This window comes from Microbulbifer maximicatervae (SeqCode) (assembly GCF_052467065.1).
In genome coordinates, this window is the sequence record NZ_CP174299.1 from 685,857 (window position 1) to 743,527 (window position 57,671).

At 49.6% G+C, this 57,671-nt stretch carries 50 protein-coding genes (2 of these 50 cut by a window edge); 16 read left to right on the top strand and 34 right to left on the bottom strand.

The genetic code is table 11. The features are described from left to right. Nucleotides 1-142: the beginning of a helix-turn-helix transcriptional regulator gene (locus ACJJI1_RS03170; protein ID WP_413663120.1), read on the bottom strand. The gene continues 542 nt to the left of window position 1, outside the view; 142 of the gene's 684 nt are visible here — the first part of the coding sequence; it begins with the start codon at nucleotides 140-142; its stop codon lies off the left edge, out of view. 690 nt (nucleotides 143-832) lie between these two features. On the opposite strand from ACJJI1_RS03170, the gene ACJJI1_RS03175 reads away from it, so the two are divergent. Next, the gene (locus ACJJI1_RS03175; protein ID WP_444958516.1) at nucleotides 833-2,491 is read left to right on the top strand and encodes an acyl-CoA dehydrogenase family protein; all 1,659 of its coding nucleotides are present in this window, start codon (nucleotides 833-835) and stop codon (nucleotides 2,489-2,491) included. A 42-nt stretch (nucleotides 2,492-2,533) separates the two neighbouring features. Here ACJJI1_RS03175 and ACJJI1_RS03180 read toward each other — a convergent pair whose 3' ends face one another. From ACJJI1_RS03180 to ACJJI1_RS03210, 7 genes are all read right to left on the bottom strand, one after another. Beyond that, nucleotides 2,534-3,274, bottom strand: a complete 741-nt coding sequence (locus ACJJI1_RS03180) for an SDR family NAD(P)-dependent oxidoreductase (protein ID WP_444958517.1) — start codon at nucleotides 3,272-3,274, stop codon at nucleotides 2,534-2,536. A 31-nt stretch (nucleotides 3,275-3,305) separates the two neighbouring features. Next, complete coding sequence (locus ACJJI1_RS03185) at nucleotides 3,306-5,354, bottom strand: aminotransferase class I/II-fold pyridoxal phosphate-dependent enzyme (RefSeq protein ID WP_444958518.1); 2,049 nt, start codon at nucleotides 5,352-5,354, stop codon at nucleotides 3,306-3,308. A gap of 247 nt (nucleotides 5,355-5,601) precedes the next feature. Continuing rightward, nucleotides 5,602-6,006 (bottom strand): NUDIX hydrolase, encoded by a 405-nt coding sequence (locus ACJJI1_RS03190; protein WP_444958519.1) that lies wholly within the window; start codon nucleotides 6,004-6,006, stop codon nucleotides 5,602-5,604. Nucleotides 6,007-6,086: 80 nt separating this feature from the next. Further along, complete coding sequence (locus ACJJI1_RS03195) at nucleotides 6,087-7,199, bottom strand: phospholipase A (protein ID WP_413663125.1); 1,113 nt, start codon at nucleotides 7,197-7,199, stop codon at nucleotides 6,087-6,089. Nucleotides 7,200-7,435: 236 nt separating this feature from the next. Beyond that, nucleotides 7,436-8,158 carry a hypothetical protein gene (locus ACJJI1_RS03200; RefSeq protein WP_444958520.1) on the bottom strand — a complete coding sequence of 241 codons (723 nt, stop codon included), beginning with the start codon at nucleotides 8,156-8,158 and terminating at the stop codon, nucleotides 7,436-7,438. 1,225 nt (nucleotides 8,159-9,383) lie between these two features. Further along, nucleotides 9,384-9,893 carry a GNAT family N-acetyltransferase gene (locus tag ACJJI1_RS03205; protein ID WP_444907420.1) on the bottom strand — a complete coding sequence of 170 codons (510 nt, stop codon included), beginning with the start codon at nucleotides 9,891-9,893 and terminating at the stop codon, nucleotides 9,384-9,386. 136 nt (nucleotides 9,894-10,029) lie between these two features. Next, nucleotides 10,030-10,233, bottom strand: a complete 204-nt coding sequence (locus ACJJI1_RS03210; protein ID WP_413663128.1) for a hypothetical protein — start codon at nucleotides 10,231-10,233, stop codon at nucleotides 10,030-10,032. Between the two features lie 136 nt (nucleotides 10,234-10,369). Between ACJJI1_RS03210 and can the strand changes: the two genes are divergently transcribed. The 4 genes from can to ACJJI1_RS03230 all read left to right on the top strand — a co-directional run bounded on the left by can (nucleotide 10,370) and on the right by ACJJI1_RS03230 (nucleotide 14,245). Beyond that, nucleotides 10,370-11,026: a carbonate dehydratase gene (can, locus tag ACJJI1_RS03215; RefSeq protein ID WP_413663129.1), complete on the top strand. Its 657-nt coding sequence runs from the start codon at nucleotides 10,370-10,372 to the stop codon at nucleotides 11,024-11,026. Between the two features lie 95 nt (nucleotides 11,027-11,121). Continuing rightward, the gene (locus ACJJI1_RS03220; protein ID WP_444958521.1) at nucleotides 11,122-12,738 is read left to right on the top strand and encodes an FAD-dependent oxidoreductase; all 1,617 of its coding nucleotides are present in this window, start codon (nucleotides 11,122-11,124) and stop codon (nucleotides 12,736-12,738) included. Between the two features lie 103 nt (nucleotides 12,739-12,841). Next, nucleotides 12,842-13,354, top strand: a complete 513-nt coding sequence (locus tag ACJJI1_RS03225; protein ID WP_413663130.1) for a flavin reductase family protein — start codon at nucleotides 12,842-12,844, stop codon at nucleotides 13,352-13,354. A gap of 159 nt (nucleotides 13,355-13,513) precedes the next feature. Continuing rightward, the gene (locus ACJJI1_RS03230) at nucleotides 13,514-14,245 is read left to right on the top strand and encodes a glycerophosphodiester phosphodiesterase (RefSeq protein WP_444958522.1); all 732 of its coding nucleotides are present in this window, start codon (nucleotides 13,514-13,516) and stop codon (nucleotides 14,243-14,245) included. A 126-nt stretch (nucleotides 14,246-14,371) separates the two neighbouring features. Here ACJJI1_RS03230 and ACJJI1_RS03235 read toward each other — a convergent pair whose 3' ends face one another. From ACJJI1_RS03235 to ACJJI1_RS03245, 3 genes are all read right to left on the bottom strand, one after another. Then, the gene (locus ACJJI1_RS03235) at nucleotides 14,372-16,999 is read right to left on the bottom strand and encodes a TonB-dependent receptor plug domain-containing protein (RefSeq protein WP_444958523.1); all 2,628 of its coding nucleotides are present in this window, start codon (nucleotides 16,997-16,999) and stop codon (nucleotides 14,372-14,374) included. A gap of 358 nt (nucleotides 17,000-17,357) precedes the next feature. Continuing rightward, nucleotides 17,358-18,917 carry a M28 family peptidase gene (locus ACJJI1_RS03240; protein WP_444958524.1) on the bottom strand — a complete coding sequence of 520 codons (1,560 nt, stop codon included), beginning with the start codon at nucleotides 18,915-18,917 and terminating at the stop codon, nucleotides 17,358-17,360. 472 nt (nucleotides 18,918-19,389) lie between these two features. Continuing rightward, nucleotides 19,390-20,811: an amidase gene (locus ACJJI1_RS03245; RefSeq protein WP_444958525.1), complete on the bottom strand. Its 1,422-nt coding sequence runs from the start codon at nucleotides 20,809-20,811 to the stop codon at nucleotides 19,390-19,392. Between the two features lie 248 nt (nucleotides 20,812-21,059). On the opposite strand from ACJJI1_RS03245, the gene ACJJI1_RS03250 reads away from it, so the two are divergent. Further along, nucleotides 21,060-21,620 carry a DUF2799 domain-containing protein gene (locus ACJJI1_RS03250; RefSeq protein ID WP_444958526.1) on the top strand — a complete coding sequence of 187 codons (561 nt, stop codon included), beginning with the start codon at nucleotides 21,060-21,062 and terminating at the stop codon, nucleotides 21,618-21,620. A gap of 288 nt (nucleotides 21,621-21,908) precedes the next feature. Here the strand turns inward: ACJJI1_RS03250 and arfB are convergent, their stop codons facing one another. Continuing rightward, the gene (gene arfB / locus ACJJI1_RS03255) at nucleotides 21,909-22,328 is read right to left on the bottom strand and encodes an alternative ribosome rescue aminoacyl-tRNA hydrolase ArfB (protein WP_413663136.1); all 420 of its coding nucleotides are present in this window, start codon (nucleotides 22,326-22,328) and stop codon (nucleotides 21,909-21,911) included. A gap of 427 nt (nucleotides 22,329-22,755) precedes the next feature. Here arfB and ACJJI1_RS03260 point away from each other — a divergent pair, with 427 nt between their 5' ends. The 3 genes from ACJJI1_RS03260 to ACJJI1_RS03270 all read left to right on the top strand — a co-directional run bounded on the left by ACJJI1_RS03260 (nucleotide 22,756) and on the right by ACJJI1_RS03270 (nucleotide 26,219). Beyond that, complete coding sequence (locus ACJJI1_RS03260; RefSeq protein WP_444958527.1) at nucleotides 22,756-25,134, top strand: autotransporter domain-containing protein; 2,379 nt, start codon at nucleotides 22,756-22,758, stop codon at nucleotides 25,132-25,134. Between the two features lie 116 nt (nucleotides 25,135-25,250). Then, nucleotides 25,251-25,781, top strand: a complete 531-nt coding sequence (locus ACJJI1_RS03265) for a GNAT family N-acetyltransferase (protein ID WP_444958528.1) — start codon at nucleotides 25,251-25,253, stop codon at nucleotides 25,779-25,781. 147 nt (nucleotides 25,782-25,928) lie between these two features. Continuing rightward, a complete protein-coding gene (locus ACJJI1_RS03270) occupies nucleotides 25,929-26,219 on the top strand; it encodes a DUF1540 domain-containing protein (RefSeq protein WP_413663139.1) in 291 nt (96 codons plus the stop codon). A 71-nt stretch (nucleotides 26,220-26,290) separates the two neighbouring features. On the opposite strand, the gene ACJJI1_RS03275 is transcribed toward ACJJI1_RS03270, so the two are convergent. From ACJJI1_RS03275 to ACJJI1_RS03340, 14 genes are all read right to left on the bottom strand, one after another. Next, nucleotides 26,291-28,006, bottom strand: a complete 1,716-nt coding sequence (locus ACJJI1_RS03275; RefSeq protein WP_444958529.1) for an AMP-binding protein — start codon at nucleotides 28,004-28,006, stop codon at nucleotides 26,291-26,293. An 886-nt stretch (nucleotides 28,007-28,892) separates the two neighbouring features. Further along, entirely contained in the window at nucleotides 28,893-29,876 is a 984-nt protein-coding gene (lipA, locus tag ACJJI1_RS03280) for a lipoyl synthase (protein ID WP_444958530.1), read from the bottom strand. After that, nucleotides 29,869-30,570, bottom strand: coding sequence for a lipoyl(octanoyl) transferase LipB (gene lipB / locus ACJJI1_RS03285; protein WP_282931474.1), 702 nt, complete (start codon nucleotides 30,568-30,570; stop codon nucleotides 29,869-29,871). Before lipB ends, lipA begins: the two co-directional genes overlap by 8 nt. After that, nucleotides 30,570-30,851 (bottom strand): HP0495 family protein, encoded by a 282-nt coding sequence (locus tag ACJJI1_RS03290; RefSeq protein ID WP_282931473.1) that lies wholly within the window; start codon nucleotides 30,849-30,851, stop codon nucleotides 30,570-30,572. The genes lipB and ACJJI1_RS03290 overlap by 1 nt, the downstream gene beginning before the upstream one ends. A 167-nt stretch (nucleotides 30,852-31,018) precedes the next feature. Beyond that, nucleotides 31,019-32,164 carry a D-alanyl-D-alanine carboxypeptidase family protein gene (locus ACJJI1_RS03295; RefSeq protein ID WP_282931472.1) on the bottom strand — a complete coding sequence of 382 codons (1,146 nt, stop codon included), beginning with the start codon at nucleotides 32,162-32,164 and terminating at the stop codon, nucleotides 31,019-31,021. A 249-nt stretch (nucleotides 32,165-32,413) separates the two neighbouring features. Then, nucleotides 32,414-33,289 carry a septal ring lytic transglycosylase RlpA family protein gene (locus ACJJI1_RS03300; protein ID WP_282931471.1) on the bottom strand — a complete coding sequence of 292 codons (876 nt, stop codon included), beginning with the start codon at nucleotides 33,287-33,289 and terminating at the stop codon, nucleotides 32,414-32,416. Between the two features lie 147 nt (nucleotides 33,290-33,436). Continuing rightward, nucleotides 33,437-34,447, bottom strand: coding sequence for a lytic murein transglycosylase B (mltB, locus tag ACJJI1_RS03305; protein WP_444958531.1), 1,011 nt, complete (start codon nucleotides 34,445-34,447; stop codon nucleotides 33,437-33,439). 42 nt (nucleotides 34,448-34,489) lie between these two features. Continuing rightward, complete coding sequence (gene rodA / locus ACJJI1_RS03310; protein WP_444958532.1) at nucleotides 34,490-35,635, bottom strand: rod shape-determining protein RodA; 1,146 nt, start codon at nucleotides 35,633-35,635, stop codon at nucleotides 34,490-34,492. Then, nucleotides 35,628-37,523 carry a penicillin-binding protein 2 gene (gene mrdA / locus ACJJI1_RS03315; protein ID WP_444958533.1) on the bottom strand — a complete coding sequence of 632 codons (1,896 nt, stop codon included), beginning with the start codon at nucleotides 37,521-37,523 and terminating at the stop codon, nucleotides 35,628-35,630. Before mrdA ends, rodA begins: the two co-directional genes overlap by 8 nt. A gap of 120 nt (nucleotides 37,524-37,643) precedes the next feature. Next, nucleotides 37,644-38,120 (bottom strand): 23S rRNA (pseudouridine(1915)-N(3))-methyltransferase RlmH, encoded by a 477-nt coding sequence (rlmH, locus tag ACJJI1_RS03320; protein ID WP_444958534.1) that lies wholly within the window; start codon nucleotides 38,118-38,120, stop codon nucleotides 37,644-37,646. Between the two features lie 5 nt (nucleotides 38,121-38,125). Then, entirely contained in the window at nucleotides 38,126-38,503 is a 378-nt protein-coding gene (gene rsfS, locus ACJJI1_RS03325) for a ribosome silencing factor (protein ID WP_413663146.1), read from the bottom strand. Next, nucleotides 38,500-39,183 (bottom strand): nicotinate-nucleotide adenylyltransferase, encoded by a 684-nt coding sequence (nadD, locus tag ACJJI1_RS03330; protein WP_444958535.1) that lies wholly within the window; start codon nucleotides 39,181-39,183, stop codon nucleotides 38,500-38,502. Before nadD ends, rsfS begins: the two co-directional genes overlap by 4 nt. A gap of 48 nt (nucleotides 39,184-39,231) precedes the next feature. After that, on the bottom strand, nucleotides 39,232-40,461 hold the full coding sequence (locus ACJJI1_RS03335; protein WP_444959357.1) for a glutamate-5-semialdehyde dehydrogenase: 1,230 nt from the start codon (nucleotides 40,459-40,461) through the stop codon (nucleotides 39,232-39,234). Nucleotides 40,462-40,611: 150 nt separating this feature from the next. Further along, nucleotides 40,612-41,187, bottom strand: coding sequence for an LON peptidase substrate-binding domain-containing protein (locus ACJJI1_RS03340; RefSeq protein WP_413663148.1), 576 nt, complete (start codon nucleotides 41,185-41,187; stop codon nucleotides 40,612-40,614). Nucleotides 41,188-41,381: 194 nt separating this feature from the next. Between ACJJI1_RS03340 and ACJJI1_RS03345 the strand changes: the two genes are divergently transcribed. Next, complete coding sequence (locus ACJJI1_RS03345; RefSeq protein WP_444958536.1) at nucleotides 41,382-41,663, top strand: peptidylprolyl isomerase; 282 nt, start codon at nucleotides 41,382-41,384, stop codon at nucleotides 41,661-41,663. Between the two features lie 73 nt (nucleotides 41,664-41,736). Here ACJJI1_RS03345 and ACJJI1_RS03350 read toward each other — a convergent pair whose 3' ends face one another. The 4 genes from ACJJI1_RS03350 to mpl form a co-directional block, all read right to left on the bottom strand. Continuing rightward, nucleotides 41,737-44,319, bottom strand: coding sequence for an efflux RND transporter permease subunit (locus ACJJI1_RS03350; RefSeq protein ID WP_444958537.1), 2,583 nt, complete (start codon nucleotides 44,317-44,319; stop codon nucleotides 41,737-41,739). A 118-nt stretch (nucleotides 44,320-44,437) separates the two neighbouring features. Beyond that, entirely contained in the window at nucleotides 44,438-44,725 is a 288-nt protein-coding gene (locus ACJJI1_RS03355; protein ID WP_444958538.1) for an Rdx family protein, read from the bottom strand. Continuing rightward, nucleotides 44,715-45,377: a flavin prenyltransferase UbiX gene (locus tag ACJJI1_RS03360; RefSeq protein ID WP_444911420.1), complete on the bottom strand. Its 663-nt coding sequence runs from the start codon at nucleotides 45,375-45,377 to the stop codon at nucleotides 44,715-44,717. The genes ACJJI1_RS03355 and ACJJI1_RS03360 overlap by 11 nt, the downstream gene beginning before the upstream one ends. 31 nt (nucleotides 45,378-45,408) lie before the next feature. Next, entirely contained in the window at nucleotides 45,409-46,791 is a 1,383-nt protein-coding gene (gene mpl / locus ACJJI1_RS03365; protein ID WP_444958539.1) for a UDP-N-acetylmuramate:L-alanyl-gamma-D-glutamyl-meso-diaminopimelate ligase, read from the bottom strand. A 287-nt stretch (nucleotides 46,792-47,078) separates the two neighbouring features. Between mpl and ACJJI1_RS03370 the strand changes: the two genes are divergently transcribed. Continuing rightward, the gene (locus ACJJI1_RS03370; RefSeq protein ID WP_282931458.1) at nucleotides 47,079-48,341 is read left to right on the top strand and encodes a 6-phosphofructokinase; all 1,263 of its coding nucleotides are present in this window, start codon (nucleotides 47,079-47,081) and stop codon (nucleotides 48,339-48,341) included. A 66-nt stretch (nucleotides 48,342-48,407) separates the two neighbouring features. Here the strand turns inward: ACJJI1_RS03370 and ACJJI1_RS03375 are convergent, their stop codons facing one another. From ACJJI1_RS03375 to ACJJI1_RS03385, 3 genes are all read right to left on the bottom strand, one after another. After that, entirely contained in the window at nucleotides 48,408-48,770 is a 363-nt protein-coding gene (locus tag ACJJI1_RS03375) for a VOC family protein (protein ID WP_413663152.1), read from the bottom strand. 30 nt (nucleotides 48,771-48,800) lie between these two features. Next, nucleotides 48,801-49,169, bottom strand: a complete 369-nt coding sequence (locus ACJJI1_RS03380; RefSeq protein ID WP_282931456.1) for a hypothetical protein — start codon at nucleotides 49,167-49,169, stop codon at nucleotides 48,801-48,803. A gap of 456 nt (nucleotides 49,170-49,625) precedes the next feature. Further along, nucleotides 49,626-52,478 (bottom strand): ExeM/NucH family extracellular endonuclease, encoded by a 2,853-nt coding sequence (locus ACJJI1_RS03385; RefSeq protein WP_444958540.1) that lies wholly within the window; start codon nucleotides 52,476-52,478, stop codon nucleotides 49,626-49,628. A 264-nt stretch (nucleotides 52,479-52,742) separates the two neighbouring features. Here ACJJI1_RS03385 and ACJJI1_RS03390 point away from each other — a divergent pair, with 264 nt between their 5' ends. After that, a complete protein-coding gene (locus ACJJI1_RS03390; protein ID WP_444958541.1) occupies nucleotides 52,743-53,213 on the top strand; it encodes a MarR family winged helix-turn-helix transcriptional regulator in 471 nt (156 codons plus the stop codon). Nucleotides 53,214-53,215: 2 nt separating this feature from the next. Continuing rightward, complete coding sequence (locus ACJJI1_RS03395) at nucleotides 53,216-54,190, top strand: S41 family peptidase (RefSeq protein ID WP_444958542.1); 975 nt, start codon at nucleotides 53,216-53,218, stop codon at nucleotides 54,188-54,190. 31 nt (nucleotides 54,191-54,221) lie between these two features. Here ACJJI1_RS03395 and ACJJI1_RS03400 read toward each other — a convergent pair whose 3' ends face one another. Beyond that, on the bottom strand, nucleotides 54,222-54,821 hold the full coding sequence (locus ACJJI1_RS03400) for a pyridoxamine 5'-phosphate oxidase family protein (RefSeq protein ID WP_444958543.1): 600 nt from the start codon (nucleotides 54,819-54,821) through the stop codon (nucleotides 54,222-54,224). A gap of 103 nt (nucleotides 54,822-54,924) precedes the next feature. Between ACJJI1_RS03400 and pdxR the strand changes: the two genes are divergently transcribed. The 3 genes from pdxR to ACJJI1_RS03415 all read left to right on the top strand — a co-directional run. Then, entirely contained in the window at nucleotides 54,925-56,385 is a 1,461-nt protein-coding gene (gene pdxR, locus ACJJI1_RS03405; RefSeq protein WP_444958544.1) for a MocR-like pyridoxine biosynthesis transcription factor PdxR, read from the top strand. Nucleotides 56,386-56,639: 254 nt separating this feature from the next. Further along, the gene (locus ACJJI1_RS03410; protein WP_444958545.1) at nucleotides 56,640-57,449 is read left to right on the top strand and encodes a right-handed parallel beta-helix repeat-containing protein; all 810 of its coding nucleotides are present in this window, start codon (nucleotides 56,640-56,642) and stop codon (nucleotides 57,447-57,449) included. Between the two features lie 200 nt (nucleotides 57,450-57,649). Then, a protein-coding gene (locus ACJJI1_RS03415; RefSeq protein ID WP_444958546.1) for an ADP-ribosylglycohydrolase family protein crosses the window boundary here: on the top strand, nucleotides 57,650-57,671 show its beginning. Its footprint extends 911 nt past the window's final position; 22 of the gene's 933 nt are visible here — the first part of the coding sequence; the start codon lies at nucleotides 57,650-57,652; the stop codon falls past the right edge of the window.

The following is a 57,671-nucleotide window of genomic DNA, read 5'->3' on the forward strand; positions in this document are numbered from 1 at the left end:
TCTTAAACTCATCTTCAATTCGCCCGGCAAATATTGATGATTGAAGATTGACGCATGCAGTTAAAAAGGCAACTGTAATCCCTGTTTTTTCTGACTTAGGGCTAACAACCTTTAGTGGTGCATAATCCTTATGCAAATTCATCTGGGTTCCCCCAATGTGCAGTCCTTTTATGTTTCAGCCTGTTACCAGCCTAACTATTTTTTATCAATTTTCCGCGCTCATCTTACGCTGTGAGCTAAATCTATTCGATCAACTCATTAACTGCAACCGGTAGTGATCTAGATATCAAAAATTCAATCTTAAGTGTGCCAACTTGGTTCTCTAATACCATTTTGTAATACAAAGGTATCATGGATCAGTAAACTATAAAGAAAAATCAACATGCTTTGGTATAGATTTCCTATCGGCAATAGAGCTCTATAAATATCAATTTTTTTGTACTGGTCCACATTATTAATAAATTTATTTTGAATAATTTAAGATAAAAAAAATTGCCACCAACAATAAGACGACAAACACAAGATGATTCGAGCCTCATCGGAGACAGACTGACAAAACGGTATTCGATAGCAATAAAATATAAATTTCACCTCATTACTTTTAAGCCATATTTGATCGAGTAAAATCACCTGAGAATTCATAGGTTCAGGCCCTGCAAATAAAAACGGCAAAATCACGACTTAAAATTAAACAGCTTAAATAGTAATCAGGAAAAGCTTGTTTTATGCTCATATTCGGCTATGCCTGAACTATTCCCCTAGGGGAATTGGCAAAACCGTACAAGTTAAATTACAGCATCAAATAGAAATCTACATCCTCCAGGGTGAAGTTATGAACAGTGAGATCCACACATCAGATTGCAAAACCAATTATCAGGTTGCCAACCAGCCCAGCCCGCTTTCTGGTCATAACCTCTATATTGCCGATCAAGCGTTAAAGGAAGCCGTACATATTAATGGGGCCCATTGGGCTGAAGATGACCTGGAGCGGTATGGGGAGGTGTGTGGCAGGCCAGAAATGATTGAGCGGGGTTATGCCGCTAATGAATTTAAACCTATCTTCGAAAGTCACGATCGTTCCGGCCACCGCATTGATTTGGTTCGATACCACCCCTCTTATCACCAGCTAATGCAGCTGGCACTTTCAGAAGGTTTACACAGCTCTCCCTGGACCGACCCACGCGCAGGTGCCCACGTGGCCAGAGCTGCAAAAAATTACTTGCACACTCAGCTTGAAGCCGGTCATGGGTGTCCTATCACTATGACCTTCGCCTCAGTGCCCACTATCGAGCTAAACTCTGAAATCGCCATTGAATGGATCCCCAAAATAACCAGCCGCACTTACGATGGAAGTAATCGCCCATATTTTGAGAAAAACTCATTGACGATCGGTATGGGCATGACCGAAAAACAAGGGGGCTCAGATGTCAGGGCAAATACCACCGCTGCAATTCCCCTCGCCGATGGAACCTATGAATTATTAGGGCACAAATGGTTTATGTCCGCCCCTATGTGCGATGCCTTTTTAATTCTTGCCCAGGCGCCCGGCGGCTTATCCTGCTTCTTGGTTCCAAGATGGAGACCGGATGGATCGAAGAACCAGCTGGAGATTCAACGCCTGAAGACAAAGTGTGGCAATGTTTCCAATGCTTCTTCAGAAGTTGAGATACGCGGCGCATTGGGCTGGCTAATCGGCGAAGAAGGGCGTGGGGTCAGCGCCATCATCAAGATGGTAGCGATTACGCGGTTTGATTGCATGATGGGCTCATCTGCAGGGCAGCGGCAAGCTGTGATCCAGGCAATATACAACGCTAGTGAGCGTAAAGCATTTGGCAAAAAGCTGATTGATCAACCACTGATGCAAAATGTGCTTGCCGACCTGCAATTGGAGGTGGAAGGCTCAATTGCCTTTACCATGCGCATAGCCAGAGCAATGGATCAAGAGGGCAGCGAACACGAAAAGATGCTACTCAGACTCGGGGCCGCGGTGGGAAAATACTGGATATGCAAACGCAGCCCTCATCACGCCTATGAGGCTATGGAGTGTCTGGGAGGCAATGGAGCTATTGAAAACTTTATTACGGCACGGCTGTACCGAGATGCTCCGATAAATGCAATCTGGGAGGGCTCAGGGAATATTCAAGCGATGGACGTGTTACGTGCCATCACTAAAACCCCTGCAGTAATTAGCCACTGGTTTGATGAGTTAAACATTAGTCGAGGCATAAACACACAATTTGATACGGCAGTCGACAAGTTAAGAAACGATCTTTCCGACCTAAATCAATTTGAATACCGTGCACGTCATATTATTGATGAAATGGCCCTGACCATGCAGGCGCACCTTCTGCTACAGGGAAGTAGCCCTTGTGTAACTGATGCCTTTATCAAATCAAGAATAGGGATTAACGGCACACACAATACTGGAAGCCTACCCACCGGGATTGACATCGCCACTATTCTGGAGCGGGGAAACCCTCTTATAACTTAAGATACGATAACAGCTACTATCGCGCCTATTTCAAGCTGATCACTACCAGGGTATAAGACTTCCATCCCATGATAGTAATTTTCCGGTATCTGACGATGCCAGTTGACTCAAGACATCTACAATACGATTCGCGCTTAATTCAGGGGTGTAGAGTTTATCTGGGGGCAAATTAGACTGGAAAGGCTTGGATAGTGAAGTATCTGTCGTACCTGGATGAATCGCTACCACACAACTTTCCTCCAGTTTCCGCGCCCACTCAATAGACAGATTCTTAACCAGCATATTTAATGCGGCCTTACTACACCGGTAGCTGTACCAGCCACCGAGCTGGTTATCCGTGATACTTCCCACCTTTGCCGAAAGCGACGCCCACAATAAAGGGCATCTGCGCTTCAAGAATCCATCCAGTGCGCGTGCTAAATGTAAATGGGAAAGTACGTTGACCTGAATCGACTGCAATAACCAGTGATCATCACATTGCGATAGGGACTTCTCCGGTCCGTGGAACTCATCATGTAAAATGCCACAGCAGTTGATTACCCAACCTGGAGGCTCAGAATGTTCGGCCAAAAAATTTTCAACAATATCGATGGACTCGGCTTGCTCTAGACAAACGGATAAATGGTGTCGCTCACCGACATGGCCAGGAATCATATCAACTGTGATTCGACTCAAGGTCAATAACGTAACTTGAGGGTAGCGCCGAATAATTTCGGCGCCAATAGCCTGCGCTATGCCACCGGAAGCACCGGCTATCAACACAGATTGTGGACTTTCGAGCATACCGGCCTCCATGCCGGATTATGGAGTTTTACTATTTTCCTTTCTTTTTCTCTCCAGAAGACTGCACTTTCTCAGCTTTGCCCTTGGAGGCTTCCTTAACGACCCTTAGCATCGGCTCATCAGAGCGGAAAATAAGACCGTGAATTTCTGTCGTATTCTGCCCCTGAAGTAGCTGCTGTAAAAACTGTACTATTTGGGCTGAAATTTCCTGTCCCGGCACAAGGACCGGAATGCCTGGCGGATAAGGAACAATTTCATCTGCACTGGTCCGGCCAACCAGGTTCTCAATAGCTTCTGTGCCGTTGTCCATCAGCGGTAATTCTTCTGCTTCCGAAAAATAAGCATCTGCCGGTAGACATGTAAAACGGGTAAATTCTGGCAAACGCCTCGGCGACCCGATATGAATACGCTTGTGAGTATTTCCTGCCAATTGCTTAAGAGCATGAATCAAGCGAAGTAATTTGCTCTCTGTACTACCGAGGGTTACAAGCACAGTAATGGTATTGTAGGTGGTCTTTTCCACCTGGATGCCATACTGATCAAACAATTTAATCTGCATTTCATTGCCAGAGTAACCACTCTTGGAAATATCAATAGTCACCTTGGTGGGATCAAGGCGAATGTTATCACTGGCAAGCGGGTCAGCAATCAAGTCATCACGTGTTAGTGCGCGGAACACACCTGTCTCATTAACGGCATTACGTAAAATTTCCACCATCTTTAGACATTGCTTCAAACGACCATACCCCTCCATCGCCATTTGTTTACGCGCCACATCTAGGCTCGCAATCATTGCGTACTGAGGACTGGTAGAGGCGTGCATATTCAGGTTTTCACGAAAACGGAATTCATCAAAGTCCGGGTCTTGCACGTGGATCATACTGGCCTGGGAAAAGGCCGATAGCATTTTGTGGGTGCTTTGGGTCACATAATCTGCCCCACACTCCAGTGCTGTGGGCCGCAACTCGGGATGGAAGAAACCGTGGGCAAACCAGGCTTCATCCACCAGCACTTTCACTCCACGCTCATGGGCGTAGTTGATAATTGGCTTCAGGTCGTAACGCAATCCATCATAGGTGCAGGAGGTAATTACCAATAGGCGCGCGTCATTGTGCTCATCCAGGGCAGCTTCAATATCCGAACGCTTTACCGGCCCGTAAATTCCAAATTCTGGATGTAGTACAGACTTCAGGTAAACCGGCTCACAGCGATTCATCACAATCGCATGGTGAACTGATTTGTGACACGCTTGGTCAACGATAATTTTTCCGCCACCGCCAAGAATTTGCTGAATAACCACTTTATTCGCGGTAGAGGTGCCGTTGGTCAGGAAAAAGGTATGGCGAGCTCCAAAAGCCTGAGCCGCCAGATCCTGCGCCTCCTGAATAACCGAGTGGGGCTCGAGTAAACTATCTAAAACTTGAACAGATACAGACAAGTCTGTATTGAAGATATGTTCACCCATAAAACGATAAAAATCCCCCACCCAGGGACTATTGCGCAAACTGTCACCACCAGAATGACCAGGTGTATGCCACGCATCCCGAGCTGAGAATACGTATTCTTTCAGGGTGTCGGCAAAAGGAGTCGAAGCTCGTCGAGCAATAAACGCCTGCACCAAGCGGAACATATGGTTGAAATTGCCCTCACGGCGGTCGAACAACTCATCGAAGCGGCGACGCAAATTTGCCAGGGATTTTGAACCGGATTTGCCCGGCTTGGAGGTTGTTCCAGCAAAACCACTGTGAGCTACGAGGAAGATATTAAGCTGGGAACGCAAAGCGTGAATTCGGTCAGCGAGGTCATCTGCAGCATCCAGCCCCTGCCCGTCACTGCCACCATCGACAATGACCGCTTGCAGGGAATCCTCTTCTTTTGCCAACCTTTCAGCATCTGCGGGCGTTACGGCTTCAAAATGAAGACCAAAAGGATTGTCGTGTACTGCTGCCGTATTATTGAGAGCGGTAATCCACTCATTGGCCAATTTGCTATCAGAACTGACCAGAGCGACCCGGCACTCTAATTCAAGGCTGTTTTCGTTTAGGTTGCCCAACTCAGGCATCTTCAATTCCAAACCCATAATTCTTATCCATCAGCATAGCTTGCAGGTGAGTACAACTTGCTGTATCAATTATTCAACTATTTGATTTTATTAACTTTTATAAGGCCTCCGCGAGTTGCGGTGGCTCTGGAATTCCAGGGCAATAAACACCAGGGGGCAAATACTAATGTAGGAGGGAGGGGAATTCTGCGACTACATTGCATTTGGCGATTTTCGCCAAATGTACCCAGGCATACCAGATCTATTGCCAAGGAAGATAATAAAGTTAGAACTTTGCGCTACGCACAATACCATTAAACGTGAGGCAATCCTCGACCCTGTGACGTTGTACCTGGGATAATTGGTGAAGCGGAAAGTAAGCCCATTGGGAATGTTCATCAGAGAGAATATAGTCACCCTCGTTAATGAAATGGGCTCGAAAAATAAAAACATGTGAATTGAAAGCGTTGTGGTAATAGATGCCACTGAGATACTCTATTCGAACTTCTCGTCCAAGTTCCTCATGGCACTCCCGCACCAATGCCTCATGGGCAGTTTCACCCGGGTCTAATGCTCCGCCTGGCAAGCCCCAGCTACGCTCAGCATAAGTCGCTTTCAGCTGCAGTACTTCTCCGCCAGTATTCGTGATTACCGCATGGGCACTCAAGCGGTAACTATCATCAAAGGCCATGAACAAACCCTGATAACAAGTCAGGTTAAGAAGGGAAAAACGAGAGCCTATTCATTGCGAGTACGCCCTCGTCATTAAGGTTAAAACCCCTGGGCTAATACAAATCCAAATCCTAAAGTTTGCACTGATTCATCATAATCAAGGAGGCTCTCGCCGTAACCATTGAAATAGCGGATATATCCATCGACGCGTTTCCCGAGAGGGAAGCCCCAAGTCAGCTCCACTGCACCACGATTATCTGAGCGCAAATTGTTACGTAACATCAGTGAAACCGTGTGATCTCCATCGCGGTATCGCCCACCTAGTTCAAAATGCCCCAGGTAGTGCTCAATATCCGGATTATCATCATCATCCTTATCTTCAGGAACCCTGTACCAGGGCTTTAGGCTGATTGAATAATTATCCCGCTCAAAAATGAAATTCGCATATATTCTATTCCAGCTACGGGAATAGGGTTCACTGCGCCCATTTGACTGGTGGTTAATCGCTACCTGGTTGGCCACATTATTCCAACCAAATAGACTCCAGTCATTGAGCCAACTCAGAATCAATTCCGGCTCGTGGTTTGTCTCACGGAAGGGAGCGGAGTCATCGGAGTTGTACGCCTGCCAAAAGCTGCGATTTGTATAGGCGACACTCAGTACAGAAGCCTGCCCCAAAAAACCCCGCCAAATAGGCACCTGCACAGAAAGCTGGAATTGAACTTCGACGTTATCCAACTCTTCTGCCTCAGCTAGGCCTTCAATGTCTGCCAGCCCTCCCTCTTCAGGGGCTGGATTGTAGACCATTGGCAGCACGTAGTTAGTTTTATGGGAAGCTAAAGTAAAAGGGTTATTGGCAGCATCCCTGATAGCCTGAGCCCTTCCCCCTAACAATACTTCATCTGTCGGAAGGTCTTCCTCATACTCGTCGACAATAAAGTCCGCTATCACCGGATCCTCTTCAAGAGTCAGTTCAGCTCTGACTCTTTCAGCGCAGATACGTCGAATTTCCCTTATCGTGACATCGGCATCCGAAACAAGAATTTGCTCGTTCAAGCAGCGCTTATGGTGGGTCTGCAGGTTTTCTCCCGCATCCATAGAAAAAGTTGATTCTGGCGCCTCTTCAGCTAAAGCTGTTGGCAACTGTGCAACTAACCCAACAGAAGAAAGTAATGTGAGCCCGGCAAAAACCCTTCTTCGATAGTAGGACAAAACGCTTTCCCCCAGTCATTTATTGCAATCGTGATGCAAGCTTACACTGGAGAGGATTACAAGTCCCACTACATAACTTTGCGATTATCGTGACAAGACAGCCAATCAGGCTAGAGAAGCTCTAATTTCAGCTTAGATAGAACAGAAAACTAAATAGTGACAGGTATAGAAACAGGAATCTCCATTTGAGCCTATTTGTGTGGCCAATAGTGGTTATAAAGTTTCCTCAAGCTGGGCTAAAGTAGTCCTTTTAAGCTCGAAGACCACTCCAAGTCCCTCAGCCGAACCTGCCACAGGCGGCCAGTACTAGATGGCCAATCGTACCCCACTAGCAGGCTCCGACTATCAACATAGCAATGGGCATCTCTTTCAGCTTCATCACCCTGGTAAATGTAAGCAATAATATCGGAACCCAGTTCCTGAGCCTTCTGGCTCGAAACATCCCCCGCCATTGATCTTGCCGTGCGATGGCTCACCCTAGGAGAGAGCAACTTACCCCGCTGAGATGGGTCGACGATATCAGGGGATACAACTTCCAGGCCATTTTCATGTTGTACCAACCTCGACAAGACAGGCCCCATAAAAACCCGCATCAGTGGAAACAATAGCCGCTCTTCCCCTTCGATATTGAGTTGCTGAGGGCCATTGGGGCCTGTCCAGCTGGCTTGAATATCATCACCTATCGCAGGACTCTTTCCCTCTTCTGGCATTAACTTGTAGTGGGCGCTCACCTCATCAACTTCATCTCGCCAATGCACAACACACTCACTCACTAGCCCCCCTTCCAAAAGAGCAAATACTTCGATACCAAACCCCTGGTCCCCGACTAAGCGCCGACTGACAAGCGAGCGTCGCCCCTGCTCATCATTCCCTAACTGCCAACTATCTTGCACAGGCATTTCCCTGCCGTCACAACTGTAGTGATAGCGACCCTGAGCCAAAGTTGAATTTAAACGCATCGCAGGTTCCCTCCTTGCTCGCTGTACATCAGACCGGCGGTCCAGTACCCAAAAAGTATTGCACATGGAGGGAGGCTAACCTCGTTTTTTACGCCTCCTTTAGCCAAACACTATGGAGACAGTGACTAACACAAGGATTTAAAAATAGGAGAAAACTATGAAACAGCTGAAATACCCCCAAAGTGAATGACTTAACCTGAAGTAGTTGAAGAATTTTCCAGCTGGATGCACCAAAAGAGTAAACGTTTTATATAAAGCTCTAGTGAGGTTTATTTAAGGTATCCCCAAAATAGGCTCATCAAAAATTCCAGGTAACTCCTGACCTAGAACCAACTATCAATCATTGGAAAACCTATATCTTCAAAAGTACTTAAAGCCTCTTCTTTTATTCTCATTCACCCAAAAGAAACTTAAGCTATTTAAGCAGAATAACGTCAAGCTGACGCAATAAACATCAAATAATTTTTCCCACGTCACATAAGCACAAAACTCCAGCTATCAGCACAGGATTTCCGGGGGAATGAGCCAAATATATTTGGTAGCCTTTAATTCTTGAGCATGACCAAAGAGTAAACTCTCGAATTTTATCATTATCCATATCACTCATCGAAACCAGTAACTTGCTGGTACAGCAAAGTGAATGGCTTTCATGGCGAGTAAAATTCGACGCAACAGCATGTCAGAAATTTGTTTGAATAGAGGATCGCTAATTCAACTACTAATGCTCTTAGAAGAGCTACGGAGACAATATCTTTAGCTATCCATGATGTTGCTGGAATACAACCATTAGATCCCTATAAATATCGCTTTCTCCTATCAGCTTTCACGCACTAGCGTCACCAAAGTCAAGAAATATGATATTGGTATTTAGGATTCTTAAAACACCCAAAACCCCAAGAAACATTCCCTTCCAAAAAGCTTCTGCGTATCTACTGCTACCACCGTTTGTGTGGACATTATTTTTAATATTATCAATCAGTAAAGTCTCAGGGTTACAGACTCAATCAATGGAACTAATAATTGGGGCACATCGCACTTCAGGAGCTACCAATAAAATATCTAACAGTATTGGCCAGCCGTAGCTTTCAGATCACAGCCACAGCCACAGCCACAGCCACAGCCACAGCCACAGCCACAGCCACAGCCACAGCCACAGCCACAGCCACAGCCACAGCTTATTGGAAGATAGCTCCATACAATGACTACAAATTTGAAAAGGTGAACATTAAAGATATCGCTGCCAAAATTCGGCTTGACCGAACTCCTCATCCATGGCGTACGGTTTAAAACCAGTCTTACGGTAAGCAGCCTGCGCAGTGTAATTTTTTTGTAGAACTTCCAAGGTCAACTTACAACATCCCCTATCTTTTGCTTCTTTCTCAAGAAAACCCAGCATAGCCGTACAAACGCCCAAACCTCGTGCAGATTCACTAACAACAACATCGTGAATATTAATAAGAGGCTTACATAAAAAAGTGGAAAAACCAGTAAAACAATTAATAAGACCAACAGCTCTACTATCTCGGTATGCTAAAATACTAAAAGCTCCAGGAAATTCATTTAGTGCCGGCACCAACCCTGTTCGACAATGATCAGAAAGAGCTTCACCACCACCAAATGGATGAAGTGCATACTCTTCCATTAAAGCAATTATGCTTTTTGCATCATGCAAGTCATCATAATTCGCCAAACTAATTTTTAAATCAATATCTACATTACAACCTGACAACACCATATGATTCTCTTTTTACTTTTCCATTAGCTCAACGGTTTTATTGAATGTAATTTAATAACCACTTATACAGCCAACTTATTCACCACACTTATAGATCTCTGATACAGCGTGGACAACAGAGGGTACAATATCGGATTTACTCCGTAACTTCAGCACCCTTCTTTTCCGGTACCGCCTCGATATTGGCTTTTTCATCCATTGGGAAATGCTGTAAATAGCTACGCAAACGCGTCCTTCTTGCAAGCAATTGACGCACTCTCAAGCGATGCCGCCCCACTGAATTCGAGTGCCTGGAAACCCTCTGCCGCCTTCTGGGAATGGCGCTTTTCTTTCTTCCCATGATCTTAGATTCCTTTTTAGACCAGGTTTTAGGCAATAGTCATCTTTTTAGATTAGACCAGATACACTTGGCGCGCACGAACAAAGTCGCTATCCTGCTGGCTAATTGTCCAAACGGTCACATCAGGATAGATTCATTGCACCCGCTTAATCATTTAATAGAGAACAACCAACATTGGTCAGAGGCAACTCGCGAAGATAAGCCTGACTTTTTCCTTAAACTGTCTGAGCAGCAGAGCCCTGAATATCTCTGGATTGGCTGCGCTGATAGTCGCGTTCCCGCGAATGAAATTGTCGGCCTATTACCCGGGGAGCTTTTTGTCCACAGAAATGTTGCCAATGTAGTAGTCCACTCAGACCTGAACTGCCTTTCAGTACTGCAGTACGCTGTAGAAATCCTAAAAGTAAAACATATTATTGTCTGTGGTCATTACGGCTGCGGCGGTGTCCAGGCTGCACTTAATAACGAGCAGCTTGGCCTGATCGATAACTGGCTGAGACACATTCAGGATGTCAGGGATAAGCATCACACCTTGATAGATCTTTTCCAGCAACAGCAACGCACAGACTTACTGTGCGAACTCAATGTTCTGGAACAGGTAATACACGTTTGCCAGACCACCATTGTCCGCGATGCCTGGCGTAGGGGCCAGGAACTGACCGTCAATGGGTGGGTATATGGACTCAAGGATGGCCTGGTGCACGATTTGGGTATTTCAATCAAGCACCCGGGGGAAATTGCTGATATTTATCAAAGTGCTCTCAGCAAAATCGCCCAGCGCAGCACAGAATAATACCGCCCAACCACAACTCCTTTCGTTTTTACCGCTATAAATGGGAAAGCCCCGGTATTTTATCTATCGGGCTCGACCCTGCTTGGTGGAGAAACATGTCGGCATACAGAAAGTGGCAGTGCCAGAACTGCGGCTGGATATACGATGAGTCCAAAGGTTGGCCCGAGGATGGAATTCTTCCCGGTACTCGCTGGGAAGATATCCCTGAAGACTGGTACTGCCCGGAGTGTGGTGCAGCCAAACAAGATTTCTCCATGCTGGAGATTGGCGCCGATACCACTCAAGCCAGCTTAGCTAGCAATGATGGCTTTCGAATCTGGGAGTGTATGGTATGTGGCTGGACATACAATGAGGCCGAGGGATGTCCACAAGATGGCATTGCTCCTGGTACTCGGTGGGAGGATATTCCCGACGAATGGAATTGCCCTCAATGCGGCGTTAGTAAACAAGAATTTGATATGGTCCTCGTGGGCCTAACCCCCATCGCCCCGTCCCCTTCAGCCAACCAAAAAACAACCACTATAACCTCAGCACCTTTAGTTATTATTGGCACAGGGCTGGCCGGGTATAATCTGGCGCGAGAGTTTCGCAAGCTTCCCCCCCAGTCTCCTCTCCTGTTAATCACTGCCGATGATGGAGCTTTTTACTCCAAGCCTTTGCTGTCAGCCTCTTTCTCTCACGGCAAGACTGCACAGCAACTCAGCACTTCCAGTGCCGAGGATATGGCTCGCGAACTCAATGCACAAATTCTGGTTCACACGCGGGTAATACATATAGATCGCCAAAACAGAACTCTAACGATTCAGCAGGATGGTGCAGAGCATGTATCCAAGATTCCCTATGGAAAGCTAGTTCTGGCAACCGGGGCCAAGTGCCGCAAACTTCCCCACTATGAGGGGGATGCCCAATCACATATCTTTCGCATAAATAATCTCAGAGACTACCACCGTTTTCGAACTGCCGTGGTGGGGCGCAAGCGCATACTACTCCTGGGCGCTGGTTTGATTGGCTGTGAATTTGCCAACGATCTGGTACAGACCGGCTTCGCAGTGGACCTGGTTGACATGGAGCAATGGCCACTGGCGACACTGCTGCCGGAAGTCGCCGGACGCGATCTGCAGAGGGCCCTGGAAGACTATGGCGTTCGCTTCCATGGGGGCTCATCATTAAAGCGTATCGAGAAATTGAGCACCGGTTTCCGGGCCCAGCTGAGTAATGGAGAGCAAATAGAAGCGGATATCGTTCTCGCCGCACTTGGACTTGAGGCTAACACCGGCTTAGCCTCCATGGCCGGTATAGCCGTGCAAAGAGGTATTGCTGTAGATCGATATCTGCAAACAAGCGATCCCGATATCTACGCCCTGGGGGATTGCGCAGAAATAGACGGCCATCAGTTACTCTTTGTCGCCCCCCTAATCAGCTGTGCGAAGAGTCTGGCACAAACTCTGTCAGGAAATCTGACTCCCGTTTGCTTTGGCGTTATTCCTGTGGCCGTAAAGACAACCCTACACCCAACTACCGTTTGCCCGCCAAGCCCTGATACCAAGGGGACTTGGCAAATCAACAAAGAAGATTCAGGGGTTTGCGCCGAATTTCGCGACGAAAAGGGCAATCTACTCGGTTTTGCCCTTACCGGTAGTGCAATCGCCCTTCGGGAAAGGCTCAGCCAAGAGTGCCAGCCAACTATGAACGATCAGTCAAAAAATAACTGATAATCGTACTTATTTTAATAGCTATTCGAGGTAAAGCGCGCAAACCGTTAACTTTTGCCTTAAAATGGCGGCCCTTCAAAGTTTTGGTACAAGTAGCCTTAGTATGACGACAGAGAAAAGCCGTACGATTTCCCCGTCACCCGAGCAAAGCCGGCTACTACGGGACACCCTCGGCCACTTTGCTACCGGTGTAACTGTCATTACCACTCAGGATACCAATGGCCAACCTGCCGGCATGACGGCTAACAGCTTTAATTCCGTTTCCCTGGATCCCGCCCTGGTTCTATGGAGTATCGATAAGCAATCCATGGGCTATAAAGCATTTACCACCCGGGAGCACTTTGCCGTGCATATCCTGCGAGCAGACCAACAACATGTCTCAAACCTATTTGCTGGGCGAGGGGCAGACAAGTTTGGGCAGGTCAACTGGTATGAAGGCCCCAATGGTATACCTCGCCTAGAGGAGTGTGCAGCCTATTTCCATTGCCGCCGCGCGCAGTGCATTGATGGTGGAGATCACACAATATTGCTTGGAGAGGTGCTGGAATTTGCCGCTTTTGGTGGTGAACCCCTGGTCTTTCATCAAGGCTGTTACCGTGCACTGGCTGGAGAGTAGCAGCTCACTTTTTGGAGCCTAATCACTACCCAAAGGCTATAAAAATAATTTTTTAATGCCAATTAACCAGTATTTGGCAGAAACTTTGGTATTGCATTAGTGACCTCGTAATAATTCAAGGGCAGTCTGAAGCAAACCATGAAAATGGACTGATAAGCCATGACTTCAACTACGCTCTTCTGTTTCGCCCACCGGGGCTATCAACAGCGAGCCAGTGAAAACACTCTCCAAGCAATCGGGCATGCGTTGGAACTCAACGTCGGGGGTATCGAAATTGATGTGTGGAATATCGGTGGGCAACTATTGGTCAAGCATGACCGGCGACTAGGACGCCTAATCGCGGGCTCCGAACTCATCACTGAAATGCATCCCGATGCCCTGAAAGAGAGACCTCTCCCTTGCGGGAATAAGGTCCCTACATTAAGGGAAGTCCTGGAACTTGTGGGAAATAGTGCCCAACTCAATATCGAGCTGAAAGGGCCTAACTGTGCAGCCCTTTTCGCGGATGAAATCCACACCTTTACGCAGGATACTGGTGCAAGCTACGAGCAATACATCGTTTCCTCTTTCGATCACCGCCAGTTGTACCAGTGCCTGCAATTAGCTCCTGAGGTTCGGCGGGGAGTGCTGGTTTCCGGTGTTCCCCTCGATCTTGCAGCCTGCTCTGCTCCATTAATGGCCTATTCATTACATACGAACGTAGATTTTATAAATGCAGATTTAATAGCCGATGCAAAACAGCGCGGGCTTAAGAACTACGTATTTACCGTCAACGACCCCAACGATTTGATACTATTGGCAGCTCAAGGTATTGATGGGGTTTTCACTGATGAACCTCAAATCGTATCCGATTTTAATGCCCGTGTTGAATTCACAAAAACTGGCACTTAGACGTTGGAGAAGATCCCCTTCACCAACTAAGAGAACAGACAGTAACCCGGGTCAACTACCGGGCTACTGCTGTAAGTTAAAGCAGGAAAAGACTCGAGGCTAAATAGTCTCCCCTATTTATACTGCTTAAAACTCTGCGCTAGCACGTAAATACCAATAGCCACCGTTAAAACCAAATGGTGATGTGAGGGCATGACGTACCCCGAGATATCGCAATGTGGGCTCCTGCTCATCATCAGGCATTACGTCAAAGATATTCTCGCCCCCCAACGACAATTTATAATTTTCATACAGCGTAAACGTCGCTTCGATATCAACGAGAATTTCACTGCCATAACTATAGGTATCACTGGCATCCCCAGCACCAAACAACCCGCCTGTTGATTCCCAACTGCCATAGCGATTAAAACGCAGGTACCCTGCAAATAAATCACCCGTATCCAGATCAAAAGTTAAAGTCGTTCGATCACTGGGAACTTGGTTTTCCAGGTCAAATACCCGTGAGGCATTGATGGTATTTGGCGTAACACTGGTAACTTCCTGGCGATTGTGATTGTGGCGTAAATCCACCACCAATAAACTTTCAAAAATCTCGAAATCACTGGTAACTGCCAGATCTATACCAGACACTTCCGAGTCATAAGCATTGACGAAATAGTTTGCATTGCTGCCGTTGAGTAGTGCTGCATTTTCTATACCGGCATTTTGCAACAGAATTACTTCCTCATCTCCGATGGCATTGTTGCGCAGAGCCAGGCGATCCTCGATGTCGATGTTGTAGTAATCTATTGTCACACTGGTATTGTCCAGTGGAGCAAAAACCGCACCCAGGGTAAAACTGGTGGATTCCTCCGGCTCCAGCTCAACGGCTCCGAGCGCTGACGCTACCGGATGAGCCACAGGATAGGTTCCATTGGGTATCAGGTTGCCACTGGAGTCTGTCGTAGTAGTAACATTTAAGGTATTCACCTGTCCGGGTGTTGGCGCCCTGAAACCAGTATTTACCGTCGCTCGAAATGCCAGTTGTTCATTCACATCATACCGTGCTGACAATTTCCAATCTGATGTCGAGCCAAACTCATCATATTCCTCTAACCGTAAAGCCGCTCCCAAAGTCAGAGCCTCAGTCACATCGGCTTCAAGGTCAATGTAAGCTGCAATACTCTCACTACTGAAACTACCCAGCGCTTCAATCGGGAACCCCTGAAAACCATCTGAACCCACACCAAAATACGCAGCAGTTGGACCTACCTCAGTGGACGCTGCATCCCCCCTACCAATTGAGTAAGTCTCTTCACGCCACTCAGCGCCGAATGCAAGGTTCAATGGCGAAGCAAAAGCCATGACATCAATGGGGTAGACAAAATCCGCATTGAGGCTGGACTCTTCCTGCGTGAGGGTTCCCGGCTTGAAGGAAGTAGGAGACAAAATACCCAAGCTTGGATTGATGGAATTTTTCAGGACATAGTCCACTTCATTTTCAGCCAAGCGTCCGCGTAGATCCCAGGAGAGGCCATTGGCAAGCTCTCCACGCGCCCCGAATACAGCCGCGATATCATAAATATCTGCACCAAATTCAGGGTTGTAGCCGCCGGGAAACTGAGTATAAATTGGGTTTCGCAACACGTACCCACTGTCGCTGGAAGTATCTGCTACCAGGTAATCCGAGGGGTTTAGGCCCTGCGCCAAAATAGAATCCACTAAAGACTGGGGAGCTGGATCAGGCATGTAGTCGATACTATTCGGATCAAGGGGATCATTAGGGCTGTCTACTTGCAGGGTACCTCTCGCAGTAAACTGGTGTTCTGGATCGAGCACCGGTCCACGATAGAAAAAGTCAGAAATTGTTTCATTTTGTGAATAACCGAAGTTTCCATAGAGCTCTACCGAATCAGAGATCTCCAGGCCGCTGTTAATAAAAAACTTCAGGGACTCAACATCGGGATCACCCCATCTCTGACCCAAGCCATCCAGTGGTACTAAATTATTTCCCACAACTGATCCTACCTGCTGCGCATCTGGCCGCGCTTCGCTACGCCAGGTTTTATCTGCGCGGGAAAATTCAACGGTACCATTAATAAATCCTGCATTACCCAGCGCAAATCCCGTATTTGCGGCAATACTCATCCGGGTTCCATCCCCCTCAAAATATTCTCCTGTCTGAGCTGATAAGCTAAATCCCTCTGCATCATCCTTCAGGATAATGTTAACGACACCGGCAATCGCATCGGAGCCATATTGTGCTGAAGCGCCATCACGCAAAACCTCAACTCGCTCTATAGCCATAGAGGGTAGCGCCGAAAAGTCGACGGCTTGGGCACCCTGGTTAACTGTGCCCAGGGGGGCAAGCTGCAAGTTAACCAGCGCAGAGCGATGGCGGCGGGTTCCATTGACCAGCACCAAGGTTTGATCTGGGGATAAATTACGTAAAGTTACCGGGCGGATAAAAGCGGTTCCATCAGCAATTGGAAATCTCTGCGTATTAAATGAAGGGGCAATTTTTGCCAGGGACTCAGTAAGATCAAAGCTCGCTTGATCCGCAATGTCCCCTCCTCCAACCACATCTACCGGAGAAAGAGTCTCAGTGGGAGATACACCCTCTTTGCGTGTACCCGTGGTTATCACCTCTTCCATTGCCCGATCAGCAGTATTAGAGGCACCCTCTTCCTTTTCCTCAGCAATCGCATACCCACCAGAGTTAAAAATCGCAACTGCCACCGCCAATGACAAAGGTCTCAACAAGTAACGCTTCATATTCACCACCCTCTCTTCTCATTATTAACATCAAACAGAACATCACCGGATAATTCATCAAAGCAATGCACATCAAATTAGATCCGTGCAGGGGTTAAACAAAAAAAGCGGCATACTGACGTTCCGTTAAATTGAATCCATGCCAGAAATTAGTGCACGCCTGGGATAGCTCTTTTACGCGATTAAAAGTCAACTTCCAACAAGTCAAAAAATTAATGTCGCAATATTTATTTTAAAAGGGGATGAGCACACGTTTAGCAAATGCCAATAACTGCCAAACGTGACTTTTATAGAGGCTGAAGCAAAAGTGACAGCAATAAATTCACTTTAAAAAATAAACAGGTGAAATCAGCACCGTCTATTGAGGAGTATAAGTAACGTCAACCTCATAATCCGATCCCAAGCGACTGTAGCCCCGCACCATAAAATAGGCTTCACTCTCACCACTTGGCACGGTTAAGGAACAGTTCTCAGAGCTATCTCCCTCATAGGGACGGCAATCGTAATAGCGCCAAGTAGGTGCCGCACCAAAACGGACATATAGATCGGCATCATTAGTACCGGTCATATCCGCGATAAAATCTGTACCGGGCGTTACACTGAGAGGTCCATAGTGATCCTCCGAACCTCGACCCACATCACCACTAAAGGTTTCTGTTTGTTCCTCACCGGGGTCGGGATCGGGGTCCGGATCTGGGTCTGGGCCCGGATCATCCCCTATATAACCCTTGGCCAATTCAGCGACATAGGCAGCAGCAAGCTTTCCAAACTTCACCGCATGACTGGCATCTCCACCACTATTGGCAAGGGTATCACTTGAAGTGTGGATATAAGGGTTTGAGCCATTAAAAGTCGCCTCAAAAGGAAAGGAAACCGGATAACCCTGGTTATACCAAGATGCGTGATCAGAACACGCATAACCACAATAAGTTGTTCCAACAGTGAGACCACTCAGGTAGGTCTGGGCCAGATCCTCAAGAAAGCTATTCTGGGCACTATTGGTGTAATCTCCAATAATATAGATATCACTATTTGAGCCATAGTAATTAGTCATATCCAACTGCAAGGCACCTATCACATTTTTATTCTGTGATTTGTAATCGCTGGCAATATCATCTGACCCCCGCAGCCCCACTTCCTCAGCAGCGTACCCCATAAAAGCCAGCGTTTTATCCGGCTTATAGTCTGTAGCGACAATTGCATTAATGACATCAGTCAATGTTGCTATGCCAGACGCATCATCGTCAGCCCCCGGCGCTCTCGTACCTTCACCAGTGCCAAAACCGACCGTAGAATCCAGGTGCGCCCCCAGCACGATAATTTCATCCGGGTCAGTTTGCCCCTGAATAGTCAAAATTACAGAGGGTTGCGCCCAACTATGGCTATAAAGTTCGACTGAAGCATCACTTCGTGAACTCGTTAATGCCTGCCACTCATCCCTTATCCACTCAGCACCATCCACGCCGGTTGAAGTGGTGTAATAGCGATTAGTAAAATTCGACAAACTTTGAATAGTTGACCGTATATTAGACTCTGAGATCTCTGCTTGCAGGGCGTTAACCACATCTGCATTATCAATAGAGTAAGCGATCACGTTATTCACTGTTGTCGTCAGCGATGAAATCTGGGCAGCTTCTGCTTCCTCCAATGAGTCATGTACCATAAAGCCGCCACAACGGTTATGGTTGATATGCATCAGAGTCGATATTTCGGAAAGATTCTTTTCATTAACTTTTAGAATAGTGACTCCGTTACGTTCCTCACCTTGAATCGAGAGTGGTTGCTTGGCAACCAGGCTACTGTTTTGCTTTAAGGTTTTATAACCATCACTACCTATAGTTATCCACAGCTCTTCTGCCATAACAGCGCCGGGGAGTGCAAGAACCCCAACTAAAGACCTACTAATAATTTTTTTCATTATCTTCTCCACATTAAGTTAGCCCCCTGCGAATCCCTGATATTTCAAAAACACAGGCAGGCAATAAACACACATGCAAGAAGCCTGCACAAACAGCAGTTTTGAATCTCAATAATATTCAAATAATACAAAAATCAATGAGGATGGAACTACAGGCCATACCTATAAACAATCGCAGACAATCCAGAAATATTTTTATTATTCGAATTTCGAAAAGCGCAGAGAGAACAAACAAAACCGGATTGACCAATCCGGCAAGGAAAAGCTAGCACATTCAAATAAATACTAAAACAATTTGGCATCTTTCAGCGTAAGAGCCGCAATAAACTTTAAGTGGATCACAAATACACAAAAAACATAGAATATAAAAACACTATTAATAGCAAATAGAACTAGGAATAATTTCTGAACTAAAGGGTTTTTCAGCCCTTTATTTTAATTAGATCTACAAGAAGAATTTTAAGATTGCAACTCACACAGAATCTACCCAACCAGGAAGCCTCCTTTTTAATCCCTGCTGGTTTTGTAAAGCAGCGGCTGCACATAAAACTGTCTCATCAGCATATTTTCTGCCTACAATTTGCAGACCTACTGGCAGACCATTCCCTGAAAAACCGCAATTAATTGATATTGCCGGATGGCCTGATAAATTGAAGGGGTAGGTATAAGGTGTCCAGGAATACCATAGAGAGCCTGGATTATTATCCGGCACATTGGCCCCAGCACTAAATGCGGTAATGGGTAAAGTTGGGGTCACTAACAGATCATATTTCAGAAAAAGTTCCTGTAATCGCTCGACAAAGTTATCTCGCCACTTCAGCGCGTCGAGATAATCAGGTAAGGATAATTTGTCCGCTTGTTCTGCGACCTCTAACAATTGGGGCTCCACCAGTTGGCGCCTGGTACTATCCATCGCCCTAAAGATACTCGCTATTCCCGCGCAAAACAGACAGCCAAAAGCTGCACTAGCATCATCAATACCTGGGTCAACCTCTACAACTTCAGCACCCAATTCCTGGAAGTGCATTACACTAGCAGAAACGTTGCTCACCACCATGGGATCAGGTTCTACGTAACCAAGACTGGGGCTGTAAGCAATACGCAACTTTCCTGTTCTTTCAATCAACCTTCCCTCTGTAGCTGCAAGGAAATCAATGTTCCGACGTGGTATTGCGCGGATATCCCGATGATCCGGTTCACTGATTACATTCATCATCAGTGCACAGTCTTCCACCGTCGATGCTAAGGGCCCCACATGCACCAGGGAGGAGAAGGTACCTAATGGCCAATGGGGAACCTGCCCAAAACTCGGTTTGAACCCAACCGTGCCACAAAAGCTGGCAGGAATCCGGATAGATCCACCGCCATCAGCCCCCACAGCCAGAGGGCTCAACCCCAGTGATACTGCAACCGCGGCCCCGCCACTCGAACCACCCGATGTCTTATCCCTATCCCAGGGGTTTCTCGTAATACCGTCTATGGCATTATCCGTCACCGCCTTCCAACCAAACTCCGGTGTCGTAGTTTTCCCTATTGGCGTGTACCCGTTGCGCTGTAATGCCGCAATGCAAGGGGCCGCACATCCCAGCGTCGTCTCTGGATCAATTATTTGGGAGCCGAAAACCGTTGGCCACATCGGTGTATAGAAGACATCCTTTATTGCCACTGGCACCCCATCAAGTAATCCCCGCGCATTACCAGACATATAGCGGTGTTCAGCTTCCCGCGCATAGGCGAGGCTCGTATCTCTGTCAATCAAACAAAAAGCCTTAACATGCCTATTAAGTCGCTCAATTTGGTTGAGTAACTCTGCGGCAACCTCAACCGGTGAGAAAGACTTCTTCCTGTATCCATGCAACAGCTCAAGAGCTGTCATCCCAACGAAATCGCCCATCGAGTAAGCCTTCCAATTACTGATCCGCTAACTTCATCAGACTAGTCGTCGGTAGCTAACTACTTGCTCCACCTTCTCTTAAAAAGATCCGATGGAATAATTTCACGCAATACAGAAAGTTCAGCTTCCAGTCAGGAAATTCACAGTAAGCTTTGGTGAAATCACCGACACGGATAACCGCTGTGAAATTTCCCTCTCAAATTGCACTCCTCTTTCTTTTAGTTTCATTGATCTCGGGATGTGCCACCATGAGCGAAGATGAATGCTATGTCGCAGACTGGCAGGCAATCGGGTATGAAGACGGTGCAGCAGGTCGAGACATTTCTTATTTAGGGGGGCGTCGTGAGGCTTGTGCAAAGTACGGTGTGTCAGTCAATACAACGGCTTATCGCAATGGGCGAACTGAAGGACTAGAGCTTTTTTGCACCGAGCTGCGCGGCTTTGATCAGGGTCGCTCTGGCAACAGCTATAACGGGGTCTGCCCCGCAGACCTCGAAGGGTTATTCTTGCGGGGATACAATTCAGGCCAGGATATTTTTCTTGCCAAATCTGCTGTCGAGGAACTGGTATCGGCAATTCATGACCTGGAACTGGCGAGAGAGCATATTCTCGATGATATGACAGAGATCGGTGCTTTATTGGTAGATGAGACAGTCGACAACTCTGAGCGGGTGACTTTGCTCGCTGATATTACTCGCCTAAAGGTCAGGCATTCAGAACTGGGGATGGAAATTACTGGCTTGCAGTTCGAACTAATGCAACGAGAAGCCGAGTATCAGGAAGTATTGGCCCGTTCTCCCTACCTGTGACCCTGCTCTAAAATCCACTAAGAGCCAAGATTACCTCTGCGGGCCCTAATCTGCAGAGATTAATTCCTGTCTCTATCTATTGGCGCGAATCAACCATTTCTAATCCCGGTCTCCATCACTACCAAACTGACACCATATGATAAATAGAGAAAGTAGGTCTCCTACAAAAGGCAGGCTTGCAGCGGTTGCCCCCTATTCGACTTATAGACCACCAGGAAATTTGCACCAAAGAACCAAGTAAAAAGACACTTCCAAGAAAAATTATCCTCTATATTTCGGACAACCGGATCAGTGCTGGTCTTTTATCCTACCCCGCATTGACTTCACCTGAGAGCGGCGACTTTTTGCTTGTAGGCGACGCTCCTTGGCACCGCGACTGGGTTTTGTGGCCACGCGGAATTTTGGCTTAAATGCAGCTTTATCCACCAGTTCCTGCAGTCGCTCCAGGGCATCCAGGCGGTTTTTCTCCTGGGTTCGGAACCTCTGAGCCTTGATAACCACCACGCCATCAGAGGAGATTCGACGATCTTTTAACTTTAAAAGACCATCCTTAATCAACTGTGGAAGTGAAGAAGCCCGAATATCAAACCGCAGATGAATTGCACTGGAAACTTTATTTACATTTTGGCCACCGGCGCCTTGTGCGCGTATCGCACTCATTTCGATTTCTTCTTGAGGGACAGACACCTTCCCTTTTCCATAAACCATAAACACCCAATGCCCGACTTACATCATTTTACTTAAAATACAAAATCTAATGACCATTCTGCCCAAATAGTGCAGCTATTAACCAGCCCCACCACACAGATACAATTCGCCATTGACAGAAATCAAATTATAAAAAAATGCTTCCTATAAAATGAGTGTATCTAGGGGTAAACCTCATTTACCGGGAAACCCTCATTAAGTAATATTGCGCCAGCCGAATAAAAGCTATTAAAGGGGCCTTAAAGGCCAACCAAGATTTGCGGAATGATTTGTGACTTATTTTCAAGTCATAGTCAAATCCGCTAAGATTGCCCGGCTTCCTAGAAGTACTGGAGCAAAGAACAATAAAGACTCGCGCCCTGTAGTTTCCTCTGGACTGCTCCCGATGTCTCCGCGGGTGTGAGATTACCGCGACAAGGAGAAAACCATGCATAACGCCAAGCGTAGCCTCGCAGCGGCCATAGCACTCGCAACAATAACAAGCTCTGCGGCTTTTGCCAAAGAGGCAGCCTTTTCCCAGGTTATCGCCTTCGGTGACAGCCTGACCGATGTCGGCAACTACGATGTATTCACTAATGGGGGCGACGATCGCGAAGTAGCCATTAGTCTTTTATCCCAGAATCTGGGCCTGGGTGCAGTAACTCCGTCTTGTGCAGGTATGGAATCTTCCTTTTGCCTACCCACCGTAGACCCCTCACTGAGTGCAGAGGAACTTGAAGCTTCCGTTACTGCTCAGATTGCTGCTGGCTTGAGCAATGCTGGTACAGGCTGGGCCGTAGGAGGGCATAAAGCAGCTGATGTTCTGATGAATATCATCGGTCCCGACAACTATGCAGCCTACCTGCAAGCATATGGCCTGGAGGCTGACCCGAGCCGTCATAACCTGTTAAGCGCCCTGATGCCAACCACTGGTGACGAAGGCTTAACTCCCAGCTACCCGGACTCCGAACTCCTGACCCAGTTGCTGGTACAACAGGCCACTGCAGCCCAATTAGTAGCCCAAGCCGAAGCTGCCCTGGCAGAAGGTGATACCGCAACTTATGCTGACCTGATGACCCAAGCTTCTGCTATGGGCGACGCCATTGAGGGCACCTTTGCTGATCTTATAACCACTACTGGAACTTCCGGTAACCCACACCCACTGGGAATGGGCTACTTGGAAAGCACCCTGGGAAGTGCTGATCACAACGCGCTTTATTGGGTAAACGGCGGTGGTAACGACTTACTCAGCGGTTTCGAAGATGTCGTCGCTGGCACCTCAACCATCGAAGAAGTCACTGCGGACCTAGACGTTGCATCAACTATGTTGGCAAGCGCAGCTGGCGCCCTATCCGATGCAGGTGCCAATTACATCCTCGTGTCCAATGTGCCGGATGTTAGCAAGACCCCCGGTGTTTACGCTGCAGCATATGAAGCCGTTTATTCCAGCGATGATGCAGACGCTCTGCAAGCCGCAGTTGAGGCTGGACTAATGAGCCAGGAGGATGCGGATGCTCAATTGGCCGCCGCCTTCGAAGAAGTACTTCTGGAAGCAAGTGCCACGTCTGAAACCTTCAACTCAGCACTGTTAGCTAAGGCCAAGGATATCGACGGCGTTCTGATGGTTGACCAGGCAGGTATCCTGAAAGTCGCCCTTAATAACCCGACCATCTTTGGCTTATCCTCCTCAGAGAACCAACTGTTCTGTTACGACGGCAGTGGCAACGACTGTATTGAGCACTCCGTTTACGGCATTAACGGCACTGACCCCGATGCAGACAAACTGATCTTCAACGACAGTGTTCACCCCACTCAAATTGGTCAGGAAATCCTCGGTGACTACTACACCGCAATCGTGAATGCTGCCCAGGTTGCCGGTCAGCTGCCGGATATCGCAATCCAGGCTACTCGCACCCACACCAACAGCCTTGACGAGAGCCTGGCCAGTGTTCGTTACCGGTCCGCTCAGACTGGCGTTTTCGCCGGCAGCTCCCTGGGTAACGTCGACTACGATACCGATTACACCGCCAATGTCAGGGGAGACGGCTACTCCAATATTCTCGGCCTGACTTTTGCCGTACGCGACAATGCGGAAATCGGTTTTGCAGTAAGCCGCTCCAATATTGATGTGGATAATTCACAGCTTGCTATTGATTCCACCTCGACCAACTACAGCGTTTTTGGCCGCATGCACTACGACATTTTCTTTGTCGAAAGTAACGCGACCCTGACCGATGTAGATTACGATGACGTCAGCCGCTCTATCTCTCTGGGCGACACATATAACGGTAACCTGACCGGGAATACCTCTGGCGAGAACTTGTCTTTGGGTATTACTGCCGGTGCCAACCTGCTCGACAGCGAAACCTTCCAGTTCGGTCCATTTGTAAGCTTTACCAAGGTAACTACGGATGTAGATGGCTACACCGAAGATGCCATCGAAGGCTTTACCTACACCGACCTGAGTGGCAATGAGCTCGACCCACTGGGTATGCACTACGGTGATCAGGAGCGCCGCCTGAGAAACATGCGTTTTGGTGCCTTCGCCAATAAGAGCTGGGACACCATTAATGCCTATGCAGAAATTTGGTACGAAGACACCAACGGTACCGAAGAAGACACTATTGAAGTGGGTGTAAAATCCATGGAAGGCAATATGAATGCCATGCCTAGCTATGCCAGTGTCGACGAAGGTATCTTCAACGGTGGTATGGGTATGATTGCCGGTATCCGCTGGCAAGCAGCTGACGCTATCGCAGTTAGCGCAACTGTCGCTTCCCGCCCGACGACTGAATCTGCCTCTGTCAATTTGACCTACCGCTTCTAAGTGGTAACTGTGCCCCCTCTTCCAGGGGGCACAGCCTCCCCTTCTATTTAGCTACGATTCTTCTCACCTCACAGCCTTCCCTCATCAGTGAAACTGAAAAAATAGGGTCCGTCCAAATGCTCCGATTGGAAACTGACAACCTGGTTATTCAAGAGCTTAATGAAGACCGGGATAACAGTTTAATGCTGGCACTACTCAATGATGCCGATTTTCTAAAGAATATTGGCGACCGCGGAATTCGCACAGAAAGTGAGGCTCGCAACTATATCCTAAATGGTCCCATTGCCATGTATCGTGAGCACGGTTTTGGTATGTACAAAGTGTCCTTGAAAAATGGCACTGCAATAGGCATCTGCGGACTGGTTAAGCGAGAGGGGCTCAATGGAGCCGATATTGGCTTTGCCTTTTTACCCGATTATCGTGGCCAGGGTTTTGCTTTAGAAGCTGCCAAAGCTGTAATGACGTACGCCAGGGATATACTGGGATTAACGCGAATCCTTGCGATTGCACAACCAGAAAATAAACCCTCTATCCGATTACTGGAAAAACTCGGCCTAGCCCACGAGAAGCAAATTGTATTGCCAGGCGAGACTGAGAAACTGGCTTTAATGGCCTGGCACAAAGACGCAGCTGAAATAACAAACTAGAATAAAAACTATTTCTTAAGAAAGTTATTCTGATATACAACGTCGCTGCACCTTGATAATAAAAATACCACACAGACCTTGTGGTTTTTCATTGACATGCAACCATGCTGGTCTAGTCTCCAACTTACTATTAAGGAGAGGACTGCCATGATTATCGCAACCGATATGCCAGAAGTCAGTCGATGTGCCGCCAGCCAATGTGCTTATAACGCCAATGATGCTTGCCACGCCAGAGCAATTACCATTGGTGACGGTGCCGATCCCGACTGTGATACTTTCTTCACCAACTCCCGTCATACAAGCAGCTCCCGTACCGCCGGCGTTGGTGCCTGCAAAATGGAAGACTGTAAATTTAATGATGACTTCGAGTGCTCAGCAGAAAGCATTCAAATTGGGCTGACAGGAAAATCCCAGCACTGTCAGAGCTACACTCACTGACTAGGCAACCAACAACCCAATAAAAAAGCCCGGATCAATACTCACCGGGCTTTTCTATTAATCGGGGGCGATTAACTCACAGGTTCAAGTGAAGCCTCTTTTGAGCCCTCACTCACCGCAGTGCGAGGTTCCCATACAATCCCCTTGGTATCCACGTGTTGTTTAAATAAAGGCTGATAATGAGCTTCAAGTACCTTTCGCTTAATCTTTAGTGTCGGCGTTAGGAATTCATTGAGGGGCGTCCACTCTTCCTTGGTAATAAAGATAGTCTTAATCCGCTCATGTTGCGGTAACTTATCATTTACCGAAGTCAGTAGTTTCTGCAAATGCTCATTGACTTCCTCCCGTGGTAATTTTTCAGCAGACTCGGAGATAGTCACCAGCATTACCGGCTGATCCATACCGTGCCCCAGAACACAGAGCTGCGCCAGCATAGTCTCATTACCAAAAAATCCTTCGAGTCGGCTGGGCTGAATAAACTTGCCTTTACTGGTTTTGAAGGTTTCTGAAATACGCCCAGTGATATGTACCAGACCGTCCTTATCAATAAAACCAGAATCACCCGTGTGGTAATAACCGTCCCGTATTACCTCCGCGGTTTTTTCCGGTTCAAGATAGTATCCCTTCATCAAGGAACCGCTCTTAAAGAGTATCTCCCCTTCCTCAGAAATCTTAACTTCACAGCCATGGTAAGGCTTACCAACCGTCCCCGGCACAGGATCTTCCCCCGGCGGAGCAAAGCAACCATAGATAAAGTTCTCCGTCATACCATAACCATCAGCCACCTTCATTCCCATACGGTGGTACCAGCGAAGTAACTCAATGGAAATAGGGGACGCGCCGCTAACCAATATTTCTGCATCATCCAACCCCAGACCATTGCGAACTTTCTTTCTCAACCAGGTATTGATTCCAGGAATACGTAGCAGTACTTCTTGCAGTGAAGGCGGGATTTTTTCATCAATACCCTCTTTAAACTTGGTCCAAAGGCGAGGAACCGAGAAGAACATCGTCGGGCGCGTACGCTTTAAATCTTCCAGGAAAGTATCCAGAGATTCGGGGAAATGAATTGGGGTACCAGAATACAAACAATGGAATTCAACCAGTATCCGCTCTGCGGCATGGGCTAAGGGCAAATAAGAAAGAACACGGTCATTTTCATCCATTCCATAACCGCGAATCATATTCGGGGAGACAAAAACCACCGAAGACCAGCTATGCATAACCCCTTTTGGATTACCTGTAGTTCCAGAGGTGTACATGATCGTAAAGATATCATCCAGATCAAAAGTCGGCTTCTCCTCAAAGCGCTCACTCTCTTTGATTAGGGTTTCCAGATCCTGGTCACAACGGATCTCACAGCGCTGGATAGCGACCGAGGGCAGCATATCAGCAACTTCCTGTAGAGCCGCATTATTGTCGGTGGCCCCACAGAAAAGCATCTTCGATTCAGAGTGCTGTAAAACATAAGTCATCGAGGAGACAGATTGACCAGGGTAAAGCGGCACGCTGATCATTCCCGCCAGCATGATACCCACATCCACAATAATCCAGTCTGCACAATTTTTGCCGTGAATAGCGATGCGATCACCGGGCTCGTACTGAGCGCGCAAGTAGCCAGCAATCCTGCGGGCCCGATCCATTACCTCACCCCAAGTATAGTCTCTCCATTGCCGCTGCTGCATTTGGCGAAGAAAGACCGTATCAGCCTGCTGCGCCTCCCTCTGGTAAAGAAGCTCTAAAGGTTGCAGGCCCTTCACCTTCTCGTACTTTTCTTCCGGGGTCATCGCTAGTCCTCTCTGATTATTGTGTTTTTTTTAATTATGAGCAGTATCATTTGTCCGGGCAGATTGCACCAATATGCAGCACACCCTGAGCGGAGTTACCAAGATAACTAAGCAGTAAAGCCATTAAATAACGACTTTTAGCCGGCTTGGCTAGATCCGCCGAATGAATATGGCAGATGAAACACCTAAAAAGGCAGAATCTCTGACAGTTATTGTTTTACCTTAAGTTACTGAAGATCGGCTATTAGTGCAATTATTGTTACCAACTGGAAAATGCGGATGACTGGTCACAAATAGCCAGGCTCTTTGCCACCTAATTGGGACATCAGGCCTAACAAAAGTATCTCTTTTATCAGGGCTCTACTTACTAATAGAACTAAAAACTACTGCATTGTGGTACACAGTGTCACATGAATGTAATTAAAATTATTTTTGATTTCTTAAAAATTTAATCCGCACCAATTTCTAATTTGATTTCAGGGTTACAGAAAAACAACCTTAGACAACAAGCAAAAAAAATAGCAACACCCAACTTAAAAGTCCGAAAACTACAAAAGCTTTCTTTTAGTAAGCGCGAGCATTCAGGCAAACTAAAAACGACAAAAACCCGCGGAGACTTAAAATCTATTTAAGGCAATTATTACATTAACCTTAATTTAATTAAGAACACTAACAGCTCTTAAATATTGAAAATAGCCACCTCAACACTTCAGAGAAAATAACTTTAATTTCTCAATCAAGAATATACTTTCAGAGCTCGCAACACCAAAAGCATTGTCAGTTTTGTATAAAAATAGATGTGTTTAACTGGGCGTTAAAAGCGAGATTGAGGAGGGAGAAATTGGGAGAGGGATGTGAAAAATACTTCCCTCTCCTACAAGTTGTATTAACCTACCTTTTCTCCATGAGCCTGCTTATCGGCATGATAGGAAGAGCGTACCAAGGGACCACAGGCCGCGTGCTTAAAGCCGATTTGCTCGGCGTAGCGGCGATACTCTTCAAACTCATCCGGGTGGACGTAGCGTTGTACCGGCAAGTGCTCTTTACTCGGTTGCAGATACTGGCCGATCGTAAGCATATCGATATCATGCTCGCGCATATCGTCCATTACCTGGAAAATTTCCTCTTTCTCCTCACCCAGGCCAACCATCAACCCGGACTTGGTCAGTACGTCAGGGCGACGCTTTTTGTATTCCTGCAGCAGCTTTAAAGACCACTTGTAATTGGCACCGGGACGAGACTCTTTATACAGGCGTGGCACAGTTTCCAAATTGTGGTTAAACACATCCGGAGCTTCTTTCTCCAGAATTTCCAGCGCTACATCCATACGGCCGCGGAAATCCGGGGTGAGAATTTCCACTTGCAGGTTCGGGGATTGCGCTCTCGATTCACGAATACAATTGGCAAAATGCTCGGCGCCACCATCGCGCAAGTCATCCCGGTCAACAGAGGTGATTACCACATAGCGCAAACTCATTGCAGCAATGGCATCTGCCAGGTTCTTAGGCTCTTCCGGGTCCAGTGGATTGGGCTTACCGTGGCCCACATCGCAGAAAGGACAGCGACGGGTACAGATTTCACCCATGATCATAAATGTCGCGGTACCGCCACTAAAGCACTCTCCCAAATTAGGGCAGCTCGCCTCTTCACAAACCGTTGACAGTTTTTGTGAGCGGAGAATACTTTTGATGCGATCCACTTCTTTTGAAGCGGGAACCTTTACGCGAATCCAGTCAGGCTTACGCAGCAGGTTATCGCTGGCAATTACCTTCACCGGGATACGCTCTACCTTATCGCCATCGCGAAGTTTCTCCCCCTGCTGGAGGCGGCGAGTGCGCTTAACGGGCACCAGGTCGGGTTTATCAGCCATTACTTAATTCCTGCTGTTCTGCGCTCAGCTGCGCAAATACTTTTTCATCAATGGGTTGCCACTGGGCGTCGGGCAACTGAAGAGTGTGGAGAAGCTCGCGTACAAAAATCTCGGCGACCTGGCTCCAACTCGGGGTTGGTTCCAATATTTCTGCCATCTGCACCATCTGCATCCCCGCATAGCCACAGGGGTTGATCCGCAGGAATGGAGCCAGATCCATATCGATATTGATGGCGATACCGTGGAAACTGCACCCCCGCCGAACTCGCAATCCGATAGAGGCAATCTTACTTCCCGCACGGGGGCCTTCAGTGAGGTAGACCCCGGGCGCATCGGCCCTGGGCGCCGCTGCAACACCAAAAGTTTCCAGCATTGCCACCGTGGCAGTCTCCAGGGCAGTGACCAGATCACGCACTCCGATTTTTGCTCTGCGTAGGTCCAACAATGGGTACACCACCAACTGGCCGGGGCCGTGATAAGTCACCTGTCCCCCACGATCCACCTGAACCACGGGTATATCACCGGTATTCAGCAGGTGCTCGGCTTTGCCTGCCTGCCCCTGGGTGAAAACCGGCTCGTGCTCTACACACCAGATCTCGTCGACACTTTCACCATCGCGACTATCGGTATAGCGCGACATGGCCTGCCAGACACTCTTGTAATCTCGCCGCGCAAGATCGCGAACAATGGTCATCAGAGCACCATATGCACAGCGGGGTGCTGTTTCAGTTCTTCAAATAATGCTTTGAGCTGCTCCTCACCAGTGGCGAGGATAAAGAAAGTCATTGAGGTGAATTTACCAGTACTACTGTCACGCAAGGTAACGCGCTCTTCATCCAGGCCGGGGGCATGGCGACGCATCACATCCAGTACAAATTCGTGCGCCTCATCATTGGCATCACGCACGACCTTGACCATGTAGTCTTCGCAGGGAAATTCAATTTTCGGGGCTTTTTGATTGGGATCTTGACTCATACCACTCTCCGGGGCCGGGCTGTTAGATATTGAGAAAAGCTTAGGCACAGCCGGGCGGCGATTATACAGCGGCTAAACAGCAGTGGACAGTGAGCAAAAGGGGAAGTGGACAGAGAGTGGGGAGGGATGGACAGGGATGGGAATCATTCCCATCCCTAAATCAGCATTTAGCTAAAAAAGCCCATTACGAAGCGCTTGATGGAGTCCCACATGCGCTTGAAGAAACCGGCACGCTCCACATCTTCGGCAGCAACGGCTTTAACATCGGCGACAGTCTCACCATCCAGGGTCACAACAACTTTACCCACTGGCTGGCCCTTCTGCACAGGCGCTTCCAGCTCACCATCCACAATCAGGTCGGCCTTAATGCCTTCCTCACCGCCTCGGGGGATGGTAACGAATACATCTTTAGCTACGGCAATACCCACGCTGGGCTCTTTACCACCCCAGACACGCTCCGTCTGCAACTCTTCACCCTGACCGTAGACCTTGTGGGTTTGGTAGTAGCGGAAGCCGTAGGCCAGCAGTTTTTGGGTTTCAGAGGCGCGCTTCTCATCACTGTCGGTGCCGACAACAATAGCAACCAGGCGCATGCCGCGCTTCATTGCAGAAGCCACCAGGCAGTACCCTGCTTCTTCCGTATGACCGGTCTTAATTCCGTCTACAGAGGAGTCGCGCCACAGCAAACGGTTGCGGTTGGGCTGGTTAATGCCGGAGTAGCTGAAATACTTCTCGGAATAAATATCGTAATGCTCCGGGTGGTCCATTATCAGCGCACGCGCCAGTACACCCAGGTCATGGGCAGTCGTTACATGCCCCTCTGCAGGCCAGCCAGTGGCGTTGACGAAGTTAGTATCTTCCATGCCCAGCAGCTCTGCCTGCTGGTTCATAACTTCGGCAAAGACCTCTTCGCTACCGGAGACGTGTTCTGCCAGGGCGATACTCGCATCGTTACCGGACTGAATAATCACACCGCGCATCAAGTCGATAACCGGCACCTGGTCACCCACTTTGACAAACATCTTGGAGCCACCCTTACGCCAGGCCTTTTCAGAGATACGAACCATATCGTTTTCTTTGATGCTCCCCTTAAGGATCTCCTCAGAAACGATATAGGCCGTCATCATCTTGGTTAGGCTTGCCGGCGGTACCGGAGTATCCGCCTCGTGCTCAACCAGGACCTGACCGGTATTGGCATCTAAGAGCAGGTAAGACTTTGCCGCCAATTGAGGCGGTGCAGGGATAAGAGATTGCGCCTGGGCCAGGCCCGCACATAACAACAGGAAAGAACAGGCGATAATCCGTGTGATCATAGGTATATGTCTCGTCATTCCTCGTTTTCGTTGGCTTAACCTGCAACGAAATCTACAAGGTTAATCAGCGGCACTAGAGCTTGTCACCAAACGCCGCCTATCATTACAAAATTACAAAATACAAGAAAAAACGCGTCAATGCGCACTATTTTGTGAACGGGTATTCAAATGACTGCCGCCGATAGCATCAGTCACAATCATTTAAGGCAGATATCGCCCTTACCTATTGATACCCAAAAGCCCACAACACTATTCGTAAACTACTTGTGGCTGTCCAAATTGCTTTTGCTCAACAGTTTCCCGCGCTGTTGCCAAAGCTCTCTGCTGGGTGAGTGGGCCAATTCGAACTCGATAATAAGTCTTGCCGCCACTCTGAACAGAACTAACAGCAACAGGATAGTCAATGGCCGCTGCCAATTGGGTGCGAATTTCCTGGGCCTGCGCGGAACTGCTATAAGCACCAACTTGCAGATAGGTATTGTCGGGCAACTTGATAGTCGTATCTTCCGCCAAACCAGCGGTGCCATCACTATTGGCCAGTACTTCATTGGCCGCCGGCAACGCGGCCGGGTCCAGAGCCTCTACCTCAACCCGAGCAATGCCTTTATCAATGTATCCGAGCTTTTGCGCAGCAGTATAACTGAGGTCGATGATGCGCCCGTGCACAAAGGGCCCCCGATCGTTTACCCGCACGATAATACTGCGGCCATTGTCGAGATTGGTGACCTTGGCATAGCTGGGCAGTGGTAGCGTTTTATGGGCAGCAGACATGGCATACATATTGTAGACCTCGCCATTTGCAGTGCGTCGGCCGTGGAATTTTGTTCCATACCAGGAAGCCTGCCCCACCTCTTTATAGCCCTTGACGTCATTGCGTACACGATACGTGACACCGTTGACCTTATAAGGGGATTTATTGCCGGCGTCGCCGATCGGCTCTCGGACAGGGATCGGCTCAGGGGCTGCTTGCATATTTACCGGAGCAGCAGGGCCACTATCCTTGATGCTATTAAAGTCCGGTTGCTTGGTGTTTTCGGTTTTCTGTGGTTTTGGCTGCGGGCCACTACAGGCCGCTAATATCAGGACCGCCAGGGCCACTCCCCAACGCGCTTTGCACTGAAACATAATCCCCCCGGCGCGCGACAACTTATTGCTGCCGTCTCCAAGCCGCTATTATCTGGAACTGCTAAATAAAATAGAAAAATATGAACGCTAAAAACCCAAATGGTTCCCTCCATTTGGGTTAAATTTAGCTGCGGGACTGAAGCCGCCTTAAGACTTGCCGCCTCTCGCTTTAACGATCTCTTGGGCCAGGTCATTGACGGCCATAGCGTAGAGACGACTGCGGTTATAGCGGGTGATAGTCGCGAAATTATTCAAACCGAGCCAATACTGTTTTCCCTGCTCAGTTTGCAGGGAGAATACGTTGGCCGGCATTTCCGGAGCCACCTGGCTAGTAGCGTTAAAGCCTTTGTCCGCCAATTCTCCAACGGTCCACTGCGGCTGCAGAGTATCGTTGACGATTGTCATGTCCGCATTCGGGCGGGGGCTGGCCAGTACCGCGACCGGTTCACCGGGCTTCCATCCATGTTTGACGAAATAGTTAGCCACACTGCCGATCGCATCGGTAGGGTTATTCCATATATCTGCCTTGCCATCGTCGCTGAAGTCCACCGCATAAGAACGGTAGCTTGAAGGCATGAATTGACCGTAGCCCATAGCCCCAGCATAAGAGCCCTTGAGAGCCAAGGGGTCCATATCCTGCTCACGAGTCAGCAGAAGGTAATTTTCTAACTCTTTGGTAAAAAACGCAGAGCGACGGGGGTAGTTAAATGCCAGCGTGGAAAGTGCATCCAAAACCCGGTAGCCGCCCATATTACCGCCGTATCGGGTTTCAATTCCGATGATGGCAACAATCATCTCTGCCGGTACACCGTATTTCTTTTCAGCCTCAGCCAGGGCCTCGGCGTTTTGATCCCAGAAGTCCACCCCACCGGCAATGCTCTGCGGGGTGAGAAACAATTTGCGATACTCGTGCCAGGGCTTGGCTTTCTCGGCTGGCCGTTTGATCGCCTTTAGAATGGAATCTTTGCGCTTGGCCTCACGCATCAGAGTCTGCATTTCTTCGCGATTAAAATCGTGCTCTTCCACCATATAATCTACGAATTCTTGCGCTTGTTTATTATTTCCATGACCCGGTTCCTGCGCACAGGCGGCGAGGGCCAGTCCCATCCCGATTAATAATCCCGAGGTCCACTTCAAAACGACCGCTCCTGTCTTCATCTCGCGTCTCTAAATCCGGTTATTGTCCCTATGCAGTGTTCCTCAAAAGTGAACTCTGCGCCGCTCAGTGCCAACAGCCATCAACAAGCCAAATCCGGCCATCAATGTAATCAAGGATGTCCCGCCGTAACTAATCACTGGCAAAGGCACCCCCACCACCGGCAACAATCCTGTAACCATACCAATGTTTACAAATACATAGACAAAAAAAGTGAGGGTAATACTCCCCGCCAACAGTCGGCCAAATACGTGCTGGGCCATAAAGCTGATGTAAATGCCGCGGGAAATAATCAGTACATATAGCAAAAGCAGCAACAGGGCGCCGCGCATACCCCACTCCTCCGACAGTACCGCGATAATAAAATCGGTATGGCTCTCCGGCAGGAAATCGAGCTGTGACTGGGTTCCCTGCAGGTAGCCTTTGCCGTAAACACCACCGGAGCCGATAGCCGCTTTGGAGTTAAATATATTCCAACCAGCACCAAAACGGTCATCATCTGGGTTGAGTAGGGTCAAAATTCGCTGCCGCTGGTAATCGTGGAGCCCCCAGTGCCAAATTGGATAGGCAGCAACCAACAGCGCCATTGCTGCCGCACTGATCATCTTCCAACTCAACCCCGCTAGATACAGGGCAAAAAGACCGGACGCCGCAATCAGGATCGAAGTCCCCAAATCCGGTTGCCGTACGATAAGAGCTGCGGGAATCGCCACAATTGCCAAAGCTCCAATCACTGTGGTCAGTGATGGCGGCAAACGGCGTTGATGCAGGTAAGCTGCCACTGCCATGGGGACACCGAGCTTCATCACTTCCGATGGCTGGAAGCGAAACCCGCCTATCTCCAGCCAGCGCTGTGCCCCCATCGCCTTGGTACCAAAGAACAATACCCCAACCAATAGCGCACAACCGGCCAAATAGGCCCAGGGGGACCAGCGCCGATAAAAATCCAGGGGGATTTGCGCAACGATAAACATGCCCACAAAGGCCACGCACATAAAAATTGACTGGCGCCGCACATAGTTCATATCACCGCCAGAAGCGCTGTACAGCACTCCAAGTCCTACAGCGGCCAACACCAACAACAGCACCAGTAGCGGTATATCAATATGCAGGCGGCGTGAGAGACTGATCGGCTTGCGCAGACTGCCGTGGGCATCTGACAAACGGTGGGAGAAATCGCGACTAGCCATTGCCAGCCCCCTCGCTCAAATAAGTGGTATCCGCCGTCTTTTGCGGTTCCAACTGCGGGCGTGACATCCACTCCGCAAATAGCTCTCTTGCCACCGGAGCAGCAACCTTGCCGCCGCCCTCGCCATTCTCAACCAGTACCGAAACAGCGATACGGGGGTTATCCACAGGCGCGAAAGCCACAAACAGGGCGTGGTCTCGGTGGCGCTCTTGCAGGGCCTCTGAGTCATAGCGCTCCCCCTGGGCAATGCCGACCACCTGAGCGGTACCGGACTTACCCGCCACGCGGAAATCCAGATCTTTACCTGCCCGTTTCCCCGTACCGGTACTGTGGTTGACTACAGCCTCCATTCCCTCGAATACCAAATCCCAGTGATCAGGGCGGGCCTCGAGGTTGTGCAGTATCTCGGGAGGTTGCTCCACCCCGTTGATCGACTTGACCATCTGCGGGCGGTAGTGGGTGCCGCGATTGGCAATCGTGGCAGTCATTACTGCAAGCTGCAGTGGCGTCGCCAACACAAAACCCTGCCCCAGCACCGCATTCAAACTGTCACCGGGGAACCAGGGCATTCCGCGGGCGCCGCGCTTCCAATCTCTAGAGGGAAACAACCCGGAGCGTTCCATGGGCAGATCAATTCCGGTCTTGCTGCCCAAGCCAAAATGAGAGGCGATGCTGTGCATATCATCGATATCCCAGCGGTGCGCCATATCCCAAAAGTAGACGTCACAGCTCTGCGCCATGGCCTGTATCAGATCCACTTTCTCACCGTGCCCCCAGCGCACGTGGTCGCGGTAGATGCGCGGATCGTTGGGCAGCTTGTAAAAGCCGGGGTCCTTGACTGTACTCTCTCGGGTAATAATGCCCGCCTGGAGTCCACCCAGCCCCATCAACGGCTTTAAAGTGGAACCCGGTGGATACTGACCCTGCACCGCCCGATTAAACAGGGGCACATCGAGGGAATCGCTGAGGGCGCGATAGTCGGCAAAGCTGATGCCGGTCACAAACAAGTTGGGGTCGAAGGACGGCTTGCTGACAAACGCCAACACGCCACCGCTATTTACATCGATCGCAACTACTGCACCGCGGCGATCTCCCAGGGCATCAGAGGCGACTTGTTGCAGTTGAGCATCCAGGTTGAGCACCAGATCCGAGCCCGGTTTGGGGTCCTGGCGCTCCAGTACTCGTAAAACCCGGCCACGAGCATTAATTTCAACATTTTCATAACCGACCTCTCCGAGCAGGAGGTCCTCGTAGGAGCGTTCCAACCCAACCTTACCGATGCTGCGGGTACCGCGATAGCGGCGCACATCATCCTCGGTAAAGTTACTCAGGTCCCGGTCACTGATTCGCCCCACATAGCCCACACTGTGGGCAAATAAATCCCCGAGGGAGTAGTAGCGCACCAACTCCGCCTCCACTGACACCCCTGGCATACGGAATTGATTAACACTGATCCGTGCGATTTCATCTTCGTTCAATCGAAACCGGAGAGGCACTGGCTCATAGGGGCGCCGGCGCTTGAGGCGTTTTTGGAACTTGGTGACATCATTTTCATCGAGTCGCACCAGGTTACCGATCAGCTCTAAAGTGGCATCCATATCGCGCACGCGCTCGCGAACAATCGACAAGTTATAACTGGCGCGGTTATCGGCTAGCAAAATGCCATTGCGGTCATAGATCAATCCACGGGTTGGCGCGACCGGGCGCACCTGGATACGGTTCTCATCAGATTGAGTGCGGTAGTCTTCGTAATTAACCACCTGGAGGTTGTAGAAACGCGCTACGAGAACACCCAGTAAAAAGATAACCCCCACTAGCGCCACCAACATACGATTGCGAAACAATCGCTGCTCGGTATGGGGGTCCTTGAGATGGTAATCGTGCGGCATCAGAATTTATTCGATGGTTTTTGACTGGCGTGCAAAAAATCTAATTCCCTACATTAACACAGGGCGAGTCAGGAGAGAGAACCGAGTCGGCAAATCTCTCCGCGACTTATCGCAAATATTTTATTTGTGGTAGGGATGACCGGCCAATAATGTCCAGGCGCGATAAATTTGTTCAGCCAGAACCACTCTCACCAGCGGGTGCGGCAAGGTCAGTGGGGACAGAGACCAGCGCTGGCGCGCACGGGCGAGGCAGTCTTCGGATAAACCGTCGGGCCCGCCAATTAACAGGCTGATATTTTCCCCAAGCATTTGCCAATCACTTAATTGCACCGACAATTGCTCGGTACTCCAGGGCTTGCCTTTCACATCGAGCGCTACCACGTGGTCCCGCGGTCCCAAAGCGGCGAGCATCGCCTCGCCCTCTTTTTTTCGCGCTTTTTCAATCAGGGCTGCAGAGCTCTTTTGGCCTCGTTGGCCGAGTGGAATTTCCACCATTTCCAGAGCAATTTCCCGGGGCAGGCGCTTAGCGTACTCGGCGTAGCCCTCCTGCACCCAAGCCGGCATTTTTCCACCGGCGGCAAGAATGCGGATTTTCACAGCAATTAACCCTGGTGCGGATCACTGCCATCGGCATCGTCACGGGTATTCGGAGTCATAGACCAGAGTTTTTCCAGATCGTAGAAACCGCGAACATCTGCGAGCATCACGTGAACAACCAAGTCACCGTAGTCGACTAATACCCACTCGCCCTGGTCGACACCTTCAACACCAATGGGACGAATACCTTCTTTTTTCAGCTCGTCTACAACGTTCTCTGCCAGGGACTTAACCTGGCGGCTGGAAGTACCAGTACAGATCAGCAGATTGTCCATTACATCTGAAAGTCCGGAAACATCCAGGGAAACAATATCCTTACCTTTCAAATCTTCCAGCGCATTGAGAGCGATATCTTTAATATTTGTCATAACACCTTGATTCATTGCGGGTCGCCTGAAGCAACCTCTGTATAAAGTCGATGATCTTCTATGTACTGCAACACAGTTGCGGGCAGTAAATAGCGTGGCGACTGGCCACTTTTAATTAGTTCGCGAATTTGCGTCGCGGAAATCGGCAACATGGTCTGCTCCCGTAACAGCAGGCAACCACATGCTCGTGTATGCAAGTCTGCAACCGTGCCCCGATGATTCTCCAGCAGTTCTGCCAGAGGGCCATGCTCTTCGCTATCGCGATCTGGCAGGTGCCAGCCAGGCCTTGTTACCACCACCAGATGTGCCAACTCCAAGAGGCGCTCCCAGCGGTGCCAGCGGTGCAGACTCAATAGGGAGTCCAATCCCATGCAGAAACTGATGGAGGTTTCACCTCCCAGTTCACTGCGCAGCTCCTCCAGGGTGTCTACCGTATAAGTAGCTCCGCCACGATGGAGTTCTCGCTCATCCAGGGTGAGCTCCTCACACCCCTCCAGCGCCAGAGCCAGCATTTCGCTACGCTGGCGGGACGATACACCTGGCGTCTGCCGGTGGGCAGGCTGGTGGCTGGGTAGCAGGCGCATTTCATCAAATTCGAGCACCTGCCGCAGCTCCAGCGCCATGCGCAAATGACCGAGATGAATCGGATCAAAGGTTCCGCCAAACAGGGCCAACGTATGCCTTTTGCTCGCCACAATTATTTCTCGTACCTCTCGCACTCGCTGCCCCAAAGGGAAAAGTGCTTATTGCCGGATATGGCCATCTCCGAACACAATCCATTTTTGCGAAGTGAGCCCTTCCAGGCCAACCGGGCCGCGGGCGTGGATTTTATCAGTACTGATACCAATTTCCGCCCCCAAGCCGTACTCGAAGCCGTCAGCAAAACGGGTTGAGGCATTAATCATCACTGAGCTGGCATCCACAGCACTCATAAAGCGGCGGCTGCGACTGTAATCCTGAGTGACAATTGCCTCGGTGTGGCCGGATCCATAACAGGCAATATGCTCCATAGCCGCTTCCATATCCGCAACAACACGCACAGCGAGAACCGGGGCAAGGTATTCCTCACTCCAGTCATCTTCTGTCGCCGCTACACAGTGAGGAATGATTTCACGGGTCCGGTCACAACCGCGCAATTCAACCCCTTTTTCTTCGTAGGCACCAGCCAAGCGCGGCAGTATATCCGCCGCAACCATCTCGGCAACTAAAAGTGTCTCCATGGCGTTACAAACACCATAGCGATGGGTCTTGGCATTGAGGGCGATATCGAAAGCTTTGTCCAGGTCAGCCCGATCATCGATATACACATGACAAACACCGTGCAGGTGTTTGATCACCGGCACCCGGGCTTCGCGACTGACCCTTTCAATCAGGCCGGTTCCGCCCCTGGGTACAATTACATCCACATACTCCGGCATGGTGATCAGGGCACCCACCGCCGCTCGATCGGTGGTATCGACAACCTGCACCGCCGTTTCCGGCAAACCCGCTTCGCGCAAGCCAGCGGTAATACAGGTGGCAATTGCCTTGTTCGAGTGCAGCGCTTCACTGCCTCCACGCAAAATTGTGGCATTGCCGGATTTTAAGCACAGGCTCGCTGCATCAATGGTCACATTGGGCCTGGACTCATAAATAATGCCCACCACCCCTAGGGGCACACGCATTTTGCCCACTTGAATGCCGCTGGGGCGATAGCGTAAATCTTCAACTTCTCCCACCGGGTCGGGCAGCTCTGCCACCTGCACCAAACCCTCGATCATGCCATCGATGCGGGCATCGTTAAGCTCCAGGCGATCCAGAAGAGCCGCATCCAGGCCGCGCTCGCGACCCGCCTGCATATCCAATGCATTGGCCTTCAATAAAGACACCCGCTGAGCCTCCAGTTGGGCAGCGATGGCTTTGAGAGCATTATTTTTGGTGGAGGTATCCGCGGCAGCTATCTGTTTGGCGGCGGTACGGGCAGCGCGCCCCATCTGTTCGAGCTTGGCGCGAGTGGATTGCTGATCAGCGGTGTCTGTGGCGGTCACATGGCTCTCCGTGCAAAATCCGGTCGGCCGCGCAGTATAACCCAGCGAGACCCGGTTGAAAGTGCCGATTACCGGGCCCCACAGCTTTGTATCTAGCTATTCCCGCGTCCAACGGTCCAGGTTCTCGGCGATAGTGGCAAGTCGCATAAGAGGATCTTCTACCGCCAACAGATCTGTACGAACCTTATCCTCCAGTGGCAGAAGCTGAGCCAATTGCCAGGAAAGTGAGTCCGCAGACTCCACCGGCTCAAATTTAAGTGATAGCGACTGCGCCCGCTCCTTCAACTCCTCCAACACCGACAGAAGACCATCGCAATCCGCCGGAATCGGCTTTTCATCTTCATCTGGTATCCATTCCACGTCCCCCAGAAGCAGGTCATCTTCTGCGCGACGGGTGTGGACAATGCGAAAGCGACGCCGACCTTTCACCTCCACATTTAGCAGCCCTCCCTCGCCCTGTCCCCAATCCACGATGTCGACATAAACACCGAGAGGCCATACTGAAGCGCGCCCCACTTCACCCCCGGAGCGAATCAATACAATGCCGAAGCCACTATTGGTTTTCATGGACTCACTGACAAGGTGAATATAGCGCTGCTCAAAAATCCGCAGGGGTAAAGTCACGCCGGGGTATAGAGGGACACTCAGGGGAAAAAGGGGTATCTGTTGCAAAGTCATCACTCATTATTTTTTGTGTGCCCTAAAGATAACATCGCCCTAGGGAACTCTGCGGCAGGTTAAGAGACTTTTTACCGCCAACCGGTTGGATTGCGAGCAAGTTTTTCCACTTTGCGGTAATTGCCGCTGGCAAGCCCAACACCCAGCCTTTAAGCTGCTGCGGTAAATTGACCAAACGGAGATTTTTCATGCCTACAGCAACCGCTCGCCATATCCTGGTTGAAAATGAACAGCAGTGCCAGGACCTGAAACAGCAAATCGATAACGGCGCTGACTTCGGTAAAATTGCCGAGCAGTACTCCCAGTGCCCCTCTAGCCGTTCCGGCGGTGACCTAGGCTCTTTCAGCAAGGGAATGATGGTTCCCGAGTTTGACAAGGTCGTATTTTCCGAAGAGCTGCATAAGGTACATGGCCCAGTCAAAACCCAGTTTGGCTACCACTTGCTGGAAATTACCAGCCGCCAAGACTGAGTCCCGACTGTTAAGCAGACATAAAAAAAGCCGGGGTTATCCCGGCTTTTTTTATATTTCAAATTCCTTCGCTTCAGGCGCTGGGCGCCTCCTGCATCGGTGCCTCGGGCTCAACTTTATCAGCTTGCCTCTGACGACCGAGCGGCTTGAACATCACCAGCAACAGGGGCAGAAGTGTCAGGGAACCCAACAGTGCGGCGGACATCGCCAGCGCGGTGAGGAGGCCGAAATAGATCGACGGAACAAACTTCGACAGCGCCAAAATTGAGAAACCGACAATAATCGTGATCGCTGTGTAGAACATGGCACGGCCAATCGTCGCATGGCTGCGATGCATGGTCGCCAGGTAATTGCCATCTTTCGCAAACTCCGCGCGGAAGCGATACAGGTAGTGAATCGCGTGGTCCACCCCGATACCCACGGTAATCGCGGCGATAGTGATGGTCATCATATCCAGCGGGATACCCGCGAGCCCCATACCACCAAGTACCACACAGGCGGCCAGCATATTTGGCACCAGTGCAATCAGAGCAATCCACAGAGAGCGGAATAGCACCAGGAACATCAGCAGGATTCCGACAAAAACAGCACCCAGGGTCAGGATCTGGGATTTAAACAGGCTCTGTAACATATTGTTGTACAGAACCAACAGGCCGGTCTGATGAACATTCTCTGGAGCTATGCCCATCTCATTGTGAGCGTAGTTGTAGATGCGCTGGATCAGCTCATCGCGACGCAGGGTGGGGTCTGTCTCCATCACTCGCAGGGTGATACGAGCCTGGTTGTTCTCCACAGACAAATAGGGGTCTACCAGGACAGAGCGAATTTCGGCCGGCAGGCTGGTATTGGCCACCGCCAGCTCAAAGTCATTGAGGGGACCGCCATTCAGATCCACGGCAACTTTATACAGGGTCGCCAGAGATTGAACCTTGCCTATCTCCGGCTGCTCCTCCAGGTAATCATGCAGCTGCTCCAGCTTTGCCAAACCGGCAACCGTAAACCAGTAGCTCTGCTCCACTGACTCCTCTTCACCGCCAAATGGATCATCGGAGGCAAAGGGGTCCTCTTCTACAGCGAAGGGATCTTCCCCTGCTTCCATCGCAAAGGGATCTTCTTCTCCCTCGAAAGCTGCCTCCTGCTCCTCGGGCTGATCCAGGATAATATCCAAGGTCACAGTGCCACCCAGGCGGCGGTCGATCACCAGCATGCCCTGATAAATTTCCGTGGAATCATCGAAGTAATCGATAAAGCGGTTTTCCACTTTCAGCTGGGATATGCCCACCACACTCACGACGGCTGCCAGCAGTGAAATACCTAATACCACAAACTTGTGGCGCTCGGCAAAGCGGGAAAACTGCAGGGTAAATGCGTGGGAGTTATCTGCACTCACACTGCCCACACGCTTCGGCAGCACCATCAGGAAACTGGGAATAATCAGGAACGACAGCAGTAGAGCCACGGTCACACCCATTGTCATCATCCAGCCAAAATCGATAACCGGGCGAATGCCGCTCACCACCAGGGACACAAAAGCCACGATGGTAGTCAGTGCGGTATACAGGCAGGGCTTGGCCATAAAGCGCACTGTCTGCAATACCAGCTTTTCAAGGTCCCAATCTGGGTTCTGGGCAATATATTCCCGGTAGCGCACCGCCAGGTGGATGGTAATTGCCAAGGTAATAATTAACAGCAGTGCGACAAAGTTGGCCGAGATCACTGTCAGTCGCCAGTCCAGCCAGCCGAGCAGCCCCAGCATCACCACCGCAGTGGTAACACAAGTCATCAGCGGCAACAGCACCCAGCGCGGCTGGCGGAAAATCAGCAACAGGGTAATCACGATAAAAGCGAGGATCCCCACACCGAATACCAGCAGGTCGCTTTTAATAAACGAAATCATATCGGCGGTAATCATGGTGACACCACCGAGGAACAACTCCGCTTCGCCGTTGTAGCCAGCCAGAATTGCGCGCACGGTATCGACTCGCTGGTGGGCAATTTTCTCTTGCTCAGTACGGTGGGCCAGATAGACCGCGCTGATCTCCTCAAGGCGAACGGCCTCTTCCGGAGTCAGTCCCTCTGTATTGCGCTTGCTGCGCAAAGCATCCCGCTCGCGCACCATCTCGATGCCGCGGCTATCCAGTTTCAGGTTCGCCAGAATGGCTGTCGTCTGCCCGTCCGGGCTCAGGATCAACTCCCGATAAATCGGGCTTGAGAGGAACTCTTGCCGGGCCATATCCCGATCGACATCGGGCCTGGCGAGCGTGCGCACCTCATCGCTGATATCGGTGAGAACCAGCTTGGGGCTGTACAGCAGTGGGACATCGAGAATGCTCTGCACACTGGACACACCATCTACCTTGGCCAATTCATCCCGCAACTTGCCCAGGGTTTCCAGGGACTCATCACTGAACAGGTCCCCAGTCTTGGAGCGGTAAGTGACAACCAGGAAGTCGCCACTGGCATAGCGCTCGGAAATCTCGCGGAAATAATCCAGGGATTTATCAGCTTCCAGAGTGAGGGAATCGGCAGAGGCGTCGATCTTCAGGCGGGACAATCCGAGGGCTGCCAGCAGGGTTAACAGGCCGATAACCACCAACACCGCAGCGGGCCGCTTGGTCACCAAGTATTCATAAGACTTCTGTAAAGCTGACAGCATAAATTTCCGCTTCTTTCCAAACTAAAAACTGGCCGCATTGCGGCGCGCATATTGTTCGCCTATGCGATGAATTAGCAAACCTTAAATTTGCCACCGCACCGTTTTATTGGAACTTTTTTCAGGGATTGTCGATATGCCCCAAGTCGCGTTCGGGAAACAGGGTGTCCCTGACGCGACGTTTGAGCTCCTTAGCACCGGGAAAGCCGCCGTCACGCTTGCGCTCCCAGATCAAAATTTCGCCAACCCGAATCTCGAATACTCCCCCAGTACCCGGTTGCAATGCAACCTGATTGAGGTCATCGGCGAAAGTGTGCAGCAATTCCTGGGCCATCCAGGTGGCTCGCAACATCCAGTTGCACTGCACACAGTAGTGAATCGTAATATTCGGTTTTATCTCATTGCCCATCCTGCTCTCCCCAGCTGGGCAACAGCTTCTGCTCAATGCCCAGTTGGTCGAGCAACCGCGCCACCACGAAGTCCACAATATCTTCTACCGAACTGGGCCTCTGGTAAAAGCCAGGGCTGGCCGGCAGGATCATGGCCCCCATGCGGGTGAGTTTCAGCATATTTTCCAGATGAATCTCGGAATAAGGTGCCTCGCGGGGAACCAGAATGAGCTGGCGGCGCTCTTTCAGGGCTACATCCGCAGCCCGCTCAATCAGGTTGTTCGATGCTCCGCAGGCCACAGCAGACAAGGTGCCACCACTTGCCGGGCAGATCACCATACTGGCTGGCGCCCCGGTTCCAGAAGCCACCGGGGAAAACCAATCGCGCTTGCTGAAAAGGGTCAGCTGGCCTTCCTGCGCGGCAAAACGATCGGCGAGGAAATTCTGCAACTCGCGCTCATCGCCCTCCGGCAACTGCATATCAGTTTCGGTGTTGATAACCACCTGAGCCGCCTCGGACAGCAGCAGCCATACGCGCACATTCGAAGCCAGCAGGCACTGCAGCAGGCGCAAACCATACTGGGCACCGGAAGCCCCGGTCATAGCCAGGGTCACGGTCTTCTCGAAAGGGGATTGATGCAAAGTCGATACCTTATTCAGCCCTGCGAGCATAGGGCTGCGCAGGAAACATTAGTCTTCTGACTTAGAGATCGTATTTCTGTTCCAGGGCACCGATAAGGCGCTGGTGGATACCGCCAAAGCCGCCGTTGCTCATCACTACGATATGGCTACCGGAATCGGCTAGCTGCAACACAGATTCCACACCATCTTCAATCGAATCAAAAGTTTTGGCCGGCACCGATGAGTGGTGGGCGACGTCTTCCAGGGACCAGTTAACTCCCTCAGGCTGATACCAGAGCACCATATCGGCCCCGGAGCAGGAGTCGGCCAGCTTGCCCTGGTGTACTCCCATACGCATGGTATTGGAACGCGGTTCAATCAGGGCAATGATTTTATCCTCCCCAACCTTCGCCCGCAGGCCATTGAGGGTGGATTCAATCGCGGTGGGGTGATGGGCAAAATCATCGTAAACACGGATGCCGGCCACTTCTCCCAGGCATTCCATACGACGTTTAACCCCCTGGAAGCGTGCCAGAGCTGCCGCACTCAAATCTGGGGTGACACCCACATGCCGCGCCGCAGCCATAGCCGCGAGGCCATTTTGCACATTGTGCTGCCCGGTCAGGTCCCACTCGACCCGCGCCACGACTTCGCCTTTAAACTGAACCGTAAAGCTGCTGCCATCAGCGGCAATATCCACTGCGCACCAATCACCCACTCGCACACTATCGGCAGACTCGCTGCCAACCCGCTGTACTTCACTCCAGCAGCCTTTATCAAGCACCTGCTCTACATTCTCTTCGACAGAGGCCACTATCAAGCCACTAGCAGGTACAGTTCGTACCAGGTGATGGAATTGTTTCTGGATTGCCGCCAGGTCCTCAAATATATCTGCGTGGTCAAATTCGAGATTGTTGATAATCACCGTGCGCGGGCGGTAGTGCACAAACTTGGAACGCTTGTCGAAAAAGGCAGTGTCATACTCATCCGCCTCAACAATAAAGAAGGGAGACTCTCCCAAACGAGCAGAGACACCAAAATTAGCCGGGACCCCACCAATCAGGAAGCCGGGCTGCATATCTGCCGCTTCCAAAATCCAGGCCAGCATACTGGCGGTGGTGGTTTTACCGTGAGTCCCGGAAACCGCCAATACCCAGCGGCCACCCAGGAAGTGATCGCACAACCACTGGGCGCCAGAGGTGTAAGCCAACCCTTTTTCCAGCACCGCCTCTACTGCCGGATTTCCCCGGGACATAGCATTGCCAATAATCACCAGGTCCGGGGCGGGCTCCAGCTGTGCGGGATCATAGCCCTCGGTAATTTGGATACCCGCCTGTTGCAACTGGGTGCTCATAGGGGGATAAACATTGGCGTCACTGCCGGTTACGCGGTGCCCTTCCGCCACCGCCAGTTGGGCCAAACTGCCCATAAATGTGCCGCAAATACCTAGAATATGAATATGCATAGCGGAAAAATGTACTCCTACGGGTTGCGGCGCAAGCTTAACACGGCAATTCGGGCCAGTAATTGCCAAATACCCCAGTTACCATGCAATTTACTCGCTATTCCATTAGACTCCGCCCCCGCATTGGTCGGCCTCATCCCCGGTACGGTGGTAGGAATTTTCCCGAAAGGGTCGACACCCGATACGAGCTCCCGGTTATCCCCACTGGCACAAATGTTTAAAACTAGATGCGAGGCGGACTACCGGATCGGGATACTTCTCTATATCTCTATAAGCACAGGATAACCATGTCGAAAAAGAACGCCTTTTATGCGCAGTCCGGTGGCGTTACCGCCGTGATCAACGCATCCGCCTGCGGCGTAATTGAAGCTGCGCGTGAAAACCCGGACCAGATTGGCAATGTCTACGCAGGGCTAAACGGTATTCTCGGCGCGCTGCGCGAGGAGCTGATCGACGTGAGCCAAGAGAGCGCAGAGGATATTGCTGCACTGCGCCACACCCCCTCCGGTGCCTTTGGTTCCTGCCGCTATAAGCTGAAGAGTCTGGAAGAGAACCGCGCAGAATACGAGCGCCTGATCGAAGTCTTCAAAGCGCACAATATTGGCTACTTTTTTTACAACGGTGGTGGCGACTCAGCAGACACCTGCCTGAAAGTATCCCAGCTGTCCGAGACCATGGGTTATCCAATCCAGGCCATCCATATTCCCAAAACTGTAGATAACGACCTGCCCCTGACCGACAACTGCCCGGGCTTTGGCTCCGTTGCCAAATATGTTGCCGTTTCCACCAAGGAAGCGGCCATGGACGTGGCCTCCATGTGCGCCACTTCCACCAAGGTATTTATTCTCGAGGTGATGGGCCGTCACGCGGGCTGGATTGCCGCTGCCGGCGCTCTGGCCCAGGAACAGGAAGGCGATGCACCCCACATTATCCTGTTCCCGGAAATCGCTTTCGATAAAGAGAAGTTCCTCGCCAAGGTACAAAAGACCGTAGACGAGAAAGGCTACTGCGTTATCGTCGCCTCCGAAGGCGCCCAGTACGGCGACGGCACCTTCCTTGCCGATGCCGGCACCACCGACGCCTTTGGCCACAAGCAGTTGGGCGGTGTTGCACCGACCCTGGCCAACATGGTCAAAAGCGAACTCGGCCTGAAGTACCACTGGGCCCTGGCAGATTACCTCCAGCGCGCCGCCCGCCATATCGCTTCTGCTACCGACGTTGAGCAAGCCTACGCCGTAGGTCGCGCCGCAGTGGAAATGGCTGTAGCAGGCAAAAATGCCATTATGCCAGCCATTATTCGCGCAGAAGGTGAAGAGTACAGCTGGTCCATCGCAGAGGCGCCGCTGTCTGAAGTCGCCAACGTAGAAAAATTTATGCCGCGCGAATATATCAGCGAAGACGGCTTTGGAATTACTGAAGAGGGACGCAAGTACCTACTGCCATTGATTCAAGGCGAGGACTACCCTCCCTACAAAAATGGCATTCCCCAGTACGCCACCCTGAAAAAGCAGCTGGTGGAAAAGAAGCTGGGTACCGATTTCGAAGCTTAATAGAAACGGTTGCCAGTCTCCCAAAAGCCTCCGAGTAAAATCGGGGGCTTTTTTCTGTAAACGCCTCTACGCAGACTCCACATCAGACCAAACCGCAAATTCATTGCCGCAAGGTTCCCTAAAATGGAAGCGCCTGCCACCGGGAAACGGGAAAATTGGCTTGGCTATTTCGGCTCCGCATCGCGTGACCTTCTCCAGGGTACCCTCCAGGTCGCGGCTGTATAACACCACTAATGCAGATCCATTTTCGGTAGTGCTCTGCAACTCTGCCTTGAAAAAGCCACCGTCTAATCCCGCATTTGAAAAAGCGGTGTACTCCGGACCGTAATCGGTAAAAGTCCAATTAAATGCCTCGGTAAAGAATGCTTTTGTCTTACCCAAATCCCTGGAGGGCAACTCAATATAATTAATTTTCTCGCACTCTCTCATAAGCTCACCATTTTCCTTATTTTTCAATTTTCAGGCTGTAGGTCGCACAGGGGTATTCACCACCTGAAAACTGCCATTTGCCAGCGCTAGTGGCCGATCCTGATAGAGAATAATGGCGCGATCCATCATCTGTACAAAATCGAGCATCGCATAAAGCACCACACCTTTTCGCCCCTGATATATATCAGGCCGATAAATCAACGCCGCCATCCTATCGTCCATGGCTTCATAGGTATATGAAGCTTCCCCAACTAACTCTCCCGACGCCGTAACGTAACAATGTGTCGCGGTTTCATAGGTTACCGTGTGGGTAGAAAGGTCGGGGAAATCACCTTGCTTTGAATAGTGGGTGCCGGTCCATTCCAGGCTTAAACCTTCCAATGTCTTAAATGCCTGCAAACTATGTCTCCCCCAGTGGTTTAATAGCTTCGCTGATCACTAGTAACTGATTTACCTGAAGCAATAAAACACACGCTGACTAAAAACGACACTCTTTGCATTAAATATTTATCTATTTTGATACGTCTCTGATAGGCCCCAGTGATATCTCAATACTCCAGGAAGACATCTTAGGCACTTTACTCAAGTCTTTTTCCAATTCAGGGATCGGGCACGCACAAACACTTTCCCCTCCAATGATCCATATAATAAAGATTTTAATGACTCGCAATGGAGTCTTGCCGGGCTACCAATATGAAAACGAGGAAGTGAAACACTCGGGCATATGCCCAAGGAGGTAAAGATGAAAAATACGTAATTAACATGGGGAGGAAAGAAAACGGCCGAATATCTCTTGCCTTAATATCCGACCGTTCAATATGTGGAGTTAATTATTTATTGTTGTTGATATCCATCTCAGTGCCAAAACGGCTTGCGAATCTCAATTTCACGGTAGGCTTTATCTTCATTACCGAAATCGTCTTTCACAGTCAGGGTAATTTCATAACTACCACCGGTGGCATAGCGATGCAGTGCCATGGGGCCGGAGCGGCTGGTGCCATCACCAAAGTCCCACTCATAGCTCAGGTTACCGTCGCCATCGTAACTACTGCGCTCTTCAACCCACACCCAGCGCAGGAAGCTGTGGACTTTAAAATCAGCCCGAAGATCAACAACTTCTTCAAGTGGTACAAGCTGCTCAACAGTGGAGATCGCTCCCCTATCGTCCTCAACCTGGAGGATTACTGAATAAGTGCCTGCTGCATCGTAGCTATGACTGGGGTTTTGCTCAGTACTGGTAGTGCCATCACCAAAATCCCAGGCCCAGCTAACGATAGTGCCATCGGTATCGATGCTGCTGTCGAAGTAGTTCACTTCGAAGCCTTCAACACCCCACTCAAACCCAGCAACCGGCTCCTGGTTATCTGCCCCCAGATCCAGTTCAACCACAAGCGGATCGTGATCTGAAGCGCGGAATGCATCAGTCGAGTAGAAACTCTCCACCTGCTCATCGGTTTTATTCTCGATGTTGTAATCCAGCACCCGAGGCTCGTCGGCATTGATATGCCAATCGGCCGCACCTGTTACCAAAGGAGCCAGTGATTCACTGGCGAGGGCGTGATCCAAGTAGCCGGACTCACCGCTGTAGACATAGGAGTAAGCTTCTCCTTCACCGAAAACCTCCAACAAATCAGCGTAACCAGCGTCCTTTAGAGTGCTAATTGGGTTTTCACGGGCGTAGCTATTGAGGTCACCGAGCACCAGAACACGATCGGTGCCGCTACCTGTCGGGTCAGAATCAATCCATGAAACCAGGGCATCTGCGGCTTCGGTGCGCAGCGAGTTCCAGCAGCCCTGTCCATCACCCAGATCATCGTTCAAACTGCCATCGTCAGGACAACTCCCCTTTGATTTAAAGTGATTGACCACCACGGCCAGCTCTTCACCACTTGATAGTTCGGCATAAGCCTGCAGCAGTGGTTGGCGGTTACCGTCATCAAAGGGATAGCTATCAGTTGTCGCAGCAGCGCCTATAGGCATTACCCGATCGCTGCGATAAATCAGCCCCACAGTAATTTCATCGGTGCCCAGTTGAGCCAGGTCTGGATTAATAAATTGATAGTTTTCACTGCCAGTAGCCGCGTTAAGACCATTAATTAAATCCTGAATAGCACTTTCCGAACCGTAGCCATCGTTCTCAATTTCCATTAAGCCAACTACATCGGCATCCAGGCCTAAAATAGCGGAGATAATTTTATTTCTCTGGCGCAGGAATTCTTCTTCAGTATCAGCCCCACGGGAGGTAGGGAAACCGCCGCCATAACCATCCCCATTGAAATAATTCAGAACATTAAAGCTGGCGATCTTTAAACTGCCCTTACCCGGTAATTGTGGAGCGTTTTCACGCAGGTTGGCAGCAACAAATTCTGGCGCCTCCACGGGATGTACTCGGTAGGCGCTGTAGCTATACCCCATTACACCGCGCAATCCCTCTACCGTATCGCCATTGCGTAAGGTATTACTGGCACTGAGGCCAGAGACCGGGTATGGCACCGCTTCCGGGTTCTGCACACTGGAACCATCGTCCAACACAATCCTGTTCAGATCGTTAGCACTTTCCTGTGCTACAGCTGCAACCCCAGGCTCATTGTTGTGGGTGGGAATATAGAGACGGCCATTGGCCAGGGTGACTTCACCATAGCGCCCCAGGTTATAGTGGTCATTCACCATCAGGGCTTGCGGGAACTCAACCAACATCCCCTCGTATTGCTCCTGCTCTTCAGCAGAACTAAACGGCAGGGAGACTTCCTCGGCAGTGACACTGTAGCCGCTACCGCAAACCGTAACGCCATCAACCTCATCTAATTCGGTAAAGTCATAGTATTCAGTAACCACACCACCGACGCGAACCAAGTCTCCGACTTGCACATCTACACCGAAGCCTTTGTCGTGTACAAACAGCCCCTCAGAGGTATTGATCTGGCCATCCTGGTCACTGTCTTCCTCTTGCAGGAAGAAGCCGGAAAAGCCGGTGCTGGTATCTTGGAAATCACCAACAACAACCGCTTCAATTACGTGGCGCTCATCTTCCAGAGCGCTTTCAAACTCATCACCCTGAATCTGGCTGATTAATGTAGAAACATCTCCACAATCGCCGAGAACAACAGCGTCATCACCGCCGTCATCTCCGCCACCAGTGCCGTCTTCGCTGTGCCAGCCGAGGTTGGAAAAGTCGTCCTGGCCCAAGCTGGACCACTCTGAAGCTGGGTTAAAATCCATGCTGCCATCAACACGGCCTTCGCTCACACTCCAGTCGCGGATTAAGGTTTGATTTTGGGTGCCCAGGCTGCTATCGCCCCATTGGCTACCGGGATCAATACCGATCTGGCCGATAACATCCACATATCCATTGGGGCCACTCAGGGCAACCGCATCATCCCCATTAAACAGGCCGCTGGTATAAATCTGATCGGCTACTGACAGGATTGAGGAATCAGCACTAGCGTGGGCGAATACGTAAACATCGCCGTCTGCCAAGCTGCCACTTAGGGCGATGGTTGAAGCCGCTGCAGAGGAGCCATTGAAGTAAAGTTCAATGCTGTAGCTACTGAGGTCAACCGCTGCACCCGTGCCATTGTAAATTTCAAGGGCCTTATTATTGCTACTGCCCTCGATATATTCAGAAATAATGAGGTCGCTGGCTTGGACCTCTTCAGCCAAAAATGGTAACCCTAAGGCTGCAAGGGCAGCCAAGCCAATCTCTTTCATAATGTTCTCTTCACTCGTACCTGACACAGATCACGCGGCGCAAAGATTGGCGGTTAATTCCTAAAGTTCGATGAATGAAATATGAAATTTAAATTTCAGCTCTTTGTTCAAAAATCCATTTCACACAAAACCCGCCAAACTCGCCACACAATGCAAAAAAAGCGCCAAAGAATTTGTGCGGGGTGATGAGTAGCAGCAAAGAAGCTTGAAAAGTTCGCCAAAAATTATATAGTCACTTATATAAGTGCTTATGGAACAGCTTTTATGAAATACAGCCAACTGGGGACTCAGCTTCGTCACATTCTGGAATTACTGGATGGCGATGTAGCAGAGAGCTATAGGGCCTCTGGCCTGGAGAATTACAAACCCCGCTACACCCCGATAATGCGTGCACTTATCCACAAGAGAGATATAACCATTAGTGAGGTGGTAGCGAGCACCCATATTTCCCAGCCCGCAGTGAGTCAAACTGTAAAAGACATGATTAAACAAGGGCTGGTACAGACCTCTTCTGGAGAAGATGCTCGCCAGCGCAAAATACGCTTGACCCGCAAAGGCAGTGCGTTGATACCCAAGCTAAAACAGCAGTGGATAGCAACTCTGGAAGCTGAACAGTCCCTCAATAGCGAATTACCGACAGAACTATCAGAGCTGCTCAATCAAACAATACAAGCTTTAGAGAAACGCTCTTATTTAGAGCGGATAAAAGAAAATCTATCAATAGAGGCTACATAAATATGAAACGCCAACTCAAGATGAGTTTAGCGGTATTAATCAGTTTTTTTTCCATGTCTCTCGCGGCAAGTTCCGGCGCAATGAGTTCCTGCCAGTTTGAGACAGGCCCGGTTATTAAAGCTGCTGCAGTAGCTATTCAGAAGCACTATATATTGGAGGAAAAAGGAAAGGCGCTATCTGCTCAACTCAATAGCCTGGCAGAATCCAAACACTTTAATCATCTTTGTAGTGACTACCAACAATTAGCCAGCGCACTTACCAAAGAAATTCGCACCCTTTCCGGTGATAAGCATTTCTATATAGAGCATATAGATAACCAAAAAGAAGCCCACAATTGGATTGAACAGTGGCAGGCTGAAGCGCCCAGCAATAACTACGGCGTTAAGAAAATTGAGATTCTTCCCGGTAACATTGGCTACCTTTCCCTCTCTTCTTTCCACACCTATAAAAATGCCCACCAAACCCTCGCTGCGGCTTTCACCCTACTTCGCCACAGCGAGGGCCTAATACTCGATTTACGCAGTAATGGCGGCGGAGACGAAGAAACCGCCAATGCTGTTCTGCAGTCATTTATTGACCCCCATTCTCCCTTTCCCTTTGTTATTGAAAGCCGCAAGGGGAGAGAAATACCGAAACGTATTTCACCTCAACCCTGGCCCAGCTATGGGAGTGACAGACCAATGGTCATTCTGATTGACGGGAGATCCTTCTCTGCATCTGAGAGTACCGCCTTCGCACTACAACAGCTGGGCCGAGCCACGATTGTCGGTAATGCCAGCGCCGGTGGGGCACATATGATGGAGTCTCCTCAATCCCTCCCCTATGGCTTTGAAATCGGTATCCCAGATAAACGCCCGGTTTCTACGATTGCCGGCAGCCGCCCCAACTGGGAAGGACAGGGTGTGATCCCCGATATTGAAGCCGGCCAACAGGAGATCATTCAAATCGCATTAAAAGTAGTGGCAGAGGCCCTATAAGGCTCCCTTTACTTTTTTGCTAAATTGAACACTAGCGAAACGGGCACACAGGCTTGACCCCACTCCATACAGGCAGAGCCAAGTCCTCTTTATTATCTGATGGTGCGCCAGTTCGGCTTTTGAAAGCCCCCTCCACTATGGTCAGGCGCATTAAAGCTGTTCCCTTGCGCTCCTGTAGGCTGGGGAGGCGCACCTGATCCCAGCGCCCCGGCTCTATATCGTCAATAATCGCTTTAAAAACCGCATCAAATTCCCGCTGCTCTTTGACCCTCTCACCTCGGCAAAACAATACCGCAGAGCGATAATTAGCACTGTGATGATAAGCTGACTTGGCCAGTACCCACTCATCGCAGCGGGCAAATGAAATACAGACCTGTTCTCCTGCCTCCAATAGTTTTTGTAGCCGGCTCTTGTTAGCCAGGTGAAAATACAAAAACTCCCCCAGACGCCAAATGGTTAAAGGAATAATGATGACTTCACCGTCTTCAATAAAACCGACATGGCCCAGTTTTAGCTCGTCGACAAGCTTATAAACATCCTCTCGCCGATAACTGGCACGTTTGGGAGCACGACGTACACGACTCTTCGCTGAAGTTGGCAATTCATCAGAGATTGGCGAATGTAAATTCATAAATCCTCCTTTAATTCACTCTGGTATGAAATAGATATCGCCAATGTAGGATCTTGCTGGTACGCTGATAAGCGCCAGTTTTAACTATTTCATGGTGCCAGTTTTGAGTGCCGCCGAGCTTACAGACCTAACTCTCGAATCAGGCCAGCCGCTACAAGAACAGTTGTATCGGCAATTGGTAGATTGGATTTGCAACGGCCGGCTGACTGCTGGCACCAAGCTCCCCTCCTCGCGCCGGTTGGCAGAATCCCTCTCTATCAGCCGCAATACGGTGACATTAGTTCTGGACCAGCTGAAAGCGGAGGGCTTCCTTACCAGCCATCCTGGGAAAGGCGTATTTGTATCTCCCGAATTGCCTGCCTACACAAAGAAAACATACAGGCAAGGTTGGCAAGCACAGAGGAATAAGTACTTACCATCACTTTCTCACTATGGTGATTTTGCGCAGACTTTATCTTGGGGTAAGAAGAGTAAAGATCAATCTCTTCCCTTCACCCCCGGCCTACCGGATCTAAGCGCATTTCCATTCACTATTTGGAACAAATTATACCGCCGCCACCAATCCAGGTTAGCTCTCACAGGTTACGGGCAAAGCCAAGGTTATTTACCTTTGCGTATGGCACTTACTGAATACTTGCGCAACTCCCGGGGAGTTCGCTGTAACGCTGAACAAATTATTATTACCAATGGAGCTCAGGAGGCCCTGAATTTATGTGCAATAGTCGCGATTAACCAGGGAGACAAGGTTTATATAGAAAATCCGGGATATCGCCGTGCTCGAGCAGCTTTCCAATCTGTTGGAGCAAAGCTCGTACCAGCGAACCTGAAAGATAAGCACTTGGATGTTGATAAGCTGGCCAATAATGCAACCCAAGCCAAGTTACTTTTTACCACACCAACACATCAGTACCCGATGGGTGGTGTTATGCCTGCTGGTGAACGAATCAAATTATTGGATTGGGCGACAGAGGCAAACTGCTGGATAATTGAAGATGATTACGACAGTGAATTTTCATTCCAACACAAACCCATCGCAGCACTTCAGGGCATGGGAGAAAATACACCTGTACTCTATATGGGGAGCTTTAGTAAGACCTTACTACCCAGCCTACGATTAGGCTATTTAGTGGTGCCTAGTTCCACTGTAGAGGCATTTACCCAAGCCAAAGAAATGTTATCTGGCCACTCCCCCTTAGTCACACAAGCTGTCGTGGCAGACTTTCTCGATGAAGGGCATTTTGTGCGACATCTTCGCAAAATGCGTACTAACTATATGAAGAAATGGGAACATTTCTGTCAGCTTATTCGAGAAGACATACCACCTCCAGCCGGACTAATTGCCAATAGCGCCGGTATGCACTTGGTAATATCTACGCCGGGACACGACGACATCACCCTTTCAAAAAAACTACGCGAATACGGATTTGGCAGCACACCACTATCGCTCTTCTATTCCAATAAAACTGAAGATCCAGGATTGGTGCTCGGGTTTGCCAACACAACTTTCGAACAGAGGGCAGATTGCGCAAAGATTCTCGCAAAAACCCTGAAAAAGTATCCATAAAACACCCAAACAAAACTTATTTTTATAATGCAGGTTTCTTCATTTTTCGCATCAGTATTAAGCACCTCCATCTAAAATAAAAAAGTAAATATTTTAATAGAATAAAAACAATCTATTATCACCAAAATATCAAATAAAACCCAATAAATTAGGAAAAATTTCCTATGGCTCTTTCCCAAACCTAGGTCACAATCTCCATGGCTTTGGGTGTTCACTCTCTTTTTTAATTACTCAGATAATTAGGGAAATTTGATATGAAAAATAGAAATATGAATTCTATAAAAGCATCATTGCTCGCTGTTTCCGGTATTGCCGCACTATCGCTCTCCGCCGTCGCTTCAGCTGTCAGCTGTGGAGATACCATTACAACCGCAGAATCACTTACCAGCGATATTCTAAACTGCGCAAGCCATCCTGCACTCGTGATAGATGCTGGCGGATCACTCGATATGGCGGGTTACCACCTCAGCTGCGATGGCAGTGGAATTGGCATTCAATTGAAAGACAGCGATAGAGTCCTTGAGGATACTGTTGGTGGAAGCACTATCACAAACTGTAACAATGGCGTATCTGCCGAAGGTGATGGCAGCCATCAAATCTTTGATATCACTGCTTCGTCAAACTCTATTGCAGGAATCGCCCTTTGGAGTTCAGGTAATACTGTGGAAGCCTCCGATGCTAGCGGCAATGGGGGTATGGGCATACGCGTTATGGGTGACGGTAATCGTGTGAGATACTCTGTTGCATCAAGTAACGGTCTCCAAGGAATAAAGATCGTTGGTGACAATACTCTCATCAGATTCAATGAGACGAATCTCAATACGTCGAGTGGGATTGTAATTGATAGTGGGGATGGCGGCATTGTTGCCAACAATCTATCAGATAATAACGGCGTTAATGGCATTATGATGTTGGGATTGGGTCAAGTCGGATACTTGATCATTGGCAATACTGCGGAAAATAATGCTGGCGCAGATCTTGCTGACCACAACCACCCTGCTTGCACTGGCAATGTATGGATTAGAAATACTTTTGGAAGTGCTAACGATGCCTGTATTAATTAAATGATATAGCGACTTTAGTGGCGAGCCGATTAGCTTTAAATGTCGGCTCGCTCTCACCTAAAATAAAATCCTTCCACTCGCGAGCCATTAACTACCAATAGATGTTTTCTAGAATAAAATTATTACTGATAACAGCAATTAATAGTGGTACTTATAGCTAGTAGCGACTACCCCTGAGAACAAGGTATAGAAATCAAAAAATGATAAAGCTCAGTAAATACA

Excerpts from the sequence above, each read along its gene's own strand:
- ACJJI1_RS03175 (WP_444958516.1), top strand. The coding sequence starts at position 833 with ATGAACAGTGAGATCCACACATCAGATTGCAAAACCAATTATCAGGTT.
- ACJJI1_RS03180 (WP_444958517.1), bottom strand. The coding sequence starts at position 3,274 with ATGCTCGAAAGTCCACAATCTGTGTTGATAGCCGGTGCTTCCGGTGGC.
- ACJJI1_RS03185 (WP_444958518.1), bottom strand. The coding sequence starts at position 5,354 with ATGGGTTTGGAATTGAAGATGCCTGAGTTGGGCAACCTAAACGAAAAC.
- ACJJI1_RS03190 (WP_444958519.1), bottom strand. The coding sequence starts at position 6,006 with ATGGCCTTTGATGATAGTTACCGCTTGAGTGCCCATGCGGTAATCACG.
- ACJJI1_RS03200 (WP_444958520.1), bottom strand. The coding sequence starts at position 8,158 with ATGCGTTTAAATTCAACTTTGGCTCAGGGTCGCTATCACTACAGTTGT.
- ACJJI1_RS03205 (WP_444907420.1), bottom strand. The coding sequence starts at position 9,893 with ATGGTGTTGTCAGGTTGTAATGTAGATATTGATTTAAAAATTAGTTTG.
- ACJJI1_RS03210 (WP_413663128.1), bottom strand. The coding sequence starts at position 10,233 with ATGGGAAGAAAGAAAAGCGCCATTCCCAGAAGGCGGCAGAGGGTTTCC.
- ACJJI1_RS03220 (WP_444958521.1), top strand. The coding sequence starts at position 11,122 with ATGTCGGCATACAGAAAGTGGCAGTGCCAGAACTGCGGCTGGATATAC.
- ACJJI1_RS03225 (WP_413663130.1), top strand. The coding sequence starts at position 12,842 with ATGACGACAGAGAAAAGCCGTACGATTTCCCCGTCACCCGAGCAAAGC.
- ACJJI1_RS03230 (WP_444958522.1), top strand. The coding sequence starts at position 13,514 with ATGACTTCAACTACGCTCTTCTGTTTCGCCCACCGGGGCTATCAACAG.
- ACJJI1_RS03235 (WP_444958523.1), bottom strand. The coding sequence starts at position 16,999 with ATGAAGCGTTACTTGTTGAGACCTTTGTCATTGGCGGTGGCAGTTGCG.
- ACJJI1_RS03240 (WP_444958524.1), bottom strand. The coding sequence starts at position 18,917 with ATGAAAAAAATTATTAGTAGGTCTTTAGTTGGGGTTCTTGCACTCCCC.
- ACJJI1_RS03245 (WP_444958525.1), bottom strand. The coding sequence starts at position 20,811 with ATGGGCGATTTCGTTGGGATGACAGCTCTTGAGCTGTTGCATGGATAC.
- ACJJI1_RS03250 (WP_444958526.1), top strand. The coding sequence starts at position 21,060 with ATGAGCGAAGATGAATGCTATGTCGCAGACTGGCAGGCAATCGGGTAT.
- arfB (WP_413663136.1), bottom strand. The coding sequence starts at position 22,328 with ATGGTTTATGGAAAAGGGAAGGTGTCTGTCCCTCAAGAAGAAATCGAA.
- ACJJI1_RS03260 (WP_444958527.1), top strand. The coding sequence starts at position 22,756 with ATGCATAACGCCAAGCGTAGCCTCGCAGCGGCCATAGCACTCGCAACA.
- ACJJI1_RS03265 (WP_444958528.1), top strand. The coding sequence starts at position 25,251 with ATGCTCCGATTGGAAACTGACAACCTGGTTATTCAAGAGCTTAATGAA.
- ACJJI1_RS03270 (WP_413663139.1), top strand. The coding sequence starts at position 25,929 with ATGATTATCGCAACCGATATGCCAGAAGTCAGTCGATGTGCCGCCAGC.
- ACJJI1_RS03275 (WP_444958529.1), bottom strand. The coding sequence starts at position 28,006 with ATGACCCCGGAAGAAAAGTACGAGAAGGTGAAGGGCCTGCAACCTTTA.
- lipA (WP_444958530.1), bottom strand. The coding sequence starts at position 29,876 with ATGGCTGATAAACCCGACCTGGTGCCCGTTAAGCGCACTCGCCGCCTC.
- lipB (WP_282931474.1), bottom strand. The coding sequence starts at position 30,570 with ATGACCATTGTTCGCGATCTTGCGCGGCGAGATTACAAGAGTGTCTGG.
- ACJJI1_RS03290 (WP_282931473.1), bottom strand. The coding sequence starts at position 30,851 with ATGAGTCAAGATCCCAATCAAAAAGCCCCGAAAATTGAATTTCCCTGC.
- ACJJI1_RS03295 (WP_282931472.1), bottom strand. The coding sequence starts at position 32,164 with ATGATCACACGGATTATCGCCTGTTCTTTCCTGTTGTTATGTGCGGGC.
- ACJJI1_RS03300 (WP_282931471.1), bottom strand. The coding sequence starts at position 33,289 with ATGTTTCAGTGCAAAGCGCGTTGGGGAGTGGCCCTGGCGGTCCTGATA.
- mltB (WP_444958531.1), bottom strand. The coding sequence starts at position 34,447 with ATGAAGACAGGAGCGGTCGTTTTGAAGTGGACCTCGGGATTATTAATC.
- rodA (WP_444958532.1), bottom strand. The coding sequence starts at position 35,635 with ATGGCTAGTCGCGATTTCTCCCACCGTTTGTCAGATGCCCACGGCAGT.
- mrdA (WP_444958533.1), bottom strand. The coding sequence starts at position 37,523 with ATGCCGCACGATTACCATCTCAAGGACCCCCATACCGAGCAGCGATTG.
- rsfS (WP_413663146.1), bottom strand. The coding sequence starts at position 38,503 with ATGAATCAAGGTGTTATGACAAATATTAAAGATATCGCTCTCAATGCG.
- ACJJI1_RS03335 (WP_444959357.1), bottom strand. The coding sequence starts at position 40,461 with ATGGGGCGCGCTGCCCGTACCGCCGCCAAACAGATAGCTGCCGCGGAT.
- ACJJI1_RS03345 (WP_444958536.1), top strand. The coding sequence starts at position 41,382 with ATGCCTACAGCAACCGCTCGCCATATCCTGGTTGAAAATGAACAGCAG.
- ACJJI1_RS03350 (WP_444958537.1), bottom strand. The coding sequence starts at position 44,319 with ATGCTGTCAGCTTTACAGAAGTCTTATGAATACTTGGTGACCAAGCGG.
- ACJJI1_RS03355 (WP_444958538.1), bottom strand. The coding sequence starts at position 44,725 with ATGGGCAATGAGATAAAACCGAATATTACGATTCACTACTGTGTGCAG.
- ACJJI1_RS03360 (WP_444911420.1), bottom strand. The coding sequence starts at position 45,377 with ATGCTCGCAGGGCTGAATAAGGTATCGACTTTGCATCAATCCCCTTTC.
- mpl (WP_444958539.1), bottom strand. The coding sequence starts at position 46,791 with ATGCATATTCATATTCTAGGTATTTGCGGCACATTTATGGGCAGTTTG.
- ACJJI1_RS03370 (WP_282931458.1), top strand. The coding sequence starts at position 47,079 with ATGTCGAAAAAGAACGCCTTTTATGCGCAGTCCGGTGGCGTTACCGCC.
- ACJJI1_RS03375 (WP_413663152.1), bottom strand. The coding sequence starts at position 48,770 with ATGAGAGAGTGCGAGAAAATTAATTATATTGAGTTGCCCTCCAGGGAT.
- ACJJI1_RS03385 (WP_444958540.1), bottom strand. The coding sequence starts at position 52,478 with ATGAAAGAGATTGGCTTGGCTGCCCTTGCAGCCTTAGGGTTACCATTT.
- ACJJI1_RS03390 (WP_444958541.1), top strand. The coding sequence starts at position 52,743 with ATGAAATACAGCCAACTGGGGACTCAGCTTCGTCACATTCTGGAATTA.
- ACJJI1_RS03395 (WP_444958542.1), top strand. The coding sequence starts at position 53,216 with ATGAAACGCCAACTCAAGATGAGTTTAGCGGTATTAATCAGTTTTTTT.
- ACJJI1_RS03400 (WP_444958543.1), bottom strand. The coding sequence starts at position 54,821 with ATGAATTTACATTCGCCAATCTCTGATGAATTGCCAACTTCAGCGAAG.
- ACJJI1_RS03410 (WP_444958545.1), top strand. The coding sequence starts at position 56,640 with ATGAAAAATAGAAATATGAATTCTATAAAAGCATCATTGCTCGCTGTT.